General features: G+C 72.6%; 50 protein-coding genes (1 of these 50 running past the window's edge). 33 read left to right on the top strand and 17 right to left on the bottom strand.

The genetic code is table 11. From position 1 onward, the window contains the following. Nucleotides 1–212: the 5' portion of a thiolase domain-containing protein gene (locus tag Q1V71_RS13905; protein WP_300644493.1), read on the bottom strand. The gene continues 838 nt to the left of window position 1, outside the view; the window shows 212 of its 1,050 coding nt (coding positions 1–212); its start codon is at nucleotides 210–212; the stop codon falls past the left edge of the window. Between the two features lie 16 nt (nucleotides 213–228). Beyond that, entirely contained in the window at nucleotides 229–1,197 is a 969-nt protein-coding gene (locus Q1V71_RS13900) for a Zn-ribbon domain-containing OB-fold protein (protein WP_300644492.1), read from the bottom strand. A gap of 58 nt (nucleotides 1,198–1,255) precedes the next feature. Here Q1V71_RS13900 and Q1V71_RS13895 point away from each other — a divergent pair, with 58 nt between their 5' ends. From Q1V71_RS13895 to Q1V71_RS13885, 3 genes are all read left to right on the top strand, one after another. Further along, the gene (locus Q1V71_RS13895; RefSeq protein WP_300644490.1) at nucleotides 1,256–2,299 is read left to right on the top strand and encodes an LLM class F420-dependent oxidoreductase; all 1,044 of its coding nucleotides are present in this window, start codon (nucleotides 1,256–1,258) and stop codon (nucleotides 2,297–2,299) included. A 70-nt stretch (nucleotides 2,300–2,369) separates the two neighbouring features. Continuing rightward, on the top strand, nucleotides 2,370–3,989 hold the full coding sequence (fadD8, locus tag Q1V71_RS13890) for a fatty-acid--CoA ligase FadD8 (protein WP_300644488.1): 1,620 nt from the start codon (nucleotides 2,370–2,372) through the stop codon (nucleotides 3,987–3,989). A gap of 123 nt (nucleotides 3,990–4,112) precedes the next feature. Then, a complete protein-coding gene (locus Q1V71_RS13885) occupies nucleotides 4,113–4,940 on the top strand; it encodes an IS5 family transposase (RefSeq protein WP_300644486.1) in 828 nt (275 codons plus the stop codon). Between the two features lie 733 nt (nucleotides 4,941–5,673). Here Q1V71_RS13885 and Q1V71_RS13880 read toward each other — a convergent pair. Genes Q1V71_RS13880 through Q1V71_RS13870 form a run of 3 tightly spaced genes read right to left on the bottom strand, consistent with a single transcriptional unit; the run spans nucleotide 5,674 to nucleotide 7,775 of the window. After that, nucleotides 5,674–6,252 (bottom strand): LemA family protein, encoded by a 579-nt coding sequence (locus Q1V71_RS13880; RefSeq protein WP_300644483.1) that lies wholly within the window; start codon nucleotides 6,250–6,252, stop codon nucleotides 5,674–5,676. Further along, complete coding sequence (locus Q1V71_RS13875; RefSeq protein ID WP_300644481.1) at nucleotides 6,249–6,950, bottom strand: hypothetical protein; 702 nt, start codon at nucleotides 6,948–6,950, stop codon at nucleotides 6,249–6,251. The genes Q1V71_RS13880 and Q1V71_RS13875 overlap by 4 nt, the downstream gene beginning before the upstream one ends. 42 nt (nucleotides 6,951–6,992) lie before the next feature. Then, on the bottom strand, nucleotides 6,993–7,775 hold the full coding sequence (locus Q1V71_RS13870; protein ID WP_300644478.1) for a crotonase/enoyl-CoA hydratase family protein: 783 nt from the start codon (nucleotides 7,773–7,775) through the stop codon (nucleotides 6,993–6,995). Nucleotides 7,776–7,822: 47 nt separating this feature from the next. Between Q1V71_RS13870 and Q1V71_RS13865 the strand changes: the two genes are divergently transcribed. From Q1V71_RS13865 to Q1V71_RS13850, 4 genes are all read left to right on the top strand, one after another. Beyond that, nucleotides 7,823–9,466, top strand: coding sequence for an acyl-CoA synthetase (locus Q1V71_RS13865; RefSeq protein WP_300644477.1), 1,644 nt, complete (start codon nucleotides 7,823–7,825; stop codon nucleotides 9,464–9,466). A 44-nt stretch (nucleotides 9,467–9,510) separates the two neighbouring features. Beyond that, the gene (locus tag Q1V71_RS13860; protein WP_300644475.1) at nucleotides 9,511–10,617 is read left to right on the top strand and encodes a nitronate monooxygenase family protein; all 1,107 of its coding nucleotides are present in this window, start codon (nucleotides 9,511–9,513) and stop codon (nucleotides 10,615–10,617) included. Between the two features lie 106 nt (nucleotides 10,618–10,723). Continuing rightward, on the top strand, nucleotides 10,724–12,205 hold the full coding sequence (locus Q1V71_RS13855) for a hypothetical protein (RefSeq protein WP_300644474.1): 1,482 nt from the start codon (nucleotides 10,724–10,726) through the stop codon (nucleotides 12,203–12,205). A 27-nt stretch (nucleotides 12,206–12,232) separates the two neighbouring features. Then, nucleotides 12,233–13,324 carry a serine hydrolase domain-containing protein gene (locus tag Q1V71_RS13850; protein WP_300644473.1) on the top strand — a complete coding sequence of 364 codons (1,092 nt, stop codon included), beginning with the start codon at nucleotides 12,233–12,235 and terminating at the stop codon, nucleotides 13,322–13,324. Nucleotides 13,325–13,384: 60 nt separating this feature from the next. Here the strand turns inward: Q1V71_RS13850 and fadD1 are convergent, their stop codons facing one another. The 4 genes from fadD1 to Q1V71_RS13830 all read right to left on the bottom strand — a co-directional run bounded on the left by fadD1 (nucleotide 13,385) and on the right by Q1V71_RS13830 (nucleotide 19,011). Further along, nucleotides 13,385–14,953, bottom strand: coding sequence for a fatty-acid--CoA ligase FadD1 (gene fadD1 / locus Q1V71_RS13845; RefSeq protein ID WP_300644472.1), 1,569 nt, complete (start codon nucleotides 14,951–14,953; stop codon nucleotides 13,385–13,387). A gap of 71 nt (nucleotides 14,954–15,024) precedes the next feature. Continuing rightward, nucleotides 15,025–16,668 (bottom strand): AMP-binding protein, encoded by a 1,644-nt coding sequence (locus Q1V71_RS13840; RefSeq protein ID WP_300644469.1) that lies wholly within the window; start codon nucleotides 16,666–16,668, stop codon nucleotides 15,025–15,027. A gap of 16 nt (nucleotides 16,669–16,684) precedes the next feature. Then, nucleotides 16,685–17,788, bottom strand: coding sequence for an acyl-CoA dehydrogenase family protein (locus tag Q1V71_RS13835; protein WP_300644468.1), 1,104 nt, complete (start codon nucleotides 17,786–17,788; stop codon nucleotides 16,685–16,687). A 35-nt stretch (nucleotides 17,789–17,823) separates the two neighbouring features. Further along, nucleotides 17,824–19,011: an acyl-CoA dehydrogenase family protein gene (locus Q1V71_RS13830; protein WP_300644466.1), complete on the bottom strand. Its 1,188-nt coding sequence runs from the start codon at nucleotides 19,009–19,011 to the stop codon at nucleotides 17,824–17,826. Between the two features lie 136 nt (nucleotides 19,012–19,147). Here Q1V71_RS13830 and Q1V71_RS13825 point away from each other — a divergent pair, with 136 nt between their 5' ends. Genes Q1V71_RS13825 through Q1V71_RS13815 form a run of 3 tightly spaced genes read left to right on the top strand, consistent with a single transcriptional unit; the run spans nucleotide 19,148 to nucleotide 21,779 of the window. Continuing rightward, the gene (locus Q1V71_RS13825; protein ID WP_300644465.1) at nucleotides 19,148–20,350 is read left to right on the top strand and encodes a Rieske 2Fe-2S domain-containing protein; all 1,203 of its coding nucleotides are present in this window, start codon (nucleotides 19,148–19,150) and stop codon (nucleotides 20,348–20,350) included. Between the two features lies 1 nt (nucleotide 20,351). Next, on the top strand, nucleotides 20,352–20,657 hold the full coding sequence (locus Q1V71_RS13820) for a hypothetical protein (protein ID WP_300644464.1): 306 nt from the start codon (nucleotides 20,352–20,354) through the stop codon (nucleotides 20,655–20,657). A gap of 6 nt (nucleotides 20,658–20,663) precedes the next feature. After that, on the top strand, nucleotides 20,664–21,779 hold the full coding sequence (locus Q1V71_RS13815; protein WP_300644463.1) for a ferredoxin--NADP reductase: 1,116 nt from the start codon (nucleotides 20,664–20,666) through the stop codon (nucleotides 21,777–21,779). A 42-nt stretch (nucleotides 21,780–21,821) separates the two neighbouring features. Here Q1V71_RS13815 and Q1V71_RS13810 read toward each other — a convergent pair whose 3' ends face one another. Continuing rightward, the gene (locus Q1V71_RS13810; RefSeq protein ID WP_300644461.1) at nucleotides 21,822–22,532 is read right to left on the bottom strand and encodes an MBL fold metallo-hydrolase; all 711 of its coding nucleotides are present in this window, start codon (nucleotides 22,530–22,532) and stop codon (nucleotides 21,822–21,824) included. 210 nt (nucleotides 22,533–22,742) lie between these two features. Between Q1V71_RS13810 and uvrA the strand changes: the two genes are divergently transcribed. The 11 genes from uvrA (at nucleotide 22,743) to Q1V71_RS13755 (ending at nucleotide 35,315) form a co-directional block, all read left to right on the top strand. Beyond that, entirely contained in the window at nucleotides 22,743–25,817 is a 3,075-nt protein-coding gene (uvrA, locus tag Q1V71_RS13805) for an excinuclease ABC subunit UvrA (protein WP_300644460.1), read from the top strand. Nucleotides 25,818–25,884: 67 nt separating this feature from the next. After that, the gene (locus tag Q1V71_RS13800; protein ID WP_300644458.1) at nucleotides 25,885–26,391 is read left to right on the top strand and encodes a Rieske (2Fe-2S) protein; all 507 of its coding nucleotides are present in this window, start codon (nucleotides 25,885–25,887) and stop codon (nucleotides 26,389–26,391) included. A 95-nt stretch (nucleotides 26,392–26,486) separates the two neighbouring features. After that, the gene (gene uvrC, locus Q1V71_RS13795) at nucleotides 26,487–28,499 is read left to right on the top strand and encodes an excinuclease ABC subunit UvrC (protein ID WP_300644456.1); all 2,013 of its coding nucleotides are present in this window, start codon (nucleotides 26,487–26,489) and stop codon (nucleotides 28,497–28,499) included. Between the two features lie 2 nt (nucleotides 28,500–28,501). Next, entirely contained in the window at nucleotides 28,502–29,392 is an 891-nt protein-coding gene (rapZ, locus tag Q1V71_RS13790; RefSeq protein WP_300644454.1) for an RNase adapter RapZ, read from the top strand. Nucleotides 29,393–29,399: 7 nt separating this feature from the next. Beyond that, nucleotides 29,400–30,446, top strand: a complete 1,047-nt coding sequence (yvcK, locus tag Q1V71_RS13785) for a uridine diphosphate-N-acetylglucosamine-binding protein YvcK (RefSeq protein WP_300644452.1) — start codon at nucleotides 29,400–29,402, stop codon at nucleotides 30,444–30,446. 22 nt (nucleotides 30,447–30,468) lie between these two features. Then, entirely contained in the window at nucleotides 30,469–31,455 is a 987-nt protein-coding gene (whiA, locus tag Q1V71_RS13780; protein WP_300644451.1) for a DNA-binding protein WhiA, read from the top strand. Between the two features lie 182 nt (nucleotides 31,456–31,637). Next, nucleotides 31,638–32,633 (top strand): type I glyceraldehyde-3-phosphate dehydrogenase, encoded by a 996-nt coding sequence (gene gap, locus Q1V71_RS13775; protein WP_300644450.1) that lies wholly within the window; start codon nucleotides 31,638–31,640, stop codon nucleotides 32,631–32,633. A 2-nt stretch (nucleotides 32,634–32,635) separates the two neighbouring features. Continuing rightward, a complete protein-coding gene (gene pgk, locus Q1V71_RS13770; RefSeq protein WP_300644449.1) occupies nucleotides 32,636–33,841 on the top strand; it encodes a phosphoglycerate kinase in 1,206 nt (401 codons plus the stop codon). Nucleotides 33,842–33,848: 7 nt separating this feature from the next. Next, nucleotides 33,849–34,646, top strand: a complete 798-nt coding sequence (gene tpiA, locus Q1V71_RS13765) for a triose-phosphate isomerase (RefSeq protein ID WP_300644447.1) — start codon at nucleotides 33,849–33,851, stop codon at nucleotides 34,644–34,646. Between the two features lie 49 nt (nucleotides 34,647–34,695). Continuing rightward, complete coding sequence (gene secG / locus Q1V71_RS13760) at nucleotides 34,696–34,926, top strand: preprotein translocase subunit SecG (RefSeq protein WP_300644445.1); 231 nt, start codon at nucleotides 34,696–34,698, stop codon at nucleotides 34,924–34,926. Between the two features lie 29 nt (nucleotides 34,927–34,955). Next, on the top strand, nucleotides 34,956–35,315 hold the full coding sequence (locus tag Q1V71_RS13755; protein ID WP_300644442.1) for an RNA polymerase-binding protein RbpA: 360 nt from the start codon (nucleotides 34,956–34,958) through the stop codon (nucleotides 35,313–35,315). A gap of 8 nt (nucleotides 35,316–35,323) precedes the next feature. Here Q1V71_RS13755 and pgl read toward each other — a convergent pair whose 3' ends face one another. From pgl to tkt, 4 genes are all read right to left on the bottom strand, one after another. Beyond that, complete coding sequence (gene pgl, locus Q1V71_RS13750) at nucleotides 35,324–36,079, bottom strand: 6-phosphogluconolactonase (RefSeq protein ID WP_300644441.1); 756 nt, start codon at nucleotides 36,077–36,079, stop codon at nucleotides 35,324–35,326. Beyond that, nucleotides 36,076–37,743 carry a glucose-6-phosphate isomerase gene (gene pgi, locus Q1V71_RS13745; protein WP_300644440.1) on the bottom strand — a complete coding sequence of 556 codons (1,668 nt, stop codon included), beginning with the start codon at nucleotides 37,741–37,743 and terminating at the stop codon, nucleotides 36,076–36,078. Before pgi ends, pgl begins: the two co-directional genes overlap by 4 nt. Next, the gene (gene tal, locus Q1V71_RS13740) at nucleotides 37,740–38,846 is read right to left on the bottom strand and encodes a transaldolase (protein WP_300644438.1); all 1,107 of its coding nucleotides are present in this window, start codon (nucleotides 38,844–38,846) and stop codon (nucleotides 37,740–37,742) included. The genes pgi and tal overlap by 4 nt, the downstream gene beginning before the upstream one ends. A gap of 96 nt (nucleotides 38,847–38,942) precedes the next feature. After that, nucleotides 38,943–41,048, bottom strand: coding sequence for a transketolase (gene tkt, locus Q1V71_RS13735; RefSeq protein ID WP_300644437.1), 2,106 nt, complete (start codon nucleotides 41,046–41,048; stop codon nucleotides 38,943–38,945). A 132-nt stretch (nucleotides 41,049–41,180) separates the two neighbouring features. Between tkt and Q1V71_RS13730 the strand changes: the two genes are divergently transcribed. The 8 genes from Q1V71_RS13730 to Q1V71_RS13695 all read left to right on the top strand — a co-directional run bounded on the left by Q1V71_RS13730 (nucleotide 41,181) and on the right by Q1V71_RS13695 (nucleotide 52,715). Then, entirely contained in the window at nucleotides 41,181–42,137 is a 957-nt protein-coding gene (locus Q1V71_RS13730; protein ID WP_300644435.1) for a heme o synthase, read from the top strand. A gap of 271 nt (nucleotides 42,138–42,408) precedes the next feature. Continuing rightward, nucleotides 42,409–43,212, top strand: coding sequence for a glycosyltransferase family 2 protein (locus tag Q1V71_RS13725; protein ID WP_300644433.1), 804 nt, complete (start codon nucleotides 42,409–42,411; stop codon nucleotides 43,210–43,212). Next, on the top strand, nucleotides 43,209–44,408 hold the full coding sequence (locus Q1V71_RS13720; RefSeq protein ID WP_300644432.1) for a glycosyltransferase family 4 protein: 1,200 nt from the start codon (nucleotides 43,209–43,211) through the stop codon (nucleotides 44,406–44,408). The genes Q1V71_RS13725 and Q1V71_RS13720 overlap by 4 nt, the downstream gene beginning before the upstream one ends. Then, nucleotides 44,405–46,747: a hypothetical protein gene (locus Q1V71_RS13715; protein ID WP_300644429.1), complete on the top strand. Its 2,343-nt coding sequence runs from the start codon at nucleotides 44,405–44,407 to the stop codon at nucleotides 46,745–46,747. The genes Q1V71_RS13720 and Q1V71_RS13715 overlap by 4 nt, the downstream gene beginning before the upstream one ends. Next, on the top strand, nucleotides 46,744–49,389 hold the full coding sequence (locus tag Q1V71_RS13710) for a hypothetical protein (RefSeq protein ID WP_300644427.1): 2,646 nt from the start codon (nucleotides 46,744–46,746) through the stop codon (nucleotides 49,387–49,389). Before Q1V71_RS13715 ends, Q1V71_RS13710 begins: the two co-directional genes overlap by 4 nt. A gap of 289 nt (nucleotides 49,390–49,678) precedes the next feature. Then, nucleotides 49,679–50,461, top strand: coding sequence for a polysaccharide deacetylase family protein (locus tag Q1V71_RS13705; RefSeq protein ID WP_300644425.1), 783 nt, complete (start codon nucleotides 49,679–49,681; stop codon nucleotides 50,459–50,461). Continuing rightward, on the top strand, nucleotides 50,458–51,480 hold the full coding sequence (locus Q1V71_RS13700; protein WP_300644424.1) for a glycosyltransferase family 2 protein: 1,023 nt from the start codon (nucleotides 50,458–50,460) through the stop codon (nucleotides 51,478–51,480). Before Q1V71_RS13705 ends, Q1V71_RS13700 begins: the two co-directional genes overlap by 4 nt. After that, nucleotides 51,477–52,715 (top strand): glycosyltransferase family 4 protein, encoded by a 1,239-nt coding sequence (locus tag Q1V71_RS13695; protein ID WP_300644422.1) that lies wholly within the window; start codon nucleotides 51,477–51,479, stop codon nucleotides 52,713–52,715. Before Q1V71_RS13700 ends, Q1V71_RS13695 begins: the two co-directional genes overlap by 4 nt. On the opposite strand, the gene Q1V71_RS13690 is transcribed toward Q1V71_RS13695, so the two are convergent. Genes Q1V71_RS13690 through Q1V71_RS13680 form a run of 3 tightly spaced genes read right to left on the bottom strand, consistent with a single transcriptional unit; the run spans nucleotide 52,664 to nucleotide 55,349 of the window. Beyond that, a complete protein-coding gene (locus Q1V71_RS13690; RefSeq protein ID WP_300644420.1) occupies nucleotides 52,664–53,590 on the bottom strand; it encodes a COX15/CtaA family protein in 927 nt (308 codons plus the stop codon). The genes Q1V71_RS13695 and Q1V71_RS13690 overlap by 52 nt on opposite strands. A gap of 5 nt (nucleotides 53,591–53,595) precedes the next feature. Next, nucleotides 53,596–54,369: an ABC transporter permease gene (locus Q1V71_RS13685; RefSeq protein ID WP_300644419.1), complete on the bottom strand. Its 774-nt coding sequence runs from the start codon at nucleotides 54,367–54,369 to the stop codon at nucleotides 53,596–53,598. After that, the gene (locus Q1V71_RS13680; RefSeq protein ID WP_367280151.1) at nucleotides 54,366–55,349 is read right to left on the bottom strand and encodes an ABC transporter ATP-binding protein; all 984 of its coding nucleotides are present in this window, start codon (nucleotides 55,347–55,349) and stop codon (nucleotides 54,366–54,368) included. Before Q1V71_RS13680 ends, Q1V71_RS13685 begins: the two co-directional genes overlap by 4 nt. A gap of 58 nt (nucleotides 55,350–55,407) precedes the next feature. Here Q1V71_RS13680 and Q1V71_RS13675 point away from each other — a divergent pair, with 58 nt between their 5' ends. From Q1V71_RS13675 to sufB, 4 genes are all read left to right on the top strand, one after another. Continuing rightward, complete coding sequence (locus Q1V71_RS13675; RefSeq protein ID WP_300644418.1) at nucleotides 55,408–55,776, top strand: hypothetical protein; 369 nt, start codon at nucleotides 55,408–55,410, stop codon at nucleotides 55,774–55,776. After that, nucleotides 55,769–56,200: a hypothetical protein gene (locus tag Q1V71_RS13670; protein ID WP_300644416.1), complete on the top strand. Its 432-nt coding sequence runs from the start codon at nucleotides 55,769–55,771 to the stop codon at nucleotides 56,198–56,200. Before Q1V71_RS13675 ends, Q1V71_RS13670 begins: the two co-directional genes overlap by 8 nt. Before the next feature lie 32 nt (nucleotides 56,201–56,232). Further along, entirely contained in the window at nucleotides 56,233–56,913 is a 681-nt protein-coding gene (locus Q1V71_RS13665; RefSeq protein WP_300644414.1) for a metalloregulator ArsR/SmtB family transcription factor, read from the top strand. Continuing rightward, nucleotides 56,910–57,671: Fe-S cluster assembly protein SufB (gene sufB, locus Q1V71_RS13660; RefSeq protein ID WP_300644413.1), on the top strand; the 762-nt coding region annotated here is incomplete at its 3' end. The genes Q1V71_RS13665 and sufB, both read left to right, overlap by 4 nt.

The following is a 57,671-nucleotide window of genomic DNA, read 5'->3' as shown; positions in this document are numbered from 1 at the left end:
CCGATCGCGTCCACGGCCTGCACGAAGGAGAAGGAGCGGCCGGCGAGGTAGTCGGAGGAGCCGGAGCACCAGAAGCCCACGTCGTGCCGGGTCCACCCGGTCTGCTCGTAGCACTCCTCGAACAGCGGGACCAGCAGCTCCACGCAGGTGGGGGACCCGTCGAACTCGGGCATCTGTCGCTGGGCGAACCCGACGACGGCGACGTCTCTCATCAGTTCTCTCCCCGTCTCAGAGGTGGTGCTTGTAGGTGTCGAAGTCCGCGTCCGGGTCACCCGTCGGCGCGAAGTGGCTGATGTTCTCGATCGTGGTGCCCCACTCCTCGCGGGGCTTCCAGACCGCCTTGACCCGCATGCCCATCCGCACCTCGTCGGCGGGGCAGTCGAGGATCAGGTGCAGGAAGGCGATGTCCGCGCCGTCCAGCAGCACGTACGCCGAGACGTACGGCGGGGTGATCCGCTGCCCGAGGAACGGCACGTTGACGATGCAGAAGGTGGTGACGGTCCCGGTCTGGGAGAGCTCGACCTCCTCGGCGGTCGGGGTGCCGTCGGAGGGGCAGGCAGCCCGGGGCGGCACGTAGACCTTGCCGCAGGTCGGGCAGCGCTGGCCCAGGATCCGGCCCTCGGCCAGGCCTCGGTAGAAGGCGGACTCCTCCGGGCTGGCGGCGTAGGTGTAGTCGAGGCTGACCGGCACGACGATCCCCGTGACGGGGTCCACCGCCCCGGCGGGCGCCACCAGGGGCGCGGCCGGGTCGGGTGCAGGGGAGTCACTGGGCTCGAAGCACGCGATGTCGGTGATCGCGCCGACCCGCTCCTCGGCCCAGCGGATCCGCACCCGCATGCCGGTCGAGACCTCGTCGGGGGAGGCGACGTCCAGCGCGTGCAGCAGCGGCCGGGTCGCCCCGTCCAGGGTGACCAGCGCGAAGGCGAAGGGACGGTCGAAGGGCTGGTGCTTGACCGGCTCCGGCACCCAGGTCCACGACGTCACGGTCCCCTCGGAGGAGACCTCGACGAAGTCCTCCAGCGCGGCGTGGGTCACCGGGTCGTACTCCGGCGGCGGCACGACGACCTGCCCGTCGGAGGTCCGTCCGGCCACGACGACGCCGTCGCGCAGGCCGGTCAGGAAGCGTCCGAGGACGGGTCCGGTGGATCGGGTGTAGTCGAAGGCGACCGTCACCGGTGCCGACAGGGTGCGGGACATGGGATGAAACTAGAACGTGTTCTATGACGAAGGCAACCGTTCTGGCAGGGTGTCCACCATGAAACTGGGACTTCAGCTGGGCTACTGGCAGGCGCAGATGCCGACGCACCACGGCGACCTCGTGCAGGCGGCCGACGAGTCCGGCTTCGACGCGATCTTCACCGCCGAGGCCTGGGGCTCCGATGCCTTCACCCCGCTCGCGTGGTGGGGTCGCGAGACGAGCAACGTGCGGCTCGGCACCTCGATCGTGCAGATGTCCGGACGGACCCCGACGTCGATCGCGATGCACGCCCTCACCCTCGACCACCTCTCCGGCGGCAGGCTGGTCCTCGGCATGGGCGTGAGCGGGCCCCAGGTCGTCGAAGGCTGGTACGGCGAGCCGTTCGCCAAGCCGCTGGCCCGCACCCGCGAGGTCGTCGACATCATCCGCCAGGTGCTGCGCCGTGAGGGCCCGGTCACCAACCCCGGCCCGCACTACCCGTTGCCCTACACCGGTCCCGGGTCGCTCGGCCTGGGCAAGCCGCTGAAGCCGATCACGCACCCGCTGCGCGCCGACGTGCCGATCTGGCTCGGCGCCGAGGGACCCAAGAACGTCGCCCAGACCGCCGAGATCGCCGACGGCTGGATCCCGATCTTCTACACGCCCAAGTCGGCAGGGATGTACCGCCCCTGGCTCGACGAGGGCTTCGCGCGGCCCGGCGCCCGGCGTACCCGCGACGACTTCGAGATCGCGGCCACCTGCCACCTCGAGATCGTCCCGGACGCCGACGCCAAGCGGCGGGCGCTGGACGCGATGAAGCCCTTCGCCGCGCTCTACATGGGCGGCATGGGTGCGGCGGAGATGAACTTCCACAACCAGGTCTTCATCCGGATGGGCTACGAGGAGGTCGCCGTCAAGGTGCAGGAGCTCTACCTCGCCGGCAAGAAGGATGAGGCCACCGCGCTCATCCCCGACGAGCTGGTCGAGGACCTGCACATCATCGGGACGCCGGACGAGGTCAAGGACAAGGTCGCGGAGTGGGAGGACACCGGCGTCACGACCCTGCTGGTCAGCCTCCACACCCCCGACGAGGTACGCCGGGTGGCGGACCTGCTCGCCTGAGCAGGCTGCGCGCGTCCGCCGGCGCGCAGGGTGCTGGACCCGAACTGGAACACGTTCTAGTCTCACGGCCATGACCGCGACCGACACCCCGGCCACCGACACCCTGCGCACCGGCACCCACAACGGCCACCTCATGGTCGCCGCCCTAAAGCGGCACCGCACGAGGCCGGTGATGCACCTCGGCGACACGGTCCTGACCGGCGGCGAGACGGCCGACCGGATCAGCCAGTACGTCCAGGCCTTCGAGTCCCTCGACGCCGGCCGCGGCACCGCAGGCGCCCTGCTCGCGCTGAACCGGCCCGAGGTGCTGTTCATCCTCGGCGCGGGCCAGACCCAGGGCTACCGGCGCACGTCGCTGCACCCGCTCGGCTCGCTCGACGACCACGCCTACGTCATCAACGACGCCGAGATCACCGTGCTGGTCGTCGACCCGGTCTTCGCCGAGCGCGCCGTCGGCCTGCTGGAGAAGTGCCCGGGTCTGAAGCAGGTCCTCACGATCGGCCCCGTGCCCGAGAACCTGGCGCACGTCGGCAAGGACCTCGTCGCCACCGCCGCGCAGTTCGAGCCGCGGCCGCTGGAGGCGGTGCTGCTCCCGCCGGACCACATCACGTCGATCACCTACACCGGCGGCACCACCGGCAAGCCCAAGGGCGTCATCGGCCTCTCGCAGTCGTTCTCGACGATGAGCGCCGTGCAGCTCTCGGAGTGGGAGTGGCCGGAGAACCCGCGCTTCCTCATGTGCACGCCGCTCTCGCACGCGGGCGCCGCCTTCTTCACCCCGACCGTCATCAAGGGCGGCGAGCTGTTCGTGCTCACGAAGTTCGACCCTGCCGAGGTGCTGCGCACCATCGAGGAGCAGAAGATCACGGCCACCATGCTGGTGCCCTCGATGCTCTACGCGCTCATGGACCACCCCGACAGCCGCACGCGCGACCTGTCCTCGCTCGAGACCGTCTACTACGGCGCCTCGGCGATCAACCCGGTCCGGCTCAAGGAGGCGATCGAGCGCTTCGGGCCGATCTTCGCGCAGTACTACGGCCAGTCCGAGGCCCCGATGGTCATCACCTACCTCTCCAAGAGCGACCACGCCGAGGCCGTGGCCAGCGGCAACGACGCGCGGCTGTCCTCCTGCGGCCGCCCCGCGGCGATGGTCCGCACCGCGCTGCTCGGTGAGGACGGCAACCCGGTCGCGGTGGGCGAGCCCGGCGAGATCTGCGTCGCCGGCCCGCTGCTCTCCGGCGGCTACTGGAAGCTCCCGGAGGTCACCGCCGAGACCTTCCGCGACGGCTGGATGCACACCGGCGACGTGGCCCGCGAGGACGAGGACGGCTTCTGGTACATCGTCGACCGCACCAAGGACATGATCGTCACGGGCGGCTTCAACGTCTTCCCGCGCGAGGTCGAGGACGTCGTCGCCGAGCACCCCGCGATCGCCCAGGTCGGCGTGATCGGCACCCCGCACGAGAAGTTCGGCGAGGCGGTCACCGCGATCGTCGTGCTGCGCGAGGGCCACGAGCTCACCGACCAGGTCGTCCACGAGATCCAGGAGATGGTCAAGGAGCGCAAGGGCTCGGTGCAGGCCCCGAAGCAGGTCATCGCGACCGACGCGCTCCCGCTCACCGGTCTCGGCAAGCCCGACAAGAAGGCCCTGCGCGCCCAGTTCTGGACCGGCGACCGCTCCGTCGGCTGACCCCTCGTCGCCGAGCCGGCGCCACGTTCCGGAACCATGCGCCGACTGGGCGTACGACGGTGGGCGGGTCTCACTAGGTGTGTCCCTATTGCAGGAGCGGTTTCCGTGGGCACTGTGCGAGGCATGCCGTACCCCAGTGACCTGACCGACGACCAGTGGAACCTGCTGGAGCCGGTGTTCAACGCGCCGGGCAAGCGCGGCCGCAAGCACGCTGGTGACCTGCGAACCGTGGTAGACGCGATGCTCTACATCGCCCAGACAGGCTGCCAGTGGCGCTACCTTCCGGCGTCGTTCGGGCCGTGGACTCGAGTCTGGTCTCAGTTCCGGCGCTGGTCACGCAACGGCACGTGGGCGCAGGCCCTGACGGTGCTGCATGCGGCCGCGCGGCAAGCGGATGGGCGGGCCGATGAGGTGCCCTCGATGGTCGTCATTGACACCCACCTGGCGCGTGGCGCGTCGAATGGCGGGCTCACCTTCCACGACCGGGGCGGCCCCTACGGGCGCACCAAGGGCGCCAAGCGCGTCATCGCCGTCGACGTGACCGGCCTCCCGGTCGGCGCCCTTGTCGTGCCCGCCTCCACCCACGAGAATCGGGCCAGCGAGCCGATGCTGGAGCACCTGACCCAGCAAGGCGTCACCGGCCGGCTCGAGCTGGTGCTGGTGGACCGCGGGGTCACGACCGCTGCGGCCCGCAGCATCGGCCGCGACCACGACCTCGAGGTCCGCCGGGTCGGATGGGACGACAAGCAACCGGTCTTCCGCCCCATCCGACACGCTTGGCGCGTAGAGGTCGCCCACGGCCGCCTCGGCCGCTCTCGCCGGCTGGCGAAGTCATTCGAGAACACCACCACCTCGGCGACCGGCTGGCTCCAGGTCGCCTGTATCGCCACCACGCTGCGCCATCTGTCCGGTGGGCCCGGCCGCCGACGCCCGGTCGCGCTCGCAGCTTGACCGAGGGAACCGTTCAACCGGGCGTAGCGTCCTACTGACGACCAGGAACCACGCAGATGGGATGGCTAGTGATGAGACGCGTCGCCTTGACTGCAGCCTGCCTTGGGCTCATAGCCGTCGTGAGCGCTTGTGCCGGCGAGGGGACCGCCAGCGACACCGGGGCAGCTAGCCAGGAAGGTGAGATTCGCGTCCTCGACGGCTCTAGTCGAGACGGATCGCAGAATCCCACAGCGGATCGTCGCGGACCGCTCCCCGATGGAGGGGCTGCCCGGTGTGTTGAGTCATACGACCCGAAAGCCGTCACGGGGCGCGCGTTCGCGTTCGATGGAGTGGTGGTGGCAGTAGGCGATTCGGTTTCCGACCGCGGAGACGAGGCGGACCTGGGACTACCTGGAGTCACCTTTGAGGTTCGGGAGTGGTTCTCCGGTGGCCGGGGCGACACGGTCACGGTTGACGCACAACCCCCGACCACGGGCCCCACGGACCCGTCTGATGCGGGGTACGCCTACGGCGTCGGTTCACGGCTACTCGTGAGCGGTGAGGCCAGGTGGGGCGGTTCCCCGCTCGAATCTCCCATCGCATGGGGCTGCGGGTTCAGCCGCTACTACGACCCTGAAACCGCCACGGCTTGGCGTGACGCCCTCGCGCGCTGAACGGCGACCTGGGAACGTCTTCGAGTTGGACAGTCGAGTGTTCGCGCGCCAGGAGCGTGCCGCAATAGGGACACACCCAGTCAGCCCAGCCCGGTGCTCGGGGCGGCCCGGTGGGCGGGGTCGCGCAGCTCGAAGAAGTCGCGCTCGCGGAACCCGAAGGCGGCCGCCACGAGGTTGGACGGCACGGTGCGGACCCGGGTGTTCAACGCGGCCACGTTGCCGTTGTAGAAGCGCCGTGCCGCGGCGATCCGGTCCTCGGTGAGCGCGAGGTCGCCCTGCAGCGCGAGGAACACCTCGCTGGCCCGCAGGTCGGGGTAGGCCTCGGCCCGGGCGAGCACCCGGCCGAGCGCCGAGCCGACCCGGTCCTCGTAGGAGCCGCGTGCGGCGGGACGGTCGCCGGCATGGGCCGTGGCGTCCTCCCGAGCGCGCACCAGCACGTCCAGCAGCTCCCGCTCGTGAGCGGCGTAGCCGCGCACGGCCTCGACCAGGTTCGGGATCAGCTCGTGGCGGCGGGTGAGCTCGACGTCGATGCCGCTCCAGGACTGCTCGACCAGCGCCACCTGCCGGATGAAGCGGTTGTACATCACGACGACCGCGAGGCCGAGCACGAGCAGGAGACCGCCGCCCACCAGGAGCAGCACGCCCGCTCCGCCGCTCATCCCTGGCCCCGCAGCTGACGCCAGACGAACTCGGGGATCCGGTCCGCGATTCCGTCCATGGCGGCGAGCCGGTCCTCGACGAGGGCGGGCGAGTGCTTGCCCGAGCTGATCATCACCAGCGAGTCGCCCTCGGTGCGCCAGGCCAGGTCCGGGCGGGTCAGCAGCATCTCGATCATCTGCGGGTGCAGCACGTCGTAGGCGAACTTCCGGTCCGGCGCCCCGACCGTGAAGGCGCGGTTGAACTGCTCGGAGTCCAGCTGCACGTCGCTGTTGAAGACGCGCCCGAAGAAGCGGCTGACGACGTTCTCCGGGGTCACGGACAGCTCGGGCAGCGCAACGCCGAGGTGCGTGGCCACCACCGAGAAGTGGTAGGTCGAGGTGCGCCGGTTCTTCCCGGAGCCCGTGCGCTGGGAGTACTGGTAGTCGAAGGCGACCGTGGCCCTGCCGTCGTGCTGGCCGAGCAGCACGTTCTGGGCGCGCCGGCCGAAGCCGCGCCCGAACGGCGCGCCCGTGAACCGGTGGACCAACGCGGGGTCCTCGCGGACGTAGGTCCACCCGCGCGAGGCGGCGTACGCCGCGAACGCCTCGCGGCGCTTGCGGGCCTGCTCCAGGGTCCACCAGACGGCCCCGCCCGCGAGGACGAGGAAAGCCAGCGGGAAGAGCAGCGGCAGTGCGCCGACCAGGTCCGAAAGGTCCACGGCGCCAGTCTGGCCGACCGGCGACGAGAGGAGACCCCCGGGTCAGCGGCCCTGGAACTCGGGCTTGCGCTTCTCCAGGAACGCCCGCGGGCCCTCCTTGGCGTCGTCGGAGGAGAAGACCGCGGCGCCCACCTTGGCGTCGTCGGCCCAGCAGTCTTCCTCGTGCTTGCCCTCGGAGTCGCGCATCGTCTTGAGGATCGCCTGGACCGCGAGCGGGCCGTTGGCGGCGATCATGTCGGCGATCTCGCGCGCCTTCTCGAGCGCGGTGCCGTCGGGGACGACGTGCCCGATCAGGCCCAGCTCCTTGGCCTCGGGGGCGAGCAGGGTGCGTCCGGTCAGCAGCAGCTCGGCGGCGACGGTGTAGGGGATCTGGCGGGGGAGCCGCACCGCGGAGCCGCCCATCGGGTAGAGCGACCAGCGCGCCTCGGCGACGCCGAACTTCGCCGACTCGCCCGCCACCCGGATGTCGGTGCCCTGCAGGATCTCGGTGCCACCGGCGATGGCAGGGCCCTCGACGGCCGCGATGAGCGGCTTGGTGAGGCGGAAGCCCTTGAGCAGGCCCTTGATGACCGAGGGGTCGAACTCGCCGGACTCGAAGCTCTCCGAGGGCGGCTTCTCGTCCGCGGTCTTCAGGTCCATCCCGGCGCAGAAGTAGCCGCCGGCGCCGGTGAGGATGCACACGCGGATGGAGTCGTCGGTGTTCACCCGGTCCCAGGCGTCCTCCATGATCCGCAGCATCTCGCTCGACAGCGCGTTGCGGCGCTCGGGACGGTTCATCGTGACGATCAGGACGTGGCCGTCCTGCTCCACCAGGCAGTCGCTCATGGGCCGTGATGCTAGCCACAAACGAGAACGTGTTCTAGTCTCGGGCCGTGGCCCTGAACATCGCAGACCTCTTCGAGCACGCCGTCGACGCCGCCCCGCAGAACCCCGCCCTGAAGGTGGGGGACCGGGTGGCCACCTACGCCGACCTGGAGGCGGACTCCAACCGCCTGGCGCACTACCTGCAGAGCCAGGGCGTCGGCCCCGGCGACCACGTCGCCATCTACGCCAAGAACTCCATCGAGCACGTCGTGGCGGTCCTGGCGACGGTCAAGATCCGCGCGGTGACCATCAACGTCAACTACCGCTACGTCGAGGGCGAGCTCAACTACCTCTTCGACAACGCCGACGTCGTGGCCGTGGTGATGGAGCGCTCCTACGCCGACCTGGTGGCCAAGGTCGCGCCGAACCACGCCAAGCTGACGACCTTCGTGGTCATCCCCGACGCGATCGACCCCGACGACGCCTCGGACGTCTCGTCCTTCGGCGGCGTGCTGTACGCCGACGCGGTCGCCGGCCAGAGCGCCGAGCGCGACTTCGCCGAGCGCAGCGCCGACGACATCCACATCATCTACACCGGCGGCACCACCGGCTTCCCCAAGGGCGTCATGTGGCGCCACGAGGACTTCTGGCGCGTGCTCGGCGGCGGCATCGACTTCTACACCGGGGAGCCGCTGGAGGAGTTCGACCAGTCCAAGCAGGCCACCGACCCCCGGATGACGACCTTCCCGCTCAGCCCGCTCATGCACGGCGGCGCGCAGGCCGGTCTGCTCATGCACCTCTTCGCCGGCCACCTCACGGTGCTCGAGCCGAAGTTCGACCCCCAGCGCACCTGGGAGATCATCGAGCAGGACAAGGTCCAGCTCATCTTCATGACCGGCGACGCGATGGCGCGCCCGCTCATCGAGGAGTTCGAGCGCAAGAAGGCCACCGGCACGCCGTACGACGCCAGCAGCCTCTTCGCCATCTCCAGCTCGGCGGCGATCTTCTCCCCGCCGGTGAAGAAGCGCTGGATGGACGAGTTCACCAACGCGATCTTCACCGACTCCATCGGTGCCACCGAGACCGGCTTCTCCGGCATGGGCATGCAGGACAAGAACGCCATCTCCACCGACGGCCCCGTCGTCGGCCTGGGACCCGCCTCGGTCGTGCTCGACGAGGACAACCGCCCGATCCCGATGACCGAGGTCGGCAGGATCGGTCGCCTGGCCTGCGGCGGCAACGTCCCGGTCGGCTACTACAAGGACCCGGTGAAGTCCGCGGCGACCTTCATCGAGGTCGACGGCGAGCGCTACTCGGTGCCCGGCGACTTCGCGCGGATCGAGACCGACGGGCGCGTGACGCTGCTGGGCCGCGGCTCCAACTGCGTCAACACCGGCGGCGAGAAGGTCTACCCCGAGGAGGTCGAGATGGCGATCAAGGGCCACCCGGCCGTCTACGACACCCTCGTCGTCGGCATCCCGGACGCCACCTACGGCCAGGCGGTCGCGGCCGTGGTCCAGCTCCGCGACGGCGCGTCCCTCGAGCTCGAGGAGCTGCGGGAGTACCTCCGCGCCCACTTGTCGGGCTACAAGCTGCCCCGCTCGCTCACGGTCGTCGACACGATCCCCCGCAACGCCACCGGCAAGGCGCAGTACCCCGCGGCCAAGGAGATGGCGCTCGCTTCCCAGGCCGAGGCCGCGCCCGCCGGCTGAGCCCGTCCCGCCTTCCCCCCACCACCTGCCAGGAGTCACCTGACATGCGCACCCAGATCTGCGACCAGTTCGGCATCGACTACCCGATCATGGCCTTCACGCCCTCCGAGCACGTCGCCGCCGCCGTCTCGCGCGCAGGCGGCCTCGGCGTCCTCGGCTGCGTCCGGTTCAACAGCACCGAGGAGCTCGACCAGACCCTCACCTGGATGGACGAGAACACCGACGGCAAGCCGTACGGCGTGGACGTCGTCATGCCGATGAAGATCCCCACCGAGGGCACCTCGACCGACCTCTCGGCCTACATCCCCGAGGAGCACAAGAAGTTCGTCGACGAGACGCTGCTCAAGCTCGGCGTCCCGCCGCTGCCGGAGGGCGAGGGCCGCGAGGGCGTCCTGGGGTGGCTGCACTCGATGGCGCGCTCGCACGTCGACGTCGCGCTGACCCACCGCCCGGTCTTCATGGCCAACGCGCTCGGCTCCCCGCCGGTCGACGTCATCGAGCAGTGCCACGCCGCCGGCGTGAAGGTCGGCGCGCTGGCCGGCGCCCCGAAGCACGCGCTGAGCCACGTCGCCAACGGCGTCGACATCATCATCGCCCAGGGCTACGAGGCCGGCGGCCATACCGGTGAGATCGCCTCGATGGTCCTGACGCCCGACATCGTCGACGCCGTAGGCCCCGACGTCCCCGTGCTCGGTGCCGGCGGCATCGGCTCGGGCCGGCAGATCGCCGCCTCCATCGCGCTCGGCTCCCAGGGCGTGTGGATGGGCTCGATCTGGCTCGGCACCGAGGAGTACCGCAACCTCTCCAACAACCACGAGGCCTGGGAGACCGCCTTCACCCGGGCGACCTCCGCCGACACCGTGCGCACGCGGGTCTACACCGGCAAGCCCGCGCGCCTGCTCAAGACCAAGTGGACCGAGGCCTGGGCCGAGGAGGGCGCTCCCGCTCCGCTGCCGATGCCGCTGCAGAACCTGCTCGTCGCCGAGGCGCACAACCGGATCGTCGCCAGCAACGACCCCGACGTCATCTCCATGCCGGTCGGCCAGATCGTCGGCCGGATGAACGAGGTGCGCCCCGTCGCCGACGTGATGGCCAGCCTGGTGTCCGAGTTCGAGGAGGCCGTGGCGGCCCTCAACAAGGTCAACGGCTGACGCCCGGGGTGCCTCTGCTGCCCGGACCTCTGCTGCCCGGACCTCTGCTGCGAGGCCCGCGGTCGGAGGGTGTCCTCGACGCGACGTCACACCTAGTGTCCTGGGTGTGACGCACGCGACAGCCGGACCCGTCCGGCGGCTCCTCGTGGCGACGGCAGCCCTGGTGGTGGTGGGCGGCGCGGCCGTCGGCCTCGGGGGCTCGGTCGGTGGCTCGTCGGTGACCGACGCGCCCCGCGCAGCTGTCCCCGTCGCCGACTGCGGCCCCGGGTCCCGCCCGGAGACCGACATCCAGGGCCGGGTGCCGCTCGCCGACTACGTGTCGGGTCGCGCGGGCGAGGGCTACACCTGCAACACCCGCGAGCTGGCGCGGCACGGCACGACCGGTGGCTTCAAGGTACTGCGCTACACCGACCGGACCGGCCGCACCTGCGCCTACTACGACAACACGCTGCTGTTCCCCCGCGACGCCCTCGACAACCTGGTGGACGGCCAGGGAACGGTCGTGCTCGACATGACCCGGCCGAGCCGACCGGTCGAGACGACCCGCCTGACCTCGCCCGCGATGATCAGCCCCCACGAGTCGCTGCTGGTCAACAAGCGCCGAGGACTGCTCGCCGGGGTGCTCGGCACCGCGGCGACGTACCCGGGCATCCTCGACGTCTACGACATCAGCCGGGACTGCCGGGCGCCACGGCTGCTCTCCTCGACGCCGTCGGGCGTGCTGGGGCACGAGAGCGGCTGGTCGAAGGACGGTCGGACGTTCTACACCAGCAGCGCGGTGCAGACCCTGGTCGGCGTCGACCTGACCGACCCCGCGGACCCCGAGACGCTGTTCGTGCGGCCGGGCGTCTACTACCACGGGCTGCGCCTCTCCTCCGACGACCGGACGCTGTACGCCGCCAACCTCGGCACCCCGGGCCCCACGCTGTTGTCCGGGGCCGGTCTGGCCGTGCTCGACGTCTCCGACGTCCACGAGCGGCTGCCGGACGCCGAGCCGCAGGTGATCTCGACCCTCGCCTGGGACGACGCCTCCATCCCGCAGGTGGCCGAGCCCTTCCGCCGCGGCGGGCGCGACTACGTTTTCGAGATCGACGAGTTCATCGACTTCTTCGAGCTCACGGGCCTGGCGGCCTTCCCGCGCTCACCGGTCGGCATCGCCCGCATCATCGACGTCGACGACCCGCGCCGGCCGCGCGTGGTCTCGGAGATCGCCCTGGAGGTGCATGAAGACGAGGTCCGCGACGGCCCGCAGCTGCTTGACCCGGGGGCACTGTTCCCCGCCCAGGGCTACGCCGGGCACTACTGCTCGCTGCCCACCCGCAGGGCGCCCAAGATCGCCGGCTGCTCGATGATCCTGTCGGGGCTGCGGCTCTTCGACATCCGCGACGTCCGCAACCCGCGCGAGGTGGCCTACTTCAACCAGCCGCTGGTGCCGGGGGAGCGGCTGGCGCTGCCGACGCTCGCGGGCGGCTACGCCATGTCCGCGCCCGCCTGGGACAGGCGGCGCGGCCAGGTGTGGTACTCCGACGTCAACACCGGCTTCTACACCGTCAAGCTCACCAACGGGGTCGCCCGGCTCCTGCGCTGAGCTCGTGGTCTGGGGCAGCATGGCTCCGTGCGACCGGACGAGGTGCTCGACGACCTGGTGGCCCGCGGCCAGGAGCCCGGCGGGGCGGTGGCCGTGGTGCGCGGCGGTGAGGTCGAGGTCGACCACGCCGCCGGCACCCGCGGCGCCGACGGCGCACCCTTCACCTGCGACACCCTGGTGATGACCTACTCGGTCGCCAAGCCCGTCGCCGCCTGCGCGACGCTGAGCGCGGTCGCCGACGGGTACCTCGAGCTGGACCTGCCGGTCGCCGAGGTGTGGCCGGACTACGCCGCGCACGGCAAGTCGGGCACGACGGTGCGGCACCTGCTCTCGCACGCGGCCGGGCTGCCCTCCTTCCCACCGGAGGCCGTGGACGTGGCCTTCGACGACCGCGACACCCTCGTCGCCCTGCTGGCGGGAGCCGAGCCGGCACACGCACCGGGTGTGGAAGTGGCCGAGCACGCCCTGACCTACGGTCACCTGCTCGACGAGGTCGTGCGGCGCGCGGGAGCCGGGTCGCTGGCCGACCGCTTCGCCCGGGTCGCCGCGGGTGCCGGCTGGGACCTGCACCTGGTCGTGCCTGAGACGGCCCTGCCACGAGTGGCCGAGGTGACGGTGCTCGACCCTGCGAGCTGGCCGTCGGCGTACCTGGAGGACCCGCGGTGGGGACCAGCGCTGGGACGACCGAGGGGCCTGCTCGATCCTGCCGTGCTCAACAGCACCCGGTGGCGCCGCACCAGCTTCCCCGCCATCGGCCTGCACGCGACCGCGCTCGCGCTGGCCGCGTTCCACGACGACCTGCTGCGCCCCGACGGACACGTCGCCGGGGCGCTGGGGCACGAGCTGTGGACGGCGTACCTGGAGCCCGCGGCCAGCGGTCACGATCGCGTGCTCGACCGTCCGGTGACGTGGTCCCTCGGTCACCAGCTGGACGAGGAGGAGCTGCCGAACGGTCGGGTGCAGCGCGAGATCGGAATGGGTGGGGCGGGGGGCTGCGCCGCCTGGGCCGTCGTCGACGAGGGTTACGGCGCGGCCTACGTGGGCCGAGGCCTCGGCTCGCACGACCGCAGCGGCGCGATCTGGGACGCGGTCACCGCCACGGCCGGTCGGTCCCGCTGAGGGTGGGCCGCTGGACGAGCACGCGGCACCCGGACGATGGCGTGACGCTCCGACGTCGGCTCAGGAGTACGCCGTCCCCCGCTCCTGACGCGTCCACAGCACGCCGTCCCCGGCCGTGGCGCCCTGGGCGATCAGCTCGCGCTTGAGCACCTTGTTGGTGGCCGTCGCCGGCAGGTCGGTGTCGATCCGCACGTAACGCGGCCAGGCCTTGGGGGAGAGGTCGGGCTGCTCGGCCAGGAACGTCTCCAGCTGTGCCGGGGTGAGCTCCTCGCCCTCGTTGAGCACGATCGCCGCCATCACCTGGTCGCCCACGTGCTGGTCGCGCACGGCGTACACCGCCACCCGGTTGAGCTGCGGGAGCCGCTGGAGGATCCGCTCGACCGGGCCGGCGGCGAGGTTCTCCCCGTCCACCCGCATCCAGTCCGCGGTGCGCCCGGCGAGGTAGATCCACCCCTCGGCGTCCTTGTACGCCAGGTCGCCTGACCAGTACATCCCGTGCCGCATCCGGTCGGCGTTGGCGTCGGGGTCGTTGTAGTAGCCCTGGAAGTAGCCGCCGCCGGTCGTGTTGACCAGCTCCCCGACCGCCTCGTCGGCGTTGAGCAGCGCGCCGTGCTCGTCGAAGCGGGCCGGCGGGCACTCGGTGACGGTGTCGGCGTCGTAGACCGCCACGCCGTCCATGCCCTTGCCGATCGAGCCCGGCGGGGTGCCGGGCTCGCGCAGGATGATGATCGCCAGCTCGGTGGAGCCGAAGCCGTCCATCACCTCGCAGCCGAAGCGCCGGGAGAACTCCGCGATGTCGCGGTCGCTGGCCTCGTTGCCGAACGCCACCCGCAGCGTGTTGTCGGCGTCGTCACCGCGCTCGGGCGTGGCGAGCACGTAGGCCAGCGGCTTGCCGACGTAGTTCATGTAGGTCACGCCGTGGCGGCGCACGTCGTCGAGGAAGCGCGACGCGGAGAACTTCGTCGGCACCATCGTCGCGCCCGAGGCGACGGCGACGGCCCAGCCCGCCACCACCGCGTTGGAGTGGAAGAGCGGCATCGAGAGGTAGCAGACGTCGTCGGGGGTGATGGTGAAGCGGTCGACCAGGTTCAGCCCGGAGAAGAGCACCATCAGGTGCGCCACCTGGACGGCCTTCGGGTCACCCGAGGTCCCGGAGGTGAAGATCATCATGAAGGTGTCCATGGCCTCGACCTCGCGCAGAGGCACCAGGTCGTCGGCGGCGCCCAGCTCCTCGGCCCAGGCGGCCGACTCCACGTCCACGACCCGCACCCCACCGAGGTCCACGCCCTCCAGCAGCGGCAGGTGCTCGGCGTCGGTGAGCAGCAGCTGGCACTCGGCGCGGCGCACGTCGGCGGCCAGACCCTCGCCGCGGCGGGTGGTGTTGATGCCGCACAGGACGTAGCCCCCCAGGCCGGCCGCGGCCATCGCCCGCAGCATCGCGGGGGAGTTGCCGAGCAGCGTGCCCACGTGGACCGGGCGCTCCCGGTCGACGCCCGCGAGGACGGCCGCGGCCTCGGCGGAGGCCTCCGCGAGGTGCTCGCGCCAGGTCCAGGACCGGTCCCCGCTGACGACGGCGGTGCCGTCGTCCTCGAGCCTCTCCCGGAGCAGCTGCTGCACGTTCTCGGCCATCGGGCCTCCTGGTGGTGACTGGAACACGTTCTAGTTGACGCGCGTCAACGTATGTCCCACGTCACACCCGGTCAAGCACCCCCGCGCACCTCGGCGTACGTCGTGCCGCGCTCGTCCCGCTCCAGCAGCCGCCCGCGGCCGGCCACGGGGCCCTGGGCGGCGAGGTCGCGCTTGAGCACCTTCGTGGTCGCGGTCCGGGGGAGCTCGTCGAGGTCGGCCAGGAGCCGCACCCACCGCGGCCGGCCCTTGGTGGGCAGGTCGCCCTGGGCGTCGAGGTAGGAGCCCACCTCGTCGGCGGACAGCGGCCGGGAGGTCACGAGCGCGGCCACCACCTGGTCGCCGACGCCCAGCGGGCCGGGGTCGGCGACGGCGTACACCGCCGCCTGCTCGACGGCCGGGTGCCGCAGCCAGATCCGCTCCAGCGGCGCCGCGGCGAGGTTCTCGCCGTCGACCCGCAGCCAGTCGGCCGTGCGACCGGCGAAGTAGACCCACCCGTCGGGGTCGCGGTAGGCGAGGTCGCCGGACCAGTACATCCCGCCGCGCATCCGCTCGGCCTCGGCCTCGGGGTCGTCGTAGTAGCCGGCGAACGCCCCGCCGCCGGTCGTGTTGACCAGCTGCCCGACCGCCTCGTCCGCGTTCAGTAGCCGACCGTCGTCGTCGAAGACCGCGTCGGCGACCGGGGACCCGTCCTCGTGCAGCACCGCCACGCCCGGCAGCGGCCACCCCAGCGCGCCGGCCGGCATGTCGGGGCGCCGCTGCACGACCACGGCGTTCTCGGTGGAGGAGTAGGAGTCCACGACGGTGCAGCCGAAGCGGCGGCCGAACTCCGCGATCGCGCGCTCGTTGGCCTCGTTGCCGAAGACCAGCCGGAGCGGGTTGTCGGCGTCGTCGGGTTGCTCCGGCGTGCCGAGGACGTAGGTGAGCGGCTTGCCGACGTAGTTGGCGTACGTCGCCCCGAACCGACGCACGTCGGGCAGGAAGCCGCTCGCGCTGAACCGCCGGGCCAGCGCGACGGTCGCGCCCCCGGCGAGCGCCGGTCCCCAGCCGGCCATGACGGCGTTGGAGTGGAAGAGCGGCATCGAGAGGTAGGCGACGTCGCCGGGGCCCAGGCCGAACCGCTCGGCCAGCATGGTGCCGGGGCCGGCGATCTTGGCCTGGGTCACCCGGACGGCCTTGGGGTCGCCCGAGGTGCCCGAGGTGAAGATCAGCATCACCAGCGTGTCGGCGTCGACGTCGGTCTCCGGCACGGGAGCGCCTCGGTGGGCGTCCAGCAGCCCGCCCCAGTCCGGTGAGTCCAGGGGCAGCACGGCCGCGGCCGCGGCCTCGTCGTGGCCGTGGTCGAGGTTGGCCAGCAGGTCCACGTGCGCGGCGTCGGTGAGCACGACCTGGCAGTCCGTGCGGCGCACGTCGCCCGCCAGCGCCTCACCGCGGCGGGTCGGGTTGAGCCCGACGACCACGAGGCCGCCGAGGGCGGCCGCGCCGAGGGTCAGCAGGAAGTCCGGGGTGTTCTCGAGGAGCACGCCCACGTGCGGCGGCCGGTCGGGGTCCAGCACGCTGCGCAGCGCGGCGGCGCGGTCACACCCCTCGGCGACGACCTCGGCCCAGGTCAGCTGCTCGTCCTCGAACAGCAGTCCCGGGCGCGGGTCGTCGCGGCGGGCGAGCAGCAGGTCCCGGAGGGTCTCGACGCCCGCTCGCTGCGCTCGCTGCTCGACCACCGGGGGGTGCGGTGGGTCAGGCCGGCTCGGCCGCGAGCACGCGGCCGATCGAGAGGGCCTGCTCGGTGGCGCCACCGAAGGCGAACTCCAGCCGCTTGGCGGTCGTGAAGTAGCGGTGCGCCTCGCCGTCGAGGTCGATGCCGACACCACCGTGCACGTGCACGGTGGTGTGGGCCAGCCGGTGGGCGGCGTCCGCGGCCCACAGCTTCGCGATCGCGACCTCGGTGTCGGCGGGCAGGCCCTCGGCGAGCCGCCAGGCGGCCGACCACAGGGTCAGCCGCTGGCCGAGCACGTCGATGTAGCCGTCGGCCAGTCGCTGGGAGACCGCCTGGAAGGTGCCGATCGGGCGACCGAACTGCTCGCGGGTCTTGGCGTACTGCGCGGTCAGCCGCAGCGCACCCTCGGTGATCCCGAGCAGCTCCGCGGCGGTGGTGACCGTGACCAGGTCGCCCAGGCGGTTCGCGGTGCTGCCGTCCAGCGCGCCGACCGGGGTGCCCGGCGTGCGCAGCAGGTCGAGGCGCACGACGGTGTCGCCGTCGCTCGTGCGGCCCGGGGTGGTGCTGGCGCCGGCGGCACCGGCCTCGACCAGGAACACCCCGACGCCCTCGGGCGTGGTCGCGCTGACGAGGTACGCCGCGGCGCGGTCGCCCGCGCGGACCAGCGACTTGCTGCCGGACAGCACCCAGCCCGCGTCGGTCGAGGTGGCCGAGACGACCGGGAGCGTCGGCAGGTGCGTGCGCTCCTCGGCCAGGGCCACGGTGAGGACCGACTCGCCGCTCGCCGCGCCGGGGAGCCACCGCTCGTTGAGCTCGGCGGAGCCGGCCTCGGCCAGGAGCAGGGCCGCAGCCCCGTGGGTCGCGAGCGGGACCGGCGCGACCCGGCGGCCCGCCTCGTCCAGCACCCGGCACAGCTCGATGAGGCCGAGCCCGGCGCCGCCGTACGACTCCGGGACCGCGAGGGAGAGCAGGCCGGCCTCGCCGAGGGCGGCCCAGAGGTCGGGGTCGAAGCGGGAGCCGGTGGCCTCGACGGCCTTCTGCCGGTCGTTGGTCACGCGGGCGTCGAGGATCTGGGCGGCCAGCGCAGCGGCGTCGTCCTGCTCGGGGGTGAAGGAGAAGTCCATGTCGGTCCGTCCTGGAGGCAGAGGGGAGGCGGGGGTCAGCGCTTCGCGGCAGGCAGGCCGAGACCGACGTAGCCGATGATGTCGCGCTGGATCTCGTTGGTGCCGCCGCCGAAGGTCATGACGAGCGAGGAGCGGTGGAAGCGCTCGAGGCGTCCGGCGAGCACGGCGCCCTCGGAGTCGGCGGTGAGGCCGGAGTGGGGGCCGACGATCTCCATGAGCGAGCGGTAGACGTCCGTCGCCAGCTCGGAGCCGTAGATCTTGGTGGCCGAGGCCTCGGCCGGGGACAGCGCGATGCCGCGGTCGGCGTCGGAGGCCAGCTTCCAGTTCAGCAGGGTGAGCATCTCGACCCGTGCGTGCGCGCGGCCGAGCGCGATCTGCACCCACTCGGCGTCGATGACCCGGTGGCCGTCGGGGTTCTTGGTCTGCTGGGCCCACTCGCGCACGAGCTTCAGCGACTGCGTGAGCGGCGCGGAGGAGGTGAGGGCCACCCGCTCGGCGTTGAGCTGGTCGGTCATGAGCGACCAGCCGCCGTTGAGCTCGCCGACCAGGTTGCCCACGGGCACCCGGACGTCCTCGTAGTAGGTGGCGCTGGTGTGCACGCCGGCGACGGTGTGGACCGGGGTGAAGGAGAAGCCGGGGGAGTCCTTGGGGACCAGGATCATCGACAGGCCCTTGTGGCGGGGCAGGTCGGCGTCGGTGCGGCAGGCCAGCCAGATCCAGTCGGCGTACTGGATGAGCGAGGTCCACATCTTCTGGCCGTTGATGACCCACTCGTCGCCCTCGCGGACCGCCCTGGTCCGCAGCGAGGCGAGGTCGGTGCCCGAGCCGGGCTCGGAGTAGCCGATGGAGAAGTGGAGCTCGCCGGCGAGGATCTTGGGGAGGAAGTACTCCTTCTGCTCCTCGGTCCCGTAGCGCATGATCGTCGGCCCCACCGTGTTGAGCGTCAGGTAGGGGATCGGCACGCCGAAGTCGGCCGCGACGTCGGTGAAGATGAGCTGGTCGACCATCGAGCGCGCCTGGCCGCCGTACTCCTCCGGCCAGCCGATGCCCAGCCAGCCGTCGGTTCCGAGCTGACGGATGACGGCCTTGTAGACGCCCTCCTCGCCGAACTCCCCGGTCGCGGACGAGAGGCCCGCGCGGATCTCGGGCGTGACCAGGTTGCCGAAGTACTCCCGCAGCTCCTCGCGCAGGGCGATCTGGGCGGGTTCGAGGGCGAGGTGCATGTGGTGCTCCCATCGGGGCGGAACGGGGGAGGATGAGTCGCAGGGGGCGCAGGTCCGGGTGTCGCTGGTCACGCCTCGTCAAAAACTATAACCTGTTCTCGTTTTGGTCCACCGTCCCCAGACCCGGGAGGTCCACATGACCGGCACGGCCACCCCCACCGGCACCCGCCACCTCGACCAGGGCATCGCGCCCGACCGCTACGCGCGGGGCTGGCACTGCCTCGGGCTGGAGCGACGCTTCACCGACGGCAAGCCGCACTCCGTGCCCGCCTTCGGCGGCAAGCTCGTCGTCTGGCAGGACAGCACCGGCGGGCTCAACGTCCTGGACGGCTACTGCCGCCACATGGGTGGGGACCTGACCCAGGGCCAGGTCAAGGGCGACGAGATCGCCTGCCCCTTCCACGACTGGCGGTGGGGCGGCGACGGCAAGTGCAAGCAGATCCCCTACGCCCGCCGGGTCCCGCTGCGCGCCCGCACCCAGCGCTACGCGACCGCGATCCGCAACCAGCAGCTCTTCATCTGGTTCGACCCCGAGGGCTCGGCCCCCGACGAGTCGCTGCTGCCACCGGAGCTGCCGGGCCTGACCAGCGGGAAGTACACCGACTGGGTCTGGGAGACCGAGCAGATCGAGGGCTCCAACTGCCGCGAGCTGATCGACAACGTCGTCGACATGGCGCACTTCTACTACGTGCACCTGGCTTTCCCGACCAGCTTCCGCAACGTCTTCGAGGGCCAGCAGGCCACCCAGTTCATGGAGTCCAAGGGCCGCCCCGACGTCAGCGGCGGCTACGGCTCGGAGGACTTCTTCCTCAAGTCCGAGGCGACCTACTACGGCCCGAGCTACATGATCAACTGGCTCTGGACCGACTACAAGGGCTTCAAGACCGAGGTCGTGCTCATCAACACCCACATCGCCACCGGCCCGGACTCCTTCACGCTGCAGTACGGCATCATCGTGGAGAAGCCCGAGGGCATGGACGACGAGACCGCCGCCTTCATCGGCCAGAAGTACGCCGACATGTTCGGCCAGGGCTTCCTGCAGGACGTCCACATCTGGAAGAACAAGGTGCCGGTCCAGAACCCGCTCCTGTGCGAGGAGGACGGCCCGGTCTACCAGCTGCGCCGGTGGTACGAGCAGTTCTACGTCGACGTCGCCGACATCACCCCGGACATGACCGACCGCTTCGAGTTCGAGGTCGACACCGACAAGGCCAACGAGTTCTGGCAGGACGAGGTCGCGGCCAACCTGGCCCGCAAGGCCGAGGAGGACGCCGCCGCCGAGGCTGCGTCCGCGTCCGAGGCGGAGGGTGCCGACCCGGCCCTCATGTCGGGGACCTGAGGTGGCGTCCTTCGTCCCCACCGACCCCGAGACCCTCGAGGACCAGCGGCGCTACACCCAGGCCAGGCTCACCCGGGTCGAGTGCCTGGACTGCCTGGCCGCGGTCGGGGTGAAGAAGAACAGCGAGCACCACACCTCGGTGCAGTGGAGCAGCCAGGCCGCGGCCGCCTGCCCCGACCTCGTACGCCGTCGCGCCGAGAGCCCCGACGGACGGCTGCTGCACCACGCCTGCCCCCGGATGTCGGCGAGCATCGAGGCCGCGGTGCGGGACGGGCGGCTGACCATCGGAGCAGAGGACGGATACTGAACCACCGTGAGCCAGACCTCGAGTGACCCGTCGTATGTGCTGGAGGTCGTCGCCGTCACGGACGAGACGGCCGACGCCCGCTCCATCTCCTTCGCCGTGCCCGAGGGTGCGCAGGACGCCTTCCGCTACAAGCCGGGCCAGTTCCTCACCCTCGCCGTGCCCAGCGACCGCGACGGCCTGGCGGCGCGCTGCTACTCGCTGTCGTCCTCGCCGCACGACGGGGGGCCGCTCACGGTCACCGTCAAGCGCACCGTCGACGGCTACGCCTCCAACTGGGTCTGCGACCACCTCGACGTCGGGTCGACGATGCGGGTGCTGCCGCCGAGCGGCATCTTCACCCCGGCCTCGCTGGACGCCGACCTGCTGCTCTTCGCGGGCGGCTCCGGCGTCACGCCGATCATGTCCATCACCCGCACCGCGCTCGACCAGGGCTCGGGCCGGATCGTGGTGTTCTACGCCAACCGCGACGAGCGGTCGGTCATCTTCGCCTCCGAGCTGACCAGGCTGGCCGCTGAGCACCCCGACCGGCTCCAGGTCGTCCACTGGCTGGAGTCGGTCCAGGGGCTGCCGACCGGTGAGCAGCTGCGCGCGTTCGCGTCGGCCTACACCACCTGGGACGCCTTCGTGTGCGGACCGGCGCCGTTCATGAAGCTGGTGACCACGGCGCTGCGCGAGCTGGAGTTCCCCCGCGAGCGCCGGCACCAGGAGAAGTTCGTCTCCCTGGGCGGCAACCCCTTCGGCGACGTGGCCGAGGTAGCGGCTGCCGCAGCAGAGGTCGCCGCAGCCGAGTCCGACACCGAGGGCGGGGTCGAGCCGGCGGACGGCGTACCGGACGGGCCGCAGGCCCCGGTGCGACTCGAGGTCGAGCTCGACGGCGAGACCCACGTCTTCGACGACTGGCAGCCCGGCACCACGATGCTCGAGCACCTCGAGGCCAGGGGCGTCAAGGCGCCCTACTCGTGCCGCGAAGGGGAGTGCTCGGCCTGCGCCGTGCGGCTGCTGGAGGGCGAGGTCAAGATGCTGCACAACGACGTCCTCGACGACGAGGACATCGCCGACGGCATCCGGCTCGGCTGCCAGTCCGTGCCGGTCACCGACACGGTCCGCGCGACCTACTCCTGACCCCCTGTGACCTGCTCCTGACCCGCTTCGCGCGGGCGCGGCTCACCAGCCGCGCTCGCGCCACTCCGCCAGGTGCGGGCGCTGCTCGCCCAGCGTGGAGTCACCGCCATGACCGGGGTAGAACCACGTGTCGTCGGGCAGCGTGCCGAAGATCTTCTCCTCGACCTCGTCGATGAGCTGGGCGAAGGCGTCGGCGTCCCCGAAGGTCGCGCCGACGCCGCCGGGGAAGAGCGAGTCGCCGGTGAACAGGTGGGTGCCGCCGTCGGCCGTGCGGTGCACGAGTGCCACCGAGCCCGGCGTGTGCCCCGCGATCGCCAGCACCTCCAGCTCGCAGCTGCCCACGGTGACGGCGTCCCCGTGGGCGAGACGACGGTCCACGGCCACCCCCGTCTGCTCGGTGACGGCGTCGGCGTCCGGCTCGCCCACGAGGACGCTCGCGCCGGTGGCCGCGACCACCTCCGCGAGCGCGCGGTGGTGGTCCCAGTGCTGGTGGGTGGTGACGACGGTGGCCAGGCCCCCGTCGCCGAGGAGCTCGAGCAGCGCGGGCGCCTCGCTGGCCGCGTCGACCAGGAGCTGCTCACCGGTCTCGGTGCAGCGCAGCAGGTAGCAGTTGTTGCTCATCTGGGGGTCCACCGCGAGCTTGGTCAGCCGGAGGCAGCCGAGGTCGCGCACCTGCGGGGGTCCACCGGGGGTCACGTCGCCGTCGTAGGAGTCGTCGCTTATCTGGTCGCCGCGTCCGGGAGTCGTGTGCACGCTCACATCCTGCAGGGCGACCGGAGGGAACGCGAGGCTCCGCGCGGGTGTTCCGGTCACTGTCGGCGCTGCGTGAGATGGTGCCCGACGGGCCTCGACCGGCGAACGTGCCGGGGCCCGACGTACGATGACGAACACGTGTTCGAGCGGCTCCGACGGGGCCGGGACCTCGGGCGCGACCGACCGGGCCCGACCCGAGGAGACCTCCCTGTGGCCGACCAGCTGATCATCCGTGGCGCGCGCGAGCACAACCTCAAGGACGTCTCGATCGACCTGCCGCGCGACTCCCTGATCGTCTTCACGGGCCTCTCGGGCAGCGGCAAGTCCTCGCTGGCCTTCGACACGATCTTCGCCGAGGGACAGCGGCGCTACGTCGAGTCGCTCTCGGCGTACGCCCGGCAGTTCCTCGGCCAGATGGACAAGCCCGACGTCGACTTCATCGAGGGCCTCTCGCCCGCGGTCTCGATCGACCAGAAGTCCACCTCGCGCAACCCGCGCTCGACCGTGGGCACGATCACCGAGGTCTACGACTACCTCCGCCTGCTGTACGCGCGCGCCGGTCGCCCGCACTGCCCGACGTGCGGCGCACCGATCGAGCGGCAGACCCCCCAGCAGATCGTCGACCGGGTCCTGACGCTGGAGGAGGGGCGACGCTTCCAGGTCCTCGCGCCCGTCATCCGCGGCCGCAAGGGGGAGTACGTCGAGCTCTTCGGCCAGCTCCAGACCCAGGGCTTCTCCCGCGTGCGCGTCGACGGCGAGACCCACTCCCTCGACAAGCCGCCCTCGCTAGACAAGAAGCTCAAGCACACCATCGAGGTCGTCGTCGACCGGCTCGCGGTCAAGGAGTCGGCCAAGCGTCGGCTCACGGACTCCGTCGAGACCGCGCTCGGCCTCTCCGGGGGTCTGGTCGTCCTCGACTTCGTCGACCTCCCGGAGGACGACGAGCACCGCGAGATGCGGTTCAGCGAGAAGATGGCCTGTCCCAACGAGCACACCATCGACGTCGACGAGCTGGAGCCCCGCTCGTTCTCCTTCAACTCCCCGTTCGGCGCGTGCCCGGCCTGCACCGGCCTCGGCACCCGGATGGAGGTCGACCCCGAGCTGGTGGTCCCCAACCCCTCCGCCACCCTCGGCGAGGGCGCCATCCAGCCGTGGTCGCACGCGCACGTGTCGGACTACTTCCTGCGCCTGCTCGGCGCGCTCGGGGACGAGGTCGGCTTCGACCTCAACACGCCGTGGGAGGACCTCTCGGTCAAGGCGCAGCGCTCGATCCTCGACGGCCACGGCAGCCGCGTGCACGTCGTCACGCGTAACCGCTACGGGCGCGAGCGCGCCTACTTCGCCGACTTCGAGGGCGTGCGCGCCTACGTCGAGCGCCGGCACCGCGAAGCCGAGTCGGACACCAGCCGCGAGCGCTTCGAGTCGTTCATGCGCGAGGTTCCGTGCCCGACCTGCCAGGGCTCGCGCCTCAAAGCGGTCTCGCAGTCGGTGACGCTCCAGTCGTCCTCGGGCGAGCGCAAGGGCATCGCCGACGTCTGCCGCCTGCCGATCAACGAGTCGGCGTCCTTCCTCGCCGACCTCGAGATGACCGCCCGCGAGCGCCAGATCGGCGAGCAGGTGCTCAAGGAGATCCACGAGCGGCTGCGCTTCCTGCTCGACGTGGGCCTGGACTACCTCTCCCTCGACCGCGCCTCCGGCTCGCTGTCCGGCGGCGAGGCGCAGCGCATCCGGCTGGCCACGCAGATCGGTGCCGGCCTGGTCGGCGTCCTCTACGTCCTCGACGAGCCCTCGATCGGGCTGCACCAGCGCGACAACCACCGGTTGATCGAGACCCTCGTGCGACTCAAGGACCTCGGCAACACCCTCATCGTCGTCGAGCACGACGAGGACACCATCAAGGTCGCCGACTGGATCGTCGACATCGGCCCCGGGGCCGGTGAGCACGGGGGCCAGGTCGTCCACAGCGGCACCGTCCCCGAGCTGCTCGCCCACCCCGACTCCGTCACCGGGCAGTACCTCTCCGGTCGCCGGGAGATCCCCGTGCCCGCCGTGCGCCGTCCGCGCACCGTCGGGCGCGAGCTCACGGTCCTGGGTGCGCGCGAGCACAACCTGCGCGACGTCGACGTGACCTTCCCGCTGGGGCTCTTCGTCGCCGTCACGGGCGTCTCCGGCTCCGGCAAGTCGACGTTGGTCAACGACATCCTCTACACCTCGCTGGCCAAGCAGCTCTACAACGCCCGCACCCTCCCGGGGCGGCACCGCGCGATCACCGGCCTCGAGCACGTCGACAAGGTCATCCACGTCGACCAGTCGCCGATCGGTCGCACCCCGCGGTCCAACCCCGCGACGTACACCGGCGTCTTCGACCACGTCCGGAAGCTCTTCGCGGCCACGCCGGAGGCGAAGATGCGCGGCTACCTCCAGGGGCGCTTCTCGTTCAACGTCAAGGGCGGGCGCTGCGAGGCGTGCGCGGGCGACGGCACGATCAAGATCGAGATGAACTTCCTCCCGGACGTCTACGTCCCGTGCGAGGTCTGCCACGGCGCCCGCTACAACCGCGAGACGCTCGAGGTGCACTACAAGGGCAAGACGATCGCCGAGGTCCTCGACATGCCGATCGAGGAGGCGGTGGAGTTCTTCGCCGCCGTCCCCGCGATCGCGCGTCACCTGAAGACCCTCGTCGAGGTGGGCCTGGGGTACGTCCGGCTCGGCCAGCCCGCCACCACGCTGTCCGGTGGCGAGGCCCAGCGGGTCAAGCTGTCGGCCGAGCTGCAGAAGCGCTCCACCGGACGCACCGTCTACGTCCTCGACGAGCCGACCACCGGCCTGCACTTCGAGGACATCCGCAAGCTGCTGCTGGTGCTCGGGCGCCTGGTCGACCAGGGCAACACGGTCTTGGTGATCGAGCACAACCTCGACGTCATCAAGACCGCGGACTGGCTGGTCGACATGGGACCGGAGGGCGGCTCGCGCGGCGGCACCGTCGTGGCCGAGGGCACCCCCGAGCAGGTCGCCGCCCACCCCGAGAGCCACACGGGCCGGTTCCTGGCGCCGCTGCTGGAGGGACGCGAGGCCGAGCAGCCCGAGGCACCGCTGCCGGCCGAGTCGGCACCCGCCGCCGTACGCGCGACCCGCCGGCAGGCGGCCCAGCGCACCGCCAACGAGCGGGCCGCCGAGAAGCGGACCGCGACGACGAAGGCGACGGCGAGGAAGGCTCCTGCCGCCAGGACGACAGCGAAGAAGACGGCTGCGAAGAAGTCGGCGGGCAAGCGGGCTGCGGGGTAGCGGCGAGGCCCGTTCGGGTGTGGGTCGGCTGGCTAGGCTCGCCGCACCATCCCCCGAGAGGACCACGATGAGCGAGCGCACCCAGGCCACGGACCAGCCCACCCAGCCCGTCGCGGGCACCCGGCTCTCGCGCCGCCACGCCCTGACCGGGGTGGCGGGCGTCGGCATCGGCGTGCCGCTCCTGGCCGCTTGCGGCGGCGAGGAGAACGCCGTGGACCCGCAGGCCGCGACCACCCAGACCCCGGCGACGCCCCAGGCGCCTGCCGAGGGCGAGACCGCCGAGGCCGCGTCCTCCTTCGCCTCGACCGCCGACGTCCCCGTGGGCGGCGGCGCGGTCTTCCCCGACGAGGGCCTGGTCGTGACGCAGCCCAGCGACGGCGAGTTCCTCGGCTTCTCCATCACCTGCCCCCACCAGGGGTGCCCGGTCGACCGGGTCACCGAGGAGGGCATCGTCTGCCCGTGCCACGGCTCGGTCTTCGACCTGGCGTCCGGTGCCCCGACGGCGGGTCCGGCCCAGTCGCCGCTCGGCGCCGTCCAGCTGCGGATCCAGGGCACCGACATCTCCCGCGCCTGACCGGCTCTCCCGGCCCCCTGTCGCCCCACCCCACGGCCGTCGGGCACGGGTGCACCACCCGGCCCGGTGTCGGCGCGCACTCGTAGGCTGGGCCGGTGCCCTCCCGACCCGCCCGCCGCACCACCCGAGGGCCACTGTCGTATCGTCCCGAGCCCGGCTCGATCCCCACGAAGCCGGGGGTCTACCGGTTCCGGGACGCGCAGGGCCGGGTCATCTACGTCGGGAAGGCCAAGAGCCTGCGGGCCCGGCTGTCGTCGTACTTCCAGGACGTCGCCAACCTGCACCAGCGCACGGCCACCATGGTCACGACCGCGGCGTCGGTGGAGTGGACGGTGGTCAACACCGAGGTCGAGGCGCTGCAGCTGGAGTACTCCTGGATCAAGGAGTTCGACCCCCGGTTCAACGTCAAGTACCGCGACGACAAGTCCTACCCCTGGCTGGCGGTGACCGTCGGCGAGGAGTTCCCCCGGGTCATGGTCGGGCGGGGGGCCAAGCGCCGCGGCACGCGCTACTTCGGGCCCTACTCCCATGCCTGGGCGATCCGCGAGACCGTCGACATCCTGCTGCGGGTCTTCCCGATGCGCTCGTGCTCCAACGGGGTCTTCAAGCGCTCCGCGCAGGTGGGCCGGCCCTGCCTGCTGGGCTACATCGACAAGTGCTCGGCGCCCTGTGTGGGCAACGTGTCCGCAGAGGAGCACCGCGCGATCGTGGAGGACTTCTGCGACTTCATGGGCGGTCAGACCCGGCCCTTCATCCGGCGCATCGAGAAGGAGATGTACGCCGCGAGCGACGCCCTCGACTTCGAGAAGGCCGCCCGGCTGCGTGACGACCTCGGCGCGATGCAGCGCGCCCTGGAGAAGCAGGCCGTGGTCCTCGGCGACGGCGCCGACGCCGACGTGATCGCATTGGCCGAGGACCCGCTCGAGGTCGCGGTGCAGGTCTTCTACGTCCGCGGTGGGCGCATCCGTGGCCAGCGGGGGTGGGTCGCGGACCGGATGGACGAGGGCGAGACCCCCGACCTGGTGGAGAACTTCCTCCTCCAGCTCTACGCCGGCGACCCCGACTCCATCCCGCGCGAGGTGCTGGTGCCCGCCCTCCCGCCGGACGCCGAGACCCTCGAGGAACTGCTGGGCGACCTGCGGGGGAGCCGGGTGCGGATCCGGGTGCCGCAGCGCGGCGACAAGCGCACCCTCGCCGAGACGGTGGCCACCAACGCCGCCCAGGCACTGGCGCTGCACAAGACCAAGCGGGCCAGCGACCTCACCACTCGCAACCGGGCGCTGGAGGAGATCCAGCAGGCCCTCGAGCTCGACGACGTCCCGCTGCGGATCGAGTGCTACGACGTCTCCAACCTCCAGGGCACCGAGGTCGTGGCCTCCATGGTGGTCTTCGAGGACGGCCTGCCCCGCAAGGGGGAGTACCGCAAGTTCGTCATCCGCGGCGTCGACGGGCAGAACGACGTCGCGTCGATGCACGAGGTGATCACGCGACGCTTCCGCCGGCTGCTGGACGAGCAGGCCCGCTCCGAGCTGCGCCCCGGCGACGAGACGTCCGGCCCGATGCTGGTCGACCCCGAGACCGGACGGCCCCGCAAGTTCGCCTACGCATCCGGTCTCGTGGTCGTCGACGGCGGTCCGCCGCAGGTGGCCGCGGCCCAGCAGGCGCTGGACGAGCTCGGCATCGACGACATCCCGGTCGTGGGCCTGGCCAAGCGGCTGGAGGAGGTGTGGGTGCCGGGCGAGGAGGACCCGGTGATCCTGCCGCGCAGCAGCGAGGGCCTCTACCTCCTGCAGCGGGTCCGCGACGAGGCCCACCGCTTCGCCATCACCCACCACCGCAACCGGCGCTCGAAGTCGATGGTGGAGTCCGTGCTCGACGACGTGCCCGGCCTCGGCGAGGTGCGCCGGCGGACGCTGATGAAGCACTTCGGCTCGCTGAAGAAGCTGCGCGAGGCCGACGTCGAGGAGCTGGCGCAGGTCCCCGGCATCGGCGTGCGCACGGCCGAGGCGATCAAGCAGGCGGTCGCCCCGCAGGGGAGCGGCGCGGACGGGTCCGGCCCTACGGTGATCTCGGTCAACACGGCGACCGGCGAGATCGAGGAGCAGTGAGCATGGCTGGAGGCAGCGAGACCGAGCAGGGGCAGGCCGGCGGCCCGCTGGTGGTCGTCACCGGCATGACCGGAGCCGGTCGCAGCACCGCGGCCAAGGAGCTCGAGGACCTCGGCTACTACGTGGTCGACAACCTCCCGCCGTCGCTGCTGCGCGACGTGGTGCGCCTGGTCGACGAGTCCCGCGGCCCCCAGCAGCCGATCGCCGTGGTCGTCGACGTCCGGTCGGGCTCGTTCTTCGGGACGCTGCAGGCCAACCTCGCCCACGGTGCCACTGGGCGCCGGGCCACCCTGGTCTTCCTCGAGGCCACCGACGAGGTCCTCGTGCGCCGCCAGGAGGCCGCCCGTCGGCCGCACCCGCTCCAGGGCACCGGCCGGCTCCTCGACGGGCTCGAGCGCGAGCGCGCGGTGCTCTCGGACCTGCGCGGGGGCGCCGACCTGCTCATCGACACCTCCGCCCTCAACGTCCACCAGCTCACCGCGCGCATCCGCGAGTCGTTCGGCACCGAGGAGTCGACCCGGCTCCACATCCGCGTCGTCAGCTTCGGCTTCAAGTACGGCATCCCCGTGGACGCCGACTACGTCGCCGACATGCGCTTCCTGCCCAACCCCCACTGGATCCCGGAGCTGAGGCCCGGCACCGGGCGGGACGCCGAGGTGGCGTCGTACGTCCTCTCGCAGCCGGGGGCGGCGGAGTTCCTCGACGCCTACGTGCCGGTGCTCACCGGTGTGGCCGAGGGCTACCTCCGTGAGGGCAAGCGCTTCATGCGCGTGGCCGTCGGGTGCACGGGTGGCAAGCACCGCAGCGTGGCGATGACGGAGGAGATCACGCGCCGGCTCTGCGCGCTGGGCCACCACGCGACCGCGACCCACCGTGACCTCGGGCGGGAGTGAGGTCGACGTGCCCTCCTCCCTCGACCGCGCGCAGGCGGTCGTGGCCCTCGGCGGCGGCCACGGCCTGCACGCCTCGCTACGCGCCCTGCGCCACCTCGTGGACGACGTGGTGGTCGACGACCTGACCGCGATCGTCACCGTCGCGGACAACGGCGGCTCGTCGGGACGGCTGCGCGGGGAGTTCGGCGTGCTGCCTCCCGGCGACCTGCGGATGGCCCTGGCCGCCCTGTGTGGCGAGGACGAGTGGGGCCGCACCTGGGAGGGCGTCCTCCAGCACCGCTTCGCCGGCGACGGCGAGATGAACGGCCACGTCGTGGGCAACCTGCTCATCGTCGCCCTGTGGGAGCAGCTCGGGGACCACGTGGCGGCCCTCGACATCGTCGGACGCCTGCTGGGGGCCAAGGGCCGGGTGCTGCCGATGGCGCTGTGCCCGATGGACATCCACGCCGACGTCCGCGGGCTCGACCCGCAGGACCCCGACGCGCTGCAGGTGGTGCACGGGCAGGTCGAGGTCGCCACGACGGAGGGGGTCATCACCGGCGTCCGCCTCGAGCCGCCGGCCCCGCCGACGAGCCCGGACGCGCTGGCCGCCCTCGCCGCGGCCGACTGGGTCTTCCTCGGCCCGGGCTCGTGGTTCTCCTCGGTGATCCCGCACCTGCTCGTCCCCGACCTGCGTGACGCCCTGGCACGCACCTCCGCCCGGGCCGTCGTGGTGCTCAACCTCGCCGAGCAACCGGGGGAGACCGGGGGGTTCGGGCCCGCCGACCACCTGGCGGTCCTGCTCGAGCACGCGCCCGACCTGGCGGTGCACACGGTGCTCGCGGACCGTCGCACGGTGGAGACCGCCGGGTCCGAGGCTGCGTGGCACCTCGAGGAGACCGTCGCCGCGGCCGGGGCGCGGCTCGTGCTGGCCGACGTGGCGGCGGCGGACGGCTCACCGCGGCACGACCCCCGGCGGCTCGCCGACGCCTACGAGCAGGTCATGGCGGGTGCCGACGTCGCGGCCGACGCGGGTGCCGACCCGGGGCCCGGAGGTCCCGCCGAGGGTCGTTGACGCGCGTGCGAGGATCGGCCGCATGGCGATGACGGCGCAGGTCAAGGCGGAGCTGGCGAGCACCCCCATCACCAAGACCTGCTGCCGGAAGGCGGAGGTCGCCTCCATGCTCCGCTTCGCCGGCGGGCTGCACATCGTGAGCGGTCGGATCGTCGTCGAGGCGGAGCTGGACACCGGCGCCGCCGCGCGCCGGCTGCGCAAGGACGTCTCCGAGGTCTACAACGCCCACTCCGACGTGGTGATGGTGCAGGGCAACGGGCTGCGCAAGGGCAGCCGCTACATCGTCCGAGTGGTCCGCGACGGCGAGGCCCTCGCCCGCCAGACCGGCCTGCTCGACCAGCGCGGTCGCCCCGTGCGCGGTCTGCCTCCTGCGGTGGTGTCCGGCGGCGGCTGCGACGCCGTCGCGGCGTGGCGGGGTGCCTTCCTGGCGCACGGCTCGCTCACCGAGCCCGGCCGCTCGTCCTCGCTCGAGGTCACCTGCCCCGGCTCGGAGGCCGCCCTGGCGCTGGTGGGCGTGGCCCGGCGCCTCGGCATCTCCGCCAAGGCGCGCGAGGTCCGCGGTGTCGACCGCGTGGTGATCCGCGACGGCGACGCGATCGGGCAGCTGCTGACCCGGCTGGGTGCCCACGAGTCGCTCATGGCCTGGGAGGAGCGGCGGATGCGCCGCGAGGTCCGGGCCACCGCCAACCGGCTGGCCAACTTCGACGACGCCAACCTGCGGCGCTCCGCCCGGGCCGCGGTCGCCGCCGGTGCACGGGTCGAGCGGGCCCTGGAGATCCTCGGCGACGAGGTCCCCGACCACCTCAAGCTCGCCGGCAGCCTCCGGGTCGAGCACAAGCAGGCCTCGCTCGAGGAGCTCGGACAGCTGCACGAGCCGGTGCTCACCAAGGATGCCATCGCCGGACGCATCCGCCGCCTGCTCGCCATGGCCGACAAGCGCGCCGAGGAGCTCGGGATCCCCGACACCGAGGCCTCCCTCACCCCGGAGATGCTCGCCGAGGACGCCTGAGGGCTCCCGGCCACGGGTGCGCACGGGCCGCACGACGGCCTACCCGTCGGTATCCCGAGACGGGGTGCACCCGAGGCCTGCCGAACCGTGACAGCCGCTAGGGTGGCCGCGGCCGGGTGACTGAACGCCCGGGAACGCCGTCGAGGCGGGCGACCGAACGCTCGCCACCCAGAGGAGCAGTTATGACCGTGCGCGTAGGCATCAACGGATTCGGCCGCATCGGCCGCAACTTCTTCCGGGCCGTCGCGGCCTCGGGCGCCGACGTCGAGATCGTCGGGATCAACGACCTCACCGACAACGCCGTGCTGGCGCACCTGCTGAAGTACGACTCCATCCTCGGTGTCATGCCCGAGGACGTCGAGTCGACCGGCGACGCCATCGTCGTGGGCGGCCGCGAGATCAAGGTGAGTTCCGAGCGCGAGCCCGGCAACCTCGGCTGGGGCGACCTGGGCGTCGACGTCGTCGTGGAGTCCACCGGCTTCTTCACCGACGCCACCAAGGCCAAGGCCCACGTGGACGCCGGCGCGAAGAAGGTCATCATCTCGGCCCCCGCCTCCAACGAGGACATCACCATCGTGATGGGCGTCAACCACGAGCTCTACGACCCCGCCGCGCACACGGTCATCTCCAACGCCTCGTGCACCACCAACTGCCTGGCTCCCATGGCCAAGGCGCTCCACGACGCCATCGGCATCAACAAGGGCCTGATGACGACGATCCACGCGTACACCGCGGACCAGAACCTGCAGGACAACATCCACAAGGACCTGCGCCGCGCCCGGGCCGCCGCGATCAACATCGTGCCGACCTCCACCGGCGCCGCGAAGGCCATCGGCCTGGTCCTGCCTGAGCTCAAGGGCAAGCTCGACGGCTACGCGCTCCGCGTGCCCACCCCGACCGGCTCGCTGACCGACCTGTCCTTCGAGGCCTCCCGCGAGACCTCGGTCGAGGAGGTCAACGCCGCGGTCGAGGCCGCCGCCGACGGCCGCTTCCTGCGCTACTCCACCGCGCCGATCGTCTCCTCCGACATCGTCACCGACCCGGCCTCGTGCATCTTCGACGCCCCGCTGACCAAGGTCCTGGGCAACCAGGTCAAGGTGGCCGGCTGGTACGACAACGAGTGGGGCTACTCCAACCGCCTCGTGGACCTCATCGGCTTCGTCGGCGAGACCCTCTGAGGATGACGTCGCTCGACCAGCTGCTGGAAGCCGGCGTCGCCGGCAAGCGGGTCCTCGTCCGCTCCGACCTGAACGTCCCGCTCGACGGGTCACGGATCACGGACGACGGGCGCATCCGCGCCAGCGTCCCGACCATCCGGCGGCTCGCCGAGGCCGGTGCCCGCGTCGTGGTGACCGCCCACCTGGGTCGCCCGAAGGGCGCCCCCGAGGAGCGGTACTCCCTGGCCCCGGTGGCCGCCCGCCTCGGCGAGCTGCTCGGCGCCGACGTCGCGTTCGCCCGCGACACGGTGGGGGAGTCGGCGCACGAGACCGTGGCCACGCTCGAGGACGGCCAGGTCGCCCTGCTGGAGAACGTCCGCTTCAACGCGGGCGAGACCAGCAAGGACGACGGTGAGCGGGCCGCGTTCGCCCGGCAGCTGGCCGACCTCGCCGACGCCTTCGTCTCCGACGGCTTCGGCGTGGTCCACCGCAAGCAGGCGAGCGTGTACGACGTCGCCCAGCTGCTCCCCAGCGCCATGGGCACCCTCGTGGCCACCGAGATCGACATGCTGCGGCGCCTCACCGACTCCCCGGAGCGGCCCTACGCCGTGGTGCTGGGCGGCTCGAAGGTCTCCGACAAGCTCGGTGTCATCGACAACCTGCTGGGCAAGGCCGACAGGCTGCTCATCGGCGGCGGCATGGTCTTCACGTTCCTCAAGGCCCAGGGCCACGAGGTCGGCAGGAGCCTGCTCGAGGAGGACCAGCTCGACACGTGCCGGGAGTACCTCGCCCGCGCCGAGGAGCTCGGGGTGCAGATCCTGCTCCCGGGCGACGTCGTGGTCGACACCGAGTTCCCCTCGGGCGACCGCGAGCCGCAGCCTCGGGTCGTGCCGGCCACGGAGATCCCGGCCGACTGCCTGGGTCTCGACATCGGGCCCGCCGCAGGAGCCGACTTCGCCGCGGCGCTCGCCGACGCGCGGACCGTGTTCTGGAACGGCCCGATGGGGGTCTTCGAGGTGCCGCAGTTCGCCGACGGCACCCGGGCGGTCGCCGAGGCCCTCACCCGCACCGAGGGACTGTCCGTCGTGGGCGGGGGCGACTCGGCTGCCGCCGTACGCGCCCTCGGGTTCGACGAGGCCGCCTTCGGCCACATCTCCACCGGTGGCGGAGCCAGCCTGGAGTACCTCGAGGGCAAGTCCCTCCCCGGCATCGACGTCCTGGAAGGCTGACGCACACATGGCACCTGCTGCACGCACCCCACTGATGGCCGGCAACTGGAAGGCGAACCTCAACCACCAGGAGGCCGTCGTCTTGGTGCAGAAGCTCGCCTGGACCCTGTCGGACAAGAAGCACGACCACGCCAAGGCCGAGGTCCTCGTGGTCCCCCCGTTCACCGACCTGCGCTCGGTGCAGACGCTCGTCGACGGCGACCGCCTCCCCATCAAGTACGGCGCCCAGGACTGCTCCGCGCACGACGGCGGCGCCTACACCGGTGAGATCCCGGTGAGCATGCTGGCCAAGCTCGGCTGCTCCTACGTCGTGCTCGGTCACTCCGAGCGCCGGGAGCACCACCACGAGGACGACGCCCTGGTCAGCGCCAAGGCCCACAAGGCGGTCGCCGCCGGCCTGGTCCCGATCGTGTGCGTCGGTGAGGGCCTCGAGGTCCGCCAGGCGGGGGAGCACGTCGCGCACACCCTGGCGCAGGTCGACGGGTCGCTCGCGGGGTTCACCGCGGAGCAGGTCGCCGCCATGGTCGTGGCCTACGAGCCCGTCTGGGCCATCGGCACCGGTGAGGTCGCCACCCCCGAGGACGCCCAGGAGGTCTGCGGCGCGATCCGGGCCCGGGTGCGCGAGGTGCACGGCGACGAGGCGGCCGACGCGCTGCGCATCCTCTACGGCGGGTCGGTCAAGGCCGCCAACGTGGGCGCGATCATGGCGCAGCCCGACGTCGACGGCTGCCTGGTCGGCGGAGCCAGCCTGCAGGCCGACGAGTTCGGCGCGATCTGCCGCTTCTACGACATGCCGGTCCTGTGACGCGGCCCGCCGCGGCCACCGCCCCCTCGATCACGTAGGATCACCGCTCGTGGAACTGCTCTTCACCATCATCCTGATGATCACCAGCGCGCTGATGATCCTGCTGGTGCTCCTGCACAAGGGCCGCGGCGGCGGTCTCTCCGACATGTTCGGCGGCGGCGTCTCCAGCTCGCTCGGCGGATCGTCGGTGGCGGAGCGCAACCTCGACCGACTCACCGTCGGCATCGGTGGCATCTGGTTCGCCACCGTCATCGCGCTGGGCCTCCTGCTCGCCTACTGACCCTCTCGGGCCCGACGAAGGAGACAACCGTGGCTGGTGCTGGAAACGCGATCCGGGGAAGCCGGGTCGGAGCCGGTCCGATGGGCGAGGCGGAGCGCGGTGAGGCCGCGCCCCGACAGACCGTCGCCTACTTCTGCTCCAACGAGCACCGCGTGGTCGTGGCGTTCGCGATCGAGGCCCAGGCCCCCGAGTCGTGGGACTGCCCCAAGTGCGGCCTCCCGGCCAGCCTGGACTGCGACAATCCGCCGCCGGCGCCCAAGACCGAGCCCTACAAGACGCACCTCGCCTACGTGAAGGAGCGGCGCTCGGACAAGGAGGCGGCCGACATCCTCGACGAGGCCCTCGCCCTCCTGCGCTCGCGCCGCAAGTCCGGCGACCTCATCTTCTGACCCTCCGGTCAGAGACGCGAGGCGGCGTCTCGGTCGAGGAACCAGACGGTCTGCTCGCGGCCCGCGGCACCGACGGCGGGCACCTCGTCGACCGGGGGGACGTCCGTGCCGTCCTGGGACAGGGCGCCGGCCAGCGCACGCGCCACGGCCTCGGCCTTGCCCTCGCCACTGACGAGGAACCACGTGGCACGCGTGCGGTTGAGGGCGCGGTAGGTCAGCGAGACGCGCTCCGGCGGCGGCTTGGGGGAGCCGGTGACGCCGACGACGTCGACGTCGGTGGCGTGCACCTGGGGGTGGCCGGGGAAGAGCGAGGCGATGTGCGCGTCCGGGCCGACGCCCAGCATCACGACGTCGAAGCCGTCGGTTGCGTGCCCCGCCAGCTCCGCGGCGTACGCCGTCGCCGCCTCGTCGACGTCGGCGGCCGGCTCCGTGGACGCGACCTCGTGGACCATCCCGGCGGGCACGCCGAGCTCGTCGATGAAGGCCGCCCTGGCCTGGCCGGCGTTGCGGTCGGGCGAGTCGTGCGGGACGAACCGCTCGTCGCCCCACCACAGGTGCACGCGGTCCCAGTCGACGCCGGAGCCGGGGGAGAGCCGGGCGACCTCGCGGTGCACGGCCTCGGCGATCGTGCCCCCGGTCAGGACGACCTGGGGATCGCGTCCTGCGGCCTGCACCTCGGCGAGCGTGCGCAGCAGCGCGCCGGCGACGGTGGTGGCGAGCGCAGGTGCGGTGTCGAGGACCTCGATCCGCGCCGTGCCGCTCACGAACGGTTCCGCAGGTAGTAATCGACCAGACCGCGGGTCGAGGGATCCTGCTCGGCGAGCACCTCGCGGTCGCCGGCCAGCGCAGGACCGAGCTCGGTCGCCAGCTGCTTGCCCAGCTCCACGCCCCACTGGTCGAAGCTGTCGATGCCCCAGACCACGCCCTGCGTGAAGGTGACGTGCTCGTAGAGCGCGACCAGCTGGCCCAGCACCGACGGCGTGAGCCGCGGCGCCATGATCGACGTGGTGGGTCGGTTGCCGGCGAAGACACGCGCGGGAACCACCGCCTCGTCCGTGCCCTCGGCGCGCACCTCGTCGGCGGTCTTGCCGAACGCCAGGGCCCGAGTCTGGGCCACGAAGTTGGCCAGCAGCAGCTCGTGCACGTCCTGCTCCCGCCCGTCGACGCTGTCGGTGAGCGGGTAGGACGGCTGGGCGAAGGCGATGAAGTCGGCGGGCACGACCTGCGTCCCCTGGTGGAGCAGCTGGTAGAAGGCGTGCTGGCCGTTGGTGCCCGGCTCGCCCCAGAAGACCTCGCCGGTGCCGGCGGTGACCGGGCTGCCGTCCCAGCGCACGCTCTTGCCGTTGGACTCCATCGTCAGCTGCTGGAGGTAGGCGGGGAACCGGTGCAGCAGCTGGGCGTAGGGCAGCACGGCGTGGGTGCGGCAGCCGAGGAAGTCGGAGTACCAGACGTTGAGCAGCCCCATGAGGACCGGCACGTTGGCCTCCAGCGGCGCCGTCCGGAAGTGCTCGTCCACGGCGTGCATCCCGGCCAGCAGGTCACGGAACGCGTCGGGACCGACGGCCAGGACCAGCGAGGTCCCGATCGCGGAGTCCAGCGAGTAGCGTCCGCCCACCCAGTCCCAGAACCCGAACGCGTTCTCGGGGTCGATCCCGAAGTCCGCGACCTTGTCCAGGGCGGTGCTGACGGCCACGAAGTGCCGCGCCACGGCGGTGTCCCGCACGTCCTCCGGCAGCCCGTCGAGCAGCCAGGACCGGCACAGCCGCGCGTTGGTGAGGGTCTCCAGGGTCCCGAAGGTCTTGGAGGAGACCACGAAGAGCGTCGTCTCGGGGTCCAGGCCGGCCAGCGTCGTCGCGGCGTCGGTGGGGTCGATGTTGGAGAGGAACCGACACACCGGCCCGTCGGCGTACGGCGCCAGCGCCTCGTAGGCCATGACCGGACCGAGGTCGGAGCCACCGATCCCGATGTTGACCACCGTCTCGATCCGCCGACCGGTCGAGCCGGTCCACGCACCGGACCGGACCTGCTCGGCGAAGGCGAAGACCCGGTCGAGGACGTCGTGGACCTCGGGCACCACGTCGGTGCCGTCCACGACCAGCGAGGCCTCGCGCGGCAGGCGCAGGGCCGTGTGGAGCACGGCCCGGTCCTCGGTGGCGTTCACCCGCTCGCCGCGCAGCATCGCGTCGCGCCGCGCCTCCACCCCGACCTGACGCGCGAGGTCGAGCAGCGCGCCGAGGACGGTGTCGGTGAGGAGGTTCTTCGACAGGTCCACGCGGAGGTCGGCCACCTCGTGGGTGAACCGACCCACCCGAGCCGGGTCCTCGGCGAACCAGCCGCGGAGGTCCGGCTCGAGCGTGCCCGCGAGGATGGTCAGCCGCGACCAGGCCGCGGTGGACGTGGGGTCGACCGGGGCCTGTGCGCCGCTCACGCGCGCGCCTTCTCCATCTGGCCCTCGACGGTCTCGACGAGCTCGCCCCACGAGGCGACGAACTTCTCCACGCCCTCGGTCTCGAGCGAGGCGATCACGTCGTCCCAGTCGACCCCCTGGGCGCGTACGGCGTCGATCAGCTGCTGCGCCTCGGCGGCCCGTCCGGTGACCTGGTCGCCGTCGAGCTCGCCGTGGTCGGCGAACGCCTGCATCGTCTTCTCGGGCATCGTGTTGACCGTGTCGGCCACGACCAGGTCGGTGACGTAGAGCGTGTCGGCGTAGTCGGGGTTCTTGACCCCCGTGGAGGCCCACAGCGGCCGCTGGGCGTTCGCACCGGCCTCGGCCAACCGGCGCCACCGGTCCGAGGCGACGACCTCCTCGTACGCCGCGTAGGCCACCCGCGCGTTGGCGACCGCGGCGCGGCCGCGCAGGGCGAGGGCGTCGTCGGTGCCGATCGCCTCCAGCCGCTTGTCGACCTCGGAGTCCACGCGCGAGACGAAGAACGAGGCCACCGAGCGGATCGTCGACAGGTCGATGCCCGCCTCGTGCGCCTGCTCGAGCCCGGTGAGGTAGGCGTCCATGACCTCGCGGTAGCGCTCGACGCCGAAGATGAGGGTCACGTTGACGCTGATGCCCTCGGCCGTGACCGCCGTGATCGCCGGCAGACCGGCGCGGGTGGCGGGGATCTTGATCAGCACGTTGGAGCGGTCGACGGCCTTCCACAGCGCCCTGGCCGAGGCGATGGTGCCCTCGGTGTCGTGGGCGAGGTCCGGCTCGACCTCGATGGAGACCCGCCCGTCGTGCGCGGTGCGCGCGGCCACCGGCGCCAGGACGTCGCAGGCGTTGCGGACGTCCTCGGTGGTCAGCTCGAAGATCACGCGGTCGACGGGCTCCCCGGCCTCGACGAGCGAGCGGACCTGCTCGTCGTAGCGCTCGCCGTCGGCGATCGCGCCGGCGAAGATCGTCGGGTTGGTCGTGACGCCGACCACCGAGCTGGTCTCGACGAGCTCGGCGAGACCGCCGCTCTCGATCCGCTCGCGTGACAGGTCGTCGAGCCAGATGGACACCCCGGCGTCAGCCAGGGCCTTCAGTCGCTCACTCATGGGATCCTCCCGTTGGATCGGTGGTCGAGTCGCTGCGGTGTGGTGCTCTGCCTGGGTCGCCGGCCGAGGCGGCCGGCGGTGTCGCCGGGTCCGCGTTCAGCGGGCCGCGTCGATGCTGCTGCGGGCCGCGTCGACCACGGCCTGCGCGGTCATCCCGAACTCGGTGTAGAGCCGCTGGTAGTCGGCGGAGGCGCCGTAGTGGTCGATGGAGACGATCCGGCCGGCGTCGCCGACGTACTCCCGCCAGCCCTGCTTCACGCCGGCCTCCACGGAGACGCGGGCCTTGACCTGGGGCGGGAGGACGGTGTCGCGGTAGGCCTGGTCCTGGGCCTCGAACCACTCCACGCACGGCATCGAGACCACGCGGGCGGCCACCCCGGACTCGGCGAGCACGCGGCGGGCCTCGACCGCGATCTGCACCTCGGAGCCAGTGGCGATGAGCACCACCTCGGGCTCGCCGTCGCTGTCGAGCAGGACGTAGCCGCCGCGCTCGACGCCCTCGGCGGAGCCCCAGCGCTCGCCGTCGACGGTGCCGCGCGGGAAGACCGGGACGTTCTGGCGGGTCAGGGCCAGCGCGGCCGGGCGGTCGGTGTGGCGCAGCAGCGTCGCCCAGGCGACCGCCACCTCGTTGGCGTCCGCCGGGCGGATGACGTCGAGGCTGGGCATCGCGCGCAGCGAGGCGATGTGCTCGACCGGCTGGTGCGTGGGGCCGTCCTCGCCCAGGCCGATGGAGTCGTGGGTCCACACGTAGGTGACCGGCAGCTTTGAGAGCGCCGCGACGCGGACGGCTCCGCGCATGTAGTCGGAGAAGGTGAGGAAGGTCCCACCGAAGACGCGGGTCAGGCGGTCGGCGGCGATGCCGTTCATGATCGCGCCCATGCCGTGCTCGCGGATGCCGAAGTGCAGCACGCGTCCCTGGAACGGGTCGGCCTCGTAGCCCTCGGCGCCGTTGTCGGCCGGGAGGAAGGAGGGCGCGCCCTTGATGGTGGTGTTGTTGGAGCCGGCGAGGTCGGCCGAGCCGCCCCACAGCTCGGGCATCACGCCGGCGATGGCGTTGATGACCTGCCCGGAGGCCGAGCGGGTGGCGACACCCTTGGCGTCGGCCTCGAAGGTCGGCAGCGCCTCGACGAGCCCGACGGGGAGCTCGCGGCGCTTGAGCCGGTGCAGGAGCTCGGCGCGGTCGGGGTTCGCTGCGGCCCAGGCGGCGTACGCCTCGTCCCACTGCTTGCCCCATGCCGCGCCGCGCTCGCGCAGGGCCCGGGTGTGGGCCAGGACGTCCTCGGGGACCTCGAAGTGCTGCTCGGGGTCGAAGCCGAGCACCTTCTTGGTGGCCGCGACCTCCTCGGCGCCCAGGGCGCTGCCGTGGGCGGCCTCGGTGCCCTGCGCGTTGGGCGCGGGCCAGGCGATGATCGTGTCGAGGACGACGAGCGACGGCTTGTCGGTGACCTCGGCGGCGGCGCGCACAGCGTCGTAGAGCGCGTGCACGTCCTCCTTGTACGTCGTGCCGCCCTGGGTCCAGTCGACGACCTGCACGTGCCAGCCGTAGGCCTCGTAGCGGGCGGCGACGTCCTCGGTGAAGGCGACGTCGGTGTCGCCCTCGATGGAGATCCGGTTGCGGTCGTAGACCACGGTCAGGTTGCCGAGCTGCTGAGTGCCGGCGATCGAGGACGCCTCACCGCTGACGCCCTCCTGGAGGTCGCCGTCGGAGCACAGGACGTAGACCTGGTGGTCGAAGAGGCTCTCGCCAGCGGGCGCCTCGGGGTCGAGCAGCCCGTGCACGCGGCGGGCGGACATCGCCATGCCGACCGCGTTGGCGACACCCTGGCCCAGGGGACCGGTGGTGACCTCGACGCCTGCGGTGTGGCCCAGCTCGGGGTGACCGGGGGTCTTCGAGCCCCACGTGCGCAGGGCCTGCAGGTCGGAGAGCTCGAGGCCGAAGCCGCCGAGGAAGAGCTGCGTGTAGAGCGTGATGCTCGAGTGGCCGCAGCTGAGCACGAAGCGGTCGCGGGCGATCCACTCCGGGTCGGCCGGGTCGTGCCGCATGACCTTCTGGAACAGCAGGTACGCCGCCGGCGCCAGGCTCATGGCCGTGCCGGGGTGACCGTTCCCCACCTTCTGCACGGCGTCCATCGCCAGCACGCGGGCAGTGTCCACCGCCCGGTCGTCGACGTCGGTCCAGTCCAGCTGCGGGCTGAGGGTCACGTGGTTCCTTCCAGGGGGCGGGGGAGCCTGGTCGCAGGCGGCCACGAGCCTACTCGTGCCGGGCAGTAGACTTCGAGGCGCACCCGCACGTCTCACCCGACTGCACCCCGAACCCATCCAGAGGGGCTCTCCGTGACCCACGTCGGCCAGCCGGCCGCTGCCTCGCAGTGGCACGAGCCGACCCCTGACCACGGGGGCGCCACGTGGCGCGACGTCGTCGCGGCGTACGTCGGGCTGACCAAGCCCCGGGTGATCGAGCTGCTCCTGCTCACCACCGTGCCGGTCATGTTCTTCGCCGCGCGCGGGGTGCCGCCGCTGGGACTGGTGGTGGCGACCGTCGTCGGTGGCACCTTCTCCGCGGGCTCCGCGTCGGTCTTCAACTGCGTCTACGACCGCGACATCGACGAGCAGATGCGGCGCACCCGGCGACGGGCCCTCCCGCGACACATCGTCAGCCCCCGGGCGGCGCTGGTCTTCGGCTCGGTGCTCGGCGTGCTGTCGGTGGTCGTGCTCGCGGTGTGGGTGAACACGCTGTCGGCGGTGCTGGCCGTGGCGGCCGAGGCGTTCTACGTCTTCGTCTACACGATGGTGCTCAAGCGCCGCACGACGCAGAACATCGTGTGGGGCGGCCTCGCCGGGTGCTTCCCGGCCCTCATCGGCTGGACCGCGGTCACCGGCGAGCTCGCCTGGACCCCGGTCGTCCTCTTCGCCGTGGTCTTCTTCTGGACCCCGCCGCACACGTGGGCGCTCGCGCTGCGCTACCGCGAGGACTACGCCAACGTCGACGTGCCCATGCTCCCGGTGGTGGCCTCGGCCCATGCCGTCGCCCGGCAGGTCGTGGCCTACTCGTGGGTCATGGTCGCCACCTCGCTGCTGCTGTGGCCGGTGGCGGGCACGGGCCCGGTCTACCCGGTCGCCGCCGTGCTGCTCGGTGCGGTCTTCCTCGTCGAGGCACACCGGCTGCTCGGGCGGACACGGGGGAGCGAGGACCTGTCGGTGATCAACCCGATGCGCCTCTTCCACGCCTCCAACCTCTACCTCAGCCTGCTCTTCGTGGCCGTCGCGCTGGAACCGCTGCTCCTCGGCTGACCTCCCCTGCACGGCCCCCTCGTAGCCCTCGCCACGACGGATTGGTCGAGGGCCCCGTGAGATGGGTGACTAACTCTTCACCTCCACGAGGGTGTGGAGTGACGACCGGTGGGTAGTGGGAGACGGTCAGGGCGACCGATCGTCGCCGGCGCAGTACCAGGCGGGCCAACGGGTCCGTCTTCCATGGGGGGTCATGAAAGGCATGCAGCACCAGTCAGACGAGCGCGCCTGCGCTTAGCACACCCAGCGTCCGGACCGTCCTCGCATCAGCGTGGTCGTGCCGACGCTCAACGAAGCACGCAACCTCGAGGTCGTGCTGCCCGAGCTCGTCGAGGCCGTGCCGGACCTGCACGAGGTGATCGTCGTCGACGGTGGCTCCGTCGACGGCACGCTGGAGACGGCACGCCGTCTCCTCCCGGACGCGGTGACGTGCACGCAGGTGCGCCGGGGCAAGGGCAACGCCCTGGCCACCGGCTTCGCCCGCGTCACCGGCGACGTCGTGGTCATGTTCGACGCCGACGGCAGCGCCGACCCGGCTGAGATCCCGGCCTTCGTCGCCGCGCTCACGGCCGGCGCCGACTTCGCCAAGGGCAGCCGCTTCACCGCTGGCGGCGGCAGCGCCGACATCACCGCGGTCCGGCGCGCGGGCAACGAGTTCCTCAACACCGTGATGAACCGTGGTTTCGGGACCCGGTTCAGCGACCTCTGCTACGGCTACAACGCGTTCTGGGCCGACCAGCTCCCGGTGCTCGACCTGCCGGAGCACGAGAAGCCCGGTCCCGCGGACGGGACGATGCTGTGGGGTGACGGCTTCGAGATCGAGACCGTCATCAACTGCCGCTTCGCCGCCGCCGGGGTGAAGATCACCGAGGTGCCGAGCGTCGAGCGGCTGCGCATCTTCGGCAGCAGCAACCTGCACGCCGTCAAGGACGGGGTGCGGGTGCTGCGCACGATCCGCACCGAGCGATCGCGAGCGCGTCGCTCCGGGCACCTGGGCCGCCTGAGCCGCACGGTCCTGTCCGGCCAGGCCGCTCGCCGCGGCGGCTCCGCCGACCTGTCGCGACTCGCCTCGTGAGCGCCCCGACCCGTGCACGCGGGTCGGGCCGGACACCATCCACCCCGCAGGGCAGCGCCCCCGGCCGGGTGACGATGGTGACCGCCCGCTGCCAGCCCGAGATCGGCGGCATCGAGTCGCACGTCGCCGAGGTGGCTGCCCGCCTGGCCCGGCGCGGCTGGGACGTCGAGGTCCTCACCACCGACCGCTCCGGCGAGCTCGCGCGCACCGAGCGCGTCGCGGGCTACGTCGTACGACGCTTCCGCGCGTTCCCCGCCCGGCGTGACTGGTACCTCGCACCCGGGATCTTCTGGTCCCTGCTGCGCCACCGGCGCGACCTCGTGCACGTGCAGGGCGTCCACACGCTGGTGCCCGTCGTCGCGATGCTCGCCTGCCTGCTGCGCCGCACGCCGTTCGTCCTGACCTTCCACACCGGTGGCTCCTCGAGCAGCTTCCGGCACCGGGCCCGCGGCACCCAGTTCCGGCTCCTCGCGCCGATGCTGCGGCGCGCACGGGTCCTGGTGGGGGTCTCGGACCACGAGCGCCTGCTCTTCGACGAGGTGCTGGGCGAGCCCGGCCGCGTGCAGCTGGTCCGCAACGGCGGCACCCTCCCCGTGGTGGCCGTCCCGGACAGCGACGAGGCCGCCGCACAGGAGCCGGTGGTGGTGAGCATCGGCCGGCTGGAGCGGTACAAGGGCCACCACCGGGTCCTCGAGGCGCTGCCGCACCTGCTTCCGCACCACCCGGGCGTCCGGGTGGAGATCCTCGGCAGCGGACCCTACGAGCAGGAGCTGCTCGCACTGGCCGAGCGGCTCGGTGTCGCGGACCGCGTCGAGATCCACTTCGTGCCCCCTCCGGACCGGGCCGCGATGGCCCGTCGTCTCTCCCGGGCGGCCGTCGTCACCCTGGTCAGCGACTACGAGGCGCACCCCGTGGCGGTGATGGAGGCGCTGAGCCTCGGTCGCCCCGTGGTGGTCGCCCGCACCTCCGGCCTCACCGAGCTGGTCGAGCGTGGCTGGGCCGTCGGTGTCGAGGCGGATGCCGCCCCGCGGGTCGTCGCCGAGGCGTTGCTCGCCCAGCTCGAGGACCCGGTGGGTCCCGACCCCTCCGAGCTCCCCACCTGGGAGACGTGCGTGGACGGGCTCGAGGAGGTCTACGCCGAGACACTGCCGTCGCCGCGCGCGCGGGCGGTCCTGGACGTCCGGGAACCGGCGTGACGTCCTCCGCGGTGGAGCCGGCCGACCGGCCGGCCCACCCCCCGGCCGACCCGACGCCCGACAGCACCGACAGCGGGCACACCGATCACCGGCTCGCCATGAGCTGCCTGGTGGCGGCCCTGGCCCTGGTCGGCCACGCCACGGCGTACGCCCTCGGGTGGGCGGGGTGGACCGGCCCCGCCCTGGTCCTCTGGTACGCCGCGCTCGTGGCCCTGGTGGTGCCGTTCGCGCTGCTGCTGACCTCGGCCGGCACCAGCCCGCGCGACCGCCTCCTCGGCTCCGTGGCGTACGGCGTGGCGCTGCACCTGTCCTTCCTGCTCACGAGCCCGGTCCTCTCGACCCGCTTCGACGAGACCCTGCACGTGACGACGCTGCTGCAGCTGCTCGACGGCAGCATCTTCGGCGAGCACAGCATGCTGCCCGTGAGCCCGCACTACCCGGGCCTGGAGCTGGTCAGCGTGGCGATCGTGTGGCTGACCGGCGTCCCACCCGTCGTCGCCCAGCTGGCGACCGTGCTGCTGGCCCGGGTCGTGCTCCTGCTTGCGCTCTTCGCCCTGGGCACGCGGCTCGGCCGCTCGACCCGCGTCGGCGCGGTCGTGGTGCTCCTCTACTCCGGCAGCACCCACTTCTACTTCTTCAACGCCATGTTCAGCTACCAGACGGTGGCCGTGGCGATGCTGGTGGCGACGGTCGTGCTGCTGCTGCAGGCCTCCGACACCACCGGCCGGCGGACCTGGCTGCTGCTCGGGGCCGCCCAGGCCACGCTGGCCGCCCTGACGATCACCCACCACCTCACCAGCTGGCTCACGCTCGCCGCCCTGTGGGCGGTCGCCGCGCTGCTCGCCCTCGGTCAGGAGCGCCGCCGCGCCCGCCTGGTGCTGTGGACCGCCGAGGCCGGCACCGCGGTCGCCGCCCTCTGGACGACCGTCGTGGCGCCGCTCCTCGTCCGCTACCTCGGACCGCTGGCCGACACCGCCGGCTCCGAGCTGGCCCGCCTCGTCACCCTCGACGCCACGGGGTCGCGCGCCGTCCTGGAGTCCGGCGGCAACGCGACCCCGCTGTGGCAGGTCGCGGTGATGGCCGCCTCGATCCTGCTGTGGTGCGCGCTGCTGGTGCCCGCCCTGCTGGCCACCGTGCGTGGCCGCACGGTGGTGCGCTCGCGCGCCCACCTCGTGCTGGCCGGCCTCGCGGCGGCGTACCCCCTGCTGCACCTGGTGCGCTTCTTCCCCACCGCCGCCGAGATGGCCGACCGCGCGTCGAGCTTCGTCACGATGGCCGCTGCCCTGGTGGTGGCGGTGTGGCTGGTGCCGCGCCTGGACCGGGCCCGACGGCTCGTCGCGCCCGGCACGGTGCTCCTCGTCCTCGGTGGTGTGCTGCTCGGCGGCGGCCAGGACTGGCAGCGAGTGCCCGGCCCCTACCTCCCCGGCGCGGAGCAGCGCTCGGTCGACGCCACGACGGTCGCGTTCGGCCGGTGGGCCGGCCGCTACCTGCCCGAGGGCTCGCGGATCGCCTCGGACGTCACCCTCAACCGGGTCCTGCCGAACTTCGCGCCCGTCGAGCCCGTCACCTCCCAGACGGGGTCGGACAACCTGACCCCGGTGTTCCTCGCGCCGACCGTCGACGACGCGGTCGTCGAGGCCCTGCAGGACAACCAGGTCGACTTCGTGGTGGTCGACACGCGCACCATCGGGCAGACCGCGCTGTCGAGCAGCTACTACGAGGCCGGCGCGGCCTTCGGCGAGGGCGCGGTCACGCCGACCCGCCAGATGCTGCTCAAGTTCGACGGCGCGCCCGGCTTCGAGCGGGTCCTCGACGGCGACATCGTCGTGTGGGACGTCCGTTCCCTGCGTGGCGAGGCCTCGGAGTTCGCCGAGCGACCGGACCCCGGCATGCCGGGCACCTGGCACCCCTGGCAGGTCGGGCTCACCGCGGCCGCCGGGCTGCTGCTCCTGCTGCGGCGCCGCCACCTGGTGGCCCCCGTGCGCGACGCCGCCGGGGGCCGGATGTGGGTCTGGGCCCTCGCGCTACCCGCCCTGATGGCCACCGGCGCGCTCGCCGTGGGCTTGGACGTCCTGCCCCGCGCGGGTGCGACGTTGCTGGTCTGCCTGGTGCTGGCCGCGCTCGTGGTCGTGCCCGACCATCGCGCCCCGGATCGCGGACGCGTCGGGGCCGTCACGGTCGCGCTCCGCGCGGCGACCACCGCCCTGGTCGCGCTGGCCGCCGTCGTGGCCGTCCGCTCGTCCTGGGAAGCGCTGGTCGTCGAGGAGCTCCCGTCACCGCCGAGCGTGCGGACCGAGCCGCTCAGCGAGGGCGGCGCGAGCGACGGGGGTCGCCCGTGAGCACCCGGGACCGGGGTGTGCTCGCCCCCTTCCGCAGCCTGCTGGGGGCGCAGGCGCTCGGCACCGTCCTCGGCCTGCTGTTCTGGGTCCTGGTCGCCCGCGCCGTCGCCGCGCCCGAGGTCGGTGTGGCCGCCGCGGCCATCACGACCCAGACCCTGCTCGGCCTGCTGGTCTCCCTCGGTCTCGGCACCCACCTGGTCGCCGAGCTCCCCGCACACCCGGTCGCTCGCCAGCACCAGCTGCTGCGCCGCTCGCTGCTGGCGGTCGCGGTGGTCGGGGCCGGCGCCGGTCTGCTGCTGGTGCTCGCCGCCGGCCCGCTCGGGCTGCTGGGGGAGAGCCTCGCGGCAGCGGTGGCCGGGCCGCTGGACGCCACCTCGATGGTGCTCGGTGTCGTCGGCGCCGGGTGGGCGCTCGTGGTCGACGAGGCCACCCTCGGACTGCGACGCTCGTCGCTGCAGGTGTGGCGCAACCTGTGCGCCTCCGGCCTGCGCTTCCCGCTCGTCGCGGGGCTCCTGCTCCTCGGCCCCGGGGGTCCCGCCGACTCGACGGTCCTCCAGCTGGCCTGGGTCGCACCCCTGCTGCTCTCCGTGGCCCTGCTCGTGCTGGTCGTGCACCGTGGCACCGAGCCGGGGGAGCAGGTGTCAGCCACCGGCCCCACCCTCGCCGAGGACGTACGCCGGGCCGCGCGACCGGCCCTGGACCACCAGGGCCTGAACCTGGCCGTCGCCGCGGCCACGCAGGTGGTCCCGGTGGTCGCGGCCGTCGCGCTCGCACCGGTCGACAACGCCGCCTTCACGATCGCCTGGCGGGTCGCCACCGTGGCCTTCCTGCCGCCGTACCTCGTGGCCGTGGCGTTGTACGCCCACGGCGCGAGCCTCGACGCGGACACCTTCCGCGGCACGATGGGGCGCACGCTCCCCGCAGCCCTGGTGCTCAGCCTCGGCCTCTGCGTGGGCGCGGTTGCCCTGGGCCGCCCCGGGCTCCTCGTCTTCGGCCAGCAGTACGCCGAAGCCTCCTACCTCCTGCTCTGCCTGCTCGTCCCGGCCGGGACCTGGATGGTCGTCAAGGACCACCTCGTGGCCTGGTGGCGGGCGCAGCGGGAGTTCCGGCTGGCGACCCGCGTGGCCGCAGCCTCCGTGCTGCTCGAGGTCGGCGCCGCCGGCCTGGGCGCCACCGTCGGCGGCGCACGGGGCCTGGCCCTCGGCTGGCTGGGCGGCATGGCCCTCAGCGCGCTGCTCGGGTGGCGCTGGTGGAGCCGGCCCCTGGTCGGCCTGCCGTGGTCCCTCACCCTGCGGGACCGCACACACGCCGGGTCGCACCCACCCGGTCCCGCCCCCGATCCCACTCTCGGCCCCACGACCTCGAGCCCCAGGACGACACCGATGCCCACCCCCACCTCCACCCTCGACCGCCGGGCCGACCACCGGGCCGACCGCCGAGACGACCGCCGGGACGACCGGGGCGCCCTGCGCCCCGTGGCAGCCGGCCTCCTCGCCGTCGTCGGCGTCGCTGTGCTCGGCACCGCGCTGGTCGCCGGTCTCGGCAGCCTGGGCACCGCCCCCGGCGACCGCGGCGACGACGACGCCGCGAGCACGGTCGCCGCCGAGGTCGCGGAGTGCGACGTCGAGCGACGCCGGGACCTGCTGGTCGACCTGGGAGTTCAGGTCGCCACCGGTGACCCCGCGCAGCCCCTGCGCAGCACCCGCGAGGTCCGACGCCTCGTCGCCCGAGCCGCCGACGCGGGCGCGAGCGTCGTCTCCACCGACGTCGGCTGGCCCGACGTGCAGCCGAGCCGCGGCACGCCGCCGCGCTGGGACGGCCTGGACCGCTTGCTGCAGGCCGCCGCGGCCCGGGACCTGCGGATCCGCGTCCAGCTCACCGGCATGCCCTCCTGGGCCCTCGACGACCCGGCAGCCTCCCCGGAGGCCGCGCGCTGGCAGCCGCCCCGCAGTCCCGCAGAGCTGCGCCGGTGGCAGGGGTTCGTGCGGTCCGCGCTGCAGCACCTCGACGGCCGCGCCGACTTCGTCGAGATCTGGAACGAGCCCGACAACCCGACGTACTGGACGACCGGGGTCGACCCGGCCGCCTTCGCCCGCCTGCTGGAGGCCACTGCGCCGGTGGCGCGTCGCTGGGCACCCGACGCGCGACTGGTCACCGGTGGCCTGGCCGACAACGACATCGGCTACCTCGAGGCGCTCTACGCTGCCCTGGCCCCGGGGGAGCGGCCCTTCGACCTGGTCGGGGTGCACCCCTTCGCCGGCTCCCGGCCGCCCGCCTCGCAGGACCCCGAGGCCCGCTACGAGAGCGAACTCGGCACCGTCGACCTCACCTACACCGGCTACCGCGACCTGCACGACGTGATGACCGCCAACGGCGACGGCGACCTGGGGCTGTACCTCGGCGAGTTCGGCTACAGCACCGCCGCGCAGGACGGGTACGACGCCGTCCCCGACGACCTGAGGGCGCGCTACCTCCCACAGGCCCTCGACCTGGCCGCCTGCGACCGGTTCGTGGCCGGGATCGGGTGGTACTACCTGCACCCGACCCGCTGGGACGACCCGGCCTGGACCCTGCTGGACGAGCGCCTGCGCCCCTCCCTCACCTACGACGCGCTCGTCGCCTGGACGCAGGGGCGCGTGTGAAGGCGCACGACGGCGGTCCGGAGTTGGTAGCGTGCGCCCGTCGGTCCCGGGGGGTGGCCGGCAGGTCCCTGTCCTGCCACCAGGAGGTCACCGCCCGTGCCGCACGTGCCCTTGCCGAGCCTCTCGGTCTGCCGTTGCGGGCACCGTCGCGACGCTCACCAGCACTACCGGCCCGGCAGCGACTGCGGCCTGTGCGCCTGCACCCGGTTCCGGGCGCGCCTGTTCGGGCGGTCGTCCGGTGACGGCGAGCCCAGCGGGGACCGCCCGCACTCCTGACGCGTCGGCCGCGGTGCGTCCGCTGCCGGTGCTGATGTACCACTCCGTCGGCGGTGCCGTGCCGGCCCGGTTGCGCGAGCTCTCGGTGCCTGCCGACCGGCTCGACGAGCAGCTCGGTGCCCTCGCCGACGCGGGCTACGCCCTGCTCGGGTTGACCGAGGCACTGGCCCGGCACGCCCGGGGCGACCGGGTCGTCGCGCTGACCTTCGACGACGGCTACACCGACTTCGTCCACGCCGGTCTGGAGGTGCTCGCGCGCCACGACGCCCGCAGCACCCTCTACGTCCCCACCCGCCACCTCGGCGGGCACGCCACCTGGCTGCCCGACGGCGGCCACCTGGCGATCCTCGACGGCGAGGCGGTCCGGGAGGTCGCCGACCGCGGCCACGAGATCGGCAGCCACGGAGCGGTGCACGTCCCCCTCGACGTCCTCCCCGGCGCCCTGGCTGCGGCCCAGCTCCGGGAGAGCCGGCAGGTGCTCGAGGACGTGGCGGCACGTCGCGTGGAGTCCTTCTGCTACCCGCACGGCTACCACTCCCGCCGGCTGCGCGAGCAGGTGCGGCGGGCGGGCTACACCAACGCGTGCGCCATCGGGCACCGCACCAGCCCGCCCGGCGAGGACCCGTGGGCCGTGTCCCGGCTGCTCGTCGGACCCGACCACGACGGGCCGGCCGTGCTGCGGCTGGTCCAGGAGGGCGGCCCCCGCGGGGCGGTCCCCGCCCTCAAGCGCCTGGCCGGCCCGGCCTGGCGCGCCACCCGCCGTACGGCGCTCGCGACCGGGAGGACCTGGACATGACCGACACCACCGACCCCGCCTCCCTGCCTGCCCACGACCCGGTCCCGGCCGCGACGCAGGAGCCCGCCCCGGACCCGCGGCCCGTGGCCAGCATCGGCGTGCTGGTCTGCACCCACGCCCCCGAGCGCCTCGACCAGGTCGCCCGCGCCGTGGCGTCCCTGGACACCCAGACCCGGGTGCCCGACGAGGTCCTGGTGATGGTGGACGGCACCGATCAGCTGGCCAGGCTCGTCCGCGCGGCCCTCCCGCCGGTCCTGCCGCGCACCGGGCTCACCGTGCGGGTCACCGCCGTGGGCCGCAACCGCGGTGTCTCGGTGGCGCGCACGCTCGGCGCGGAGCAGATGAGCACCGACGTCGTCGCCTTCCTCGACGACGACGCCGAGGCGGAGCCGGGCTGGCTGGCCGCCCTCGCCGTCCCGTTGGACGACCCCCGGGTCATCGGCAGCTCGGGGTGGTCGGAGCCCGCGTGGATCGGCCGGCGACCCGCGTGGCTGCCCGACGAGTTCCTGTGGACGGTCGGCTGCTCCTACGCCGGCATGCCGACCGAACCTGCCCGGGTCCGCAACGTCTACGGCGGGTGCGCGGCCGTGCGCCGCCAGCTCTTCCTCGACCTGGGCGGGTACGACGCCGACCTGGGCCATGGCGCCGGTCGCAGCGGCGGCGGGGAGGAGGCCGACTTCGGTCTCCGGGCCGCGGCAGCGACCGGCGGGGAGTTCGCGTTCGAGCCCTCGGCCGTCATCCGCCACCGCGTGCCCGCGGCCCGGCTGACCTGGCGCTACTACCTCGAGCGCTGCCGCAGCGAGGGCGAGCTGAAGGCGCACATGGCCGCCGCGGCCGCGCCCGGCTCGCTCGGCCCCGAGGTCGGCTTCGCCCGGGCCCTGCCCGGTGCGGCGGTGCGCGCCCTGCTGCGCCCCGGCCACCGCGCGGAGGCCCTGGGACTGGTGCTGGGGGCGCTGGCCGTGATCCTCGGCCTGGTCACCGGGTCGGTCCAGGCCCGGCGGCAGAGGAGACGGGCGTGAGGGTCCTGCTGCTGGCGCAGTTCTACCCCCCGGTCATCGGCGGGGAGGAGCGCCACGTCCGCAACCTGGCCGTGGCGCTGGCCGCGCGCGGCCTCGACGTGCACGTCGCGACCCTCGACACCGACCGGGGGACCCCGCAGCAGGACCCGGGCGTGACCGTCCACGTCCTGGAGCACGTCGGGTCGCGGGTCCCGGGCCTCTACCCGACGGCCGACCGGCCCCTGGCCCTGCCGGTCCCGGACCCGCTGACCACCCGCGAGCTCTCCCGCTTGGTGCGCGAGGTCCGGCCCGACGTGGTGCACGCCCACAACTGGATCGTCAGCTCGTGGACCGCGCTGCCCTCGGCGTACCGCATCCCGCTCGTGCTCTCCCTGCACGACTACGGCCACGTGTGTGCCACCAAGCGGCTCATGCGCGACACCCACCCGTGCGAGGGCCCGAGCCCGCGCCGCTGCCTGCCGTGCGCGGGGGAGCACTACGGCCCCGGCCGCGGCCAGGTGGTGTACGCCGCCGTGCGCGCCGGGCTGCCGTGGCGCCGCCGCGCGGCCGACCTGTTCACCCCGGTCAGCTCCTACGTCGCCCGGGCCAACGGGCTGGACACCGACGGATCGCCCTTCGAGGTCGTCCCCAACTTCGTGCCCGACGAGCTGCTCGTGCGGGACCGGTCACCCCGGGACCCCGACCTCCCGGACGCCCCCTACCTCTTCTTCGCCGGCGACCTCTCGGAGCAGAAGGGCATCGGCACGCTCCTGCGCGCCTGGGAGCGGCTGCCCGTGGGCCGCCCGGAGCTGGTGCTGGTCGGGCGTCCCTCGATGCCGCTCGACGACCTGCCCGCGGGTGTCTCCGTGCACCACCACTGGGAGCACGAACGCGTGGTCAGCGGCTTCCAGCACGCGCTCGCCGCGGCCCTGCCGAGCCAGTGGCCCGACCCGTGCCCCACGACCGTGCTGGAGGCGATGGCCCTCGGGACGCCCCTGGTGACCACCCACCTCGGCGGGATCGCCGACATGGTCACCCACGAGCGCTCGGCGCTCGTCGTGCCACCCGGGGACGTGCCCGCCACGACCGCAGCGCTGCGGCGCCTGGTCGAGGACGACGTGCTGCGGGCCCGGCTGTCGGCGGGCGGTCGGGAGGACGTGCGGCCGTTCCTGCAGGGCCGGGTGGCCGAGCAGCTCGAGGGCGCCTACCGCAGGCTGGCGGCGAGCGCGGGCTCGGCGGCGGCCGCCGGGGGCTGAGCCGGCTGCGGGTGGCGCACCCGCAGCAGCACCCAGGTCGTGGAGGCGGCCAGCACGCCGGCACCCAGCAGGTGCACGCCGACCAGCAGCTCGGGCAGACCGGTGAAGTACTGCACGAAGCCGACCAGCCCCTGCGCCAGCTGGAGGCCCAGCAGCAGCCAGGTCGCCCGGACGGCGGCGCGGTCGGCGCGGGTCGCGTGCAGGGCCGCACCCAGACCGATGGTCATGCCGATGTAGAGGAAGACGGAGTCGGCGTGCAGCTGGCTCCACTGCACGGGGTCCAGGCCGTTGCGCGCGACGTCGGCGTCGCCGGCGTGCGGGCCGGAGCCGGTCACGATCGTGCCGAGGTAGAGCACGACGTAGCCGACCGCGAAGACCCCCCAGGCCAGCGTCACCAGCGGGCCCCGGGCGGCCGGCACCGGCCGGTCGAGCTGCTGGAGGAAGCGCACCGACAGGGAGACCAGCACCATCGAGAGCATCAGGTGCAGCGCCACCGCCCAGGGGTTGAGGTCGACCAGCACCGTGAGGCCGCCGATGACCGCCTGGAGCGGGATGCCCAGGGCCAGGACGAAGGCCAGCCGACGCAGCTCGCGCCGTCCGGTGCGCCACGCGGCGAGGAAGGTCAGGACGGCGATCGCGACCAGCACGAAGGTCAGCAGCCGGTTGCCGAACTCGATGACGCCGTGCAGGCCGAGCTCGCCGTGCGGGGTGAAGCTCTCGTCGGTGCACCGCGGCCAGGTGGGGCAGCCCAGGCCGGAGCCGGTCAGCCGCACGGCGCCACCCGTGACCACGATCAGGATGTTGGCGACCAGGCTCGCCCAACCGGCCCACCGGGCCTGGCGCAGCCGGGTGTCCTGCAGGGTCTCGAGCGTCATGGGCGTCACTCCCACTGGAAGGTCCGGGCAGTCAGGACGGTACCCACCAGGGCCCAGGCACCGAGAGCCACCAGCGACGTGACCTGCACCGCACCGTCGACCAGGGCGGCGCGCATGCCCTCGCCCAGCGCCCCGGAGGGCAGCCACTGCGCGACCTCGCCGAACCCGCCGTACGCCGAGGCCGGCAGGACCACGGCACCGCCGGCCATGAGCAGCAGGTAGACCAGGTTGGCGGCGGCGAGCGTGGCCTCGGCCCGCAGCGTGCCGGCGACCAGCAGCCCGATCGCCGCGAAGGCTGCCGTGCCCAGGACGCCCACCAGCAACGCGCCCAGCACGGAGGCACCGGAGACGACCGGGTCCCAGCCCAGCGCGAGCGCCGTGCCACCGAGGACGAGGAGCTGGAGCAGCTCGACCAGCAGCAGCGCCAGCACCTTGCCGGCCAGCAGGCCGGAGCGGGGCAGCGGCGAGCTGCCGAGCCACTTGATCACGCCGTAGCGCCGCTCGAAGCCCGTGGCGATCGCGAGGGAGGTGAAGGCGGTGGACATGACGGCGAGGGCCAGGACGCCGGGGGCGAAGGTGTCGACCGCCGAGGCGTCGAGCTCCAGGCCGACGCGCTCGGATCCGGCGACCGCACCGACCAGCACGATGACCGGGATCACCACCGCCAGCAGCAGCTGCTCGCCGTTGCGCAGCATCAGCCGCGCCTCGGTGCGGGCCTGCGCGAGGACCTGGCGGGGGAGCGAGGCGGCGCCGGGCCGCGGGGCGAAGGTGCCGCTCACGCCAGGGCCCCGTCCCGCTGCGGGTCGGGGGAGCCCGGCTCGTCGCCCAGGCCGCGCCCGGTCAGCTCGAGGAAGACGTCCTCCAGGGTGCGGGTGCCCAGGCTCAACGACTCCGGCAGCACGCCCTGCTCCTCGCACCACCGCGAGACCCGCGCGAGCGTCGAGGCGTCCGCGGGCCCGGTGACCAGCAGGCTCAGGGCGTCGAGCACGGTGACGGTCGTGCCCGGCCCCAGCGCGGCCGTCAGTGACTGCGGCGCGTCGGGCGGGAAGGGACTGGTGACCACGAGCCGGATCGTGGAGACGGAGCCGCCGCGGGTGAGCTCGACGGGCGAGCCGGTGGCGATCAGCCGGCCGCGGTCGATGATGTGGATGGTGTCCGCGAGCCGCTCGGCCTCGTCCATGTAGTGCGTGGTCAGCACGACCGTCACACCGTCGGCGCGCAGCTCCTCGAGCAGCTCCCAGGTCGTGCGCCGCGCCTGCGGGTCCATCCCCGCGGTCGGCTCGTCGACGAAGACCAGCTCCGGGCGGCCCACCAGCGCGCAGGCCAGCCCGAGTCGCTGCTGCTGACCGCCCGAGAGCCGGCGGTACGGCGTCCGCCCGCAGTCGGCGAGGCCCAGCCGCTCCACGAGCAGCTCGTGGGGGAGCGGGTGGGCGTGCAGCGACGCGGCGTGGCGCAGCATCTCCTCGGCCCGGATGCCCGACCAGGCGCCCCCGCTCTGGAGCATCACGCCGATCCGCGGCAGCAGCGCCCGGCGGTCGGCCTGCGGGTCGAGCCCGAGCACCCGCACGGTGCCGCGCTGCGGGCGGCGGTAGCCCTCGCACGTCTCGAGGGTCGTGGTCTTGCCCGCGCCGTTGGGCCCGAGGACGGCGGTGATGCTGCCGCGGGCGACCGTGAGCGAGAGACCGTCGACGGCCCGCTTGGCGCCGTACCGCATCTCGAGCGCGTCGACGACGACGGCAGGCTCGTGGTCGTCGTGCACCCCGGCAGTCTAGGGAGCCCTCCCACAAGGGCTGTGGCCGCACTCCTACAGTGAGGCCGTGGTCGTGTGGCTGGTCGTCCCCGTGCTGGTGCTCAGCGCGCTCTGCGGCATCTGGACCGTCGTGATGGTCGTGCGCGACGAGAGCCCCCCGGGCGACCGGTTCTTCGCGCTGCTGGGCGTGCTGCTCGCGGTGCTGGTGGTCCAGCTCGTCGTGGGCCTGGTCCAGCTCTCGACGACCTCCCGCGACGTGCCGACCGCGACCTTCGTGTCGTACCTGTTCACCGTCGTCCTGGCGGTGCCCTTCGGTGCTGCGCTCGCGCTGGTGGAGCGCAGCCGCTGGGGCAACGGCGCCCTCCTGGTCGCGCTGCTCACGGTCGCGGCGATGGAGACTCGCCTCGACCAGCTCTGGCGGCTCGCCGGTGCCTGAGCCCTCCACGCCCGATGCCGGCACCGTCCGGGACCTCTCCACCGGTCCCGGCCGCATCCTCGTGGCGGCGTACGCCGTGTTCGCGGTCGCCGCGACCGGGCGCTCGCTCGTGCAGCTCGGCACCGACGCCGACCGGGCACCGCTGGCCTACTCCCTCTCGCTGCTCGCGGCGGTGCTCTACCTCGTCGCGACCGCCTGCCTGCTGAGCGGCGGTCCGACCGCCCGCCGGGTGGCGCTGGCCTCGGTCGTGGTCGAGGCCGCGGGCGTGCTCGTCGTGGGCACCCTGTCGTACGTCGCGACCGACCTGTTCCCCGACAAGACCGTCTGGTCGCACTTCGGGCAGGGCTACGGCTTCCTGCCGCTGGTGCTGCCGTTCCTGGGGCTGTGGTGGTTGCGCGAGACGGGTAAGGCCACCCTTCCTTGAACGGGCGTTTCCATTAACGGCACACTGGCGTTGTGGAATTCACCCGCGACGACCTGAGCACGCGCCAGCGTGTCGCGCGGTCGATCCTGGTGAACGGGCCCTCGACCGCCGCGACGCTGGCCGAGCAGCTCGACCTCACGCCGGCCGCCGTGCGTCGCCACCTCGACCAGCTGGTCGAGGACGGCGAGGTCGAGGCGCGCGATCCGCGACCGGGCGCGGTGCGTGGTCGTGGCCGTCCGGCGAAGCTCTTCGCCCTCACCGAGCACGGCCGCGACAGCTTCGACCAGCAGTACGACGACCTGGCCGTCCAGGCCCTGCGCTTCCTAGCCGAGACCGGCGGGGAGGACGCCCTGCGCGCCTTCGCCGACCAGCGGGTCTCCTTCATCGAGGCCCGCTTCGGTGCCGTCCTCGAGGAGCACCCCGACCTCACGCCCGCCCAGGTGCTGGCCCGCGTCTTCACCGACGAGGGGTACGCCGCCTCCGTGCGCGAGCTGCCGCTGGCCGGTGAGCAGCTGTGCCAGCAGCACTGCCCGGTCTCCCACGTCGCCCACGAGTTCCCGCAGCTGTGCGAGGCCGAGACAGCGGCGATCAGCCGGGTCCTGGGCCGCCACGTCCAGCGGCTGGCCACCATCGCCCACGGCGACGGTGTCTGCACCACCTGCATCCCTGACCTCCCCAGCAGCACCCACCGCGAGAAGGAGTCGGTCTCATGACCTCCATCGAAGAACTCAACCCGGAGCTCCAGGGCATCGGCCGCTACGAGTTCGGCTGGGCCGACCCGGACGTGGCCGGCGCCGCCGCCACCCGTGGTCTCAACGAGGCCGTGGTGCGCGACATCTCGGGCAAGAAGAACGAGCCGCAGTGGATGCTCGACCTGCGCCTGAAGGGCCTGAAGCTCTTCGACCGCAAGCCCATGCCCACCTGGGGCTCGGACCTGTCGGGCATCGACTTCGACAACATCAAGTACTTCGTGCGCTCCTCGGAGAAGCAGGCCACCAGCTGGGAGGACCTGCCCGAGGACATCAAGAACACCTACGACAAGCTCGGCATCCCCGAGGCGGAGAAGCAGCGCCTGGTCGCCGGCGTCGCCGCGCAGTACGAGTCCGAGGTCGTCTACCACTCCATCCGCGAGGACCTCGAGGAGCAGGGCGTGCTGTTCCTCGACACCGACACCGCGCTGAAGGAGCACGAGGACCTCTTCAAGGAGTACTTCGGCACCGTCATCCCCGTCGGTGACAACAAGTTCTCCGCGCTCAACACCAGCGTGTGGTCGGGCGGCTCGTTCATCTACGTGCCGAAGGGCGTGCACGTCGACATCCCGCTGCAGGCCTACTTCCGGATCAACACCGAGAACATGGGCCAGTTCGAGCGGACGCTGATCATCGTCGACGAGGACGCCTACGTGCACTACGTCGAGGGCTGCACCGCGCCGATCTACTCCAGCGACTCGCTGCACTCCGCGGTCGTCGAG

The sequence above is a fragment of the Nocardioides sp. genome (genome assembly GCF_030149505.1).
GTDB lineage: Bacteria > Actinomycetota > Actinomycetes > Propionibacteriales > Nocardioidaceae > Nocardioides.
The sequence above is the reverse complement of the archived record's forward strand: the minus strand, read 5'-3'. Positions and strand labels throughout refer to the sequence as shown.

Excerpts from the sequence above, each read along its gene's own strand:
- Q1V71_RS13825 (WP_300644465.1), top strand. The coding sequence starts at position 19,148 with ATGACCGGCACGGCCACCCCCACCGGCACCCGCCACCTCGACCAGGGC.
- Q1V71_RS13690 (WP_300644420.1), bottom strand. The coding sequence starts at position 53,590 with ATGACGCTCGAGACCCTGCAGGACACCCGGCTGCGCCAGGCCCGGTGG.
- fadD8 (WP_300644488.1), top strand. The coding sequence starts at position 2,370 with ATGACCGCGACCGACACCCCGGCCACCGACACCCTGCGCACCGGCACC.
- Q1V71_RS13830 (WP_300644466.1), bottom strand. The coding sequence starts at position 19,011 with ATGCACCTCGCCCTCGAACCCGCCCAGATCGCCCTGCGCGAGGAGCTG.
- pgk (WP_300644449.1), top strand. The coding sequence starts at position 32,636 with ATGACGTCGCTCGACCAGCTGCTGGAAGCCGGCGTCGCCGGCAAGCGG.
- Q1V71_RS13700 (WP_300644424.1), top strand. The coding sequence starts at position 50,458 with ATGACCGACACCACCGACCCCGCCTCCCTGCCTGCCCACGACCCGGTC.
- Q1V71_RS13885 (WP_300644486.1), top strand. The coding sequence starts at position 4,113 with ATGCCGTACCCCAGTGACCTGACCGACGACCAGTGGAACCTGCTGGAG.
- Q1V71_RS13860 (WP_300644475.1), top strand. The coding sequence starts at position 9,511 with ATGCGCACCCAGATCTGCGACCAGTTCGGCATCGACTACCCGATCATG.
- Q1V71_RS13895 (WP_300644490.1), top strand. The coding sequence starts at position 1,256 with ATGAAACTGGGACTTCAGCTGGGCTACTGGCAGGCGCAGATGCCGACG.
- Q1V71_RS13900 (WP_300644492.1), bottom strand. The coding sequence starts at position 1,197 with ATGTCCCGCACCCTGTCGGCACCGGTGACGGTCGCCTTCGACTACACC.
- Q1V71_RS13870 (WP_300644478.1), bottom strand. The coding sequence starts at position 7,775 with ATGAGCGACTGCCTGGTGGAGCAGGACGGCCACGTCCTGATCGTCACG.
- rapZ (WP_300644454.1), top strand. The coding sequence starts at position 28,502 with ATGGCTGGAGGCAGCGAGACCGAGCAGGGGCAGGCCGGCGGCCCGCTG.
- Q1V71_RS13835 (WP_300644468.1), bottom strand. The coding sequence starts at position 17,788 with ATGGACTTCTCCTTCACCCCCGAGCAGGACGACGCCGCTGCGCTGGCC.
- fadD1 (WP_300644472.1), bottom strand. The coding sequence starts at position 14,953 with ATGGCCGAGAACGTGCAGCAGCTGCTCCGGGAGAGGCTCGAGGACGAC.
- gap (WP_300644450.1), top strand. The coding sequence starts at position 31,638 with ATGACCGTGCGCGTAGGCATCAACGGATTCGGCCGCATCGGCCGCAAC.
- tpiA (WP_300644447.1), top strand. The coding sequence starts at position 33,849 with ATGGCACCTGCTGCACGCACCCCACTGATGGCCGGCAACTGGAAGGCG.
- whiA (WP_300644451.1), top strand. The coding sequence starts at position 30,469 with ATGGCGATGACGGCGCAGGTCAAGGCGGAGCTGGCGAGCACCCCCATC.
- Q1V71_RS13800 (WP_300644458.1), top strand. The coding sequence starts at position 25,885 with ATGAGCGAGCGCACCCAGGCCACGGACCAGCCCACCCAGCCCGTCGCG.
- tal (WP_300644438.1), bottom strand. The coding sequence starts at position 38,846 with ATGAGTGAGCGACTGAAGGCCCTGGCTGACGCCGGGGTGTCCATCTGG.
- Q1V71_RS13880 (WP_300644483.1), bottom strand. The coding sequence starts at position 6,252 with ATGAGCGGCGGAGCGGGCGTGCTGCTCCTGGTGGGCGGCGGTCTCCTG.